The organism is Okeania sp. (genome assembly GCF_035285525.1).
Lineage (GTDB): Bacteria > Cyanobacteriota > Cyanobacteriia > Cyanobacteriales > Microcoleaceae > Trichodesmium.
This window is the reverse complement of sequence record NZ_JAYKGW010000162.1, coordinates 1-57671: the sequence shown is the minus strand read 5'-3', so window position 1 is coordinate 57671 and position 57671 is coordinate 1. Positions and strand designations below refer to the sequence as shown.

The 57671-nt window shown below is 35.5% G+C and carries 41 protein-coding genes (1 of these 41 running past the window's edge); 11 read left to right on the top strand and 30 right to left on the bottom strand.

Annotation, left to right across the window (positions count from 1 at the left end):
• Positions 1 to 137: the start of a heterocyst frequency control protein PatD gene (patD, locus tag VKJ25_RS15470; RefSeq protein ID WP_324237529.1), read on the bottom strand. It extends 262 nt beyond the left edge of the window; only the first 137 of its 399 coding nucleotides appear in the window; the start codon lies at positions 135 to 137; its stop codon lies off the left edge, out of view.
• Positions 138 to 1510: 1373 nt separating this feature from the next.
• Here patD and VKJ25_RS15465 point away from each other — a divergent pair.
• The 3 genes from VKJ25_RS15465 (at position 1511) to VKJ25_RS15455 (ending at position 7282) form a co-directional block, all read left to right on the top strand.
• On the top strand, positions 1511 to 3757 hold the full coding sequence (locus VKJ25_RS15465) for a RelA/SpoT family protein (RefSeq protein WP_324237550.1): 2247 nt from the start codon (positions 1511 to 1513) through the stop codon (positions 3755 to 3757).
• A gap of 366 nt (positions 3758 to 4123) precedes the next feature.
• Positions 4124 to 5503: an aldehyde dehydrogenase gene (locus VKJ25_RS15460; RefSeq protein WP_324237528.1), complete on the top strand. Its 1380-nt coding sequence runs from the start codon at positions 4124 to 4126 to the stop codon at positions 5501 to 5503.
• 450 nt (positions 5504 to 5953) lie between these two features.
• Positions 5954 to 7282 (top strand): hypothetical protein, encoded by a 1329-nt coding sequence (locus VKJ25_RS15455; protein ID WP_324237527.1) that lies wholly within the window; start codon positions 5954 to 5956, stop codon positions 7280 to 7282.
• A 199-nt stretch (positions 7283 to 7481) separates the two neighbouring features.
• Here VKJ25_RS15455 and VKJ25_RS15450 read toward each other — a convergent pair whose 3' ends face one another.
• From VKJ25_RS15450 to VKJ25_RS15435, 4 genes are all read right to left on the bottom strand, one after another.
• Positions 7482 to 8390: an AAA family ATPase gene (locus VKJ25_RS15450; RefSeq protein ID WP_324237526.1), complete on the bottom strand. Its 909-nt coding sequence runs from the start codon at positions 8388 to 8390 to the stop codon at positions 7482 to 7484.
• Positions 8391 to 8951: 561 nt separating this feature from the next.
• Complete coding sequence (locus VKJ25_RS15445) at positions 8952 to 9215, bottom strand: RNA recognition motif domain-containing protein (protein WP_324237525.1); 264 nt, start codon at positions 9213 to 9215, stop codon at positions 8952 to 8954.
• 451 nt (positions 9216 to 9666) lie between these two features.
• Positions 9667 to 10776, bottom strand: coding sequence for a bifunctional riboflavin kinase/FAD synthetase (locus tag VKJ25_RS15440; RefSeq protein WP_324237524.1), 1110 nt, complete (start codon positions 10774 to 10776; stop codon positions 9667 to 9669).
• 171 nt (positions 10777 to 10947) lie between these two features.
• Complete coding sequence (locus VKJ25_RS15435; protein ID WP_324237523.1) at positions 10948 to 11859, bottom strand: MBL fold metallo-hydrolase; 912 nt, start codon at positions 11857 to 11859, stop codon at positions 10948 to 10950.
• Between the two features lie 1013 nt (positions 11860 to 12872).
• Here VKJ25_RS15435 and VKJ25_RS15430 point away from each other — a divergent pair.
• Complete coding sequence (locus VKJ25_RS15430) at positions 12873 to 13184, top strand: hypothetical protein (RefSeq protein ID WP_324237522.1); 312 nt, start codon at positions 12873 to 12875, stop codon at positions 13182 to 13184.
• Positions 13185 to 13441: 257 nt separating this feature from the next.
• Here the strand turns inward: VKJ25_RS15430 and VKJ25_RS15425 are convergent, their stop codons facing one another.
• From VKJ25_RS15425 to ahcY, 5 genes are all read right to left on the bottom strand, one after another.
• Positions 13442 to 14257, bottom strand: coding sequence for a PEP-CTERM sorting domain-containing protein (locus VKJ25_RS15425; protein ID WP_324237521.1), 816 nt, complete (start codon positions 14255 to 14257; stop codon positions 13442 to 13444).
• 1076 nt (positions 14258 to 15333) lie between these two features.
• On the bottom strand, positions 15334 to 16359 hold the full coding sequence (locus VKJ25_RS15420; RefSeq protein WP_324237520.1) for a PEP-CTERM sorting domain-containing protein: 1026 nt from the start codon (positions 16357 to 16359) through the stop codon (positions 15334 to 15336).
• Between the two features lie 1100 nt (positions 16360 to 17459).
• Positions 17460 to 19982 carry a bifunctional metallophosphatase/5'-nucleotidase gene (locus VKJ25_RS15415; protein ID WP_324237519.1) on the bottom strand — a complete coding sequence of 841 codons (2523 nt, stop codon included), beginning with the start codon at positions 19980 to 19982 and terminating at the stop codon, positions 17460 to 17462.
• Positions 19983 to 21278: 1296 nt separating this feature from the next.
• The gene (locus VKJ25_RS15410) at positions 21279 to 21905 is read right to left on the bottom strand and encodes an exopolysaccharide biosynthesis protein (RefSeq protein ID WP_324237518.1); all 627 of its coding nucleotides are present in this window, start codon (positions 21903 to 21905) and stop codon (positions 21279 to 21281) included.
• A gap of 720 nt (positions 21906 to 22625) precedes the next feature.
• Positions 22626 to 23903, bottom strand: coding sequence for an adenosylhomocysteinase (gene ahcY / locus VKJ25_RS15405; protein WP_324237517.1), 1278 nt, complete (start codon positions 23901 to 23903; stop codon positions 22626 to 22628).
• A 411-nt stretch (positions 23904 to 24314) separates the two neighbouring features.
• Here ahcY and VKJ25_RS15400 point away from each other — a divergent pair, with 411 nt between their 5' ends.
• The gene (locus tag VKJ25_RS15400) at positions 24315 to 25574 is read left to right on the top strand and encodes an FGGY-family carbohydrate kinase (protein ID WP_324237516.1); all 1260 of its coding nucleotides are present in this window, start codon (positions 24315 to 24317) and stop codon (positions 25572 to 25574) included.
• A 475-nt stretch (positions 25575 to 26049) separates the two neighbouring features.
• Here VKJ25_RS15400 and VKJ25_RS15395 read toward each other — a convergent pair whose 3' ends face one another.
• Positions 26050 to 26970, bottom strand: a complete 921-nt coding sequence (locus VKJ25_RS15395) for a pentapeptide repeat-containing protein (protein WP_324237515.1) — start codon at positions 26968 to 26970, stop codon at positions 26050 to 26052.
• An 894-nt stretch (positions 26971 to 27864) separates the two neighbouring features.
• Between VKJ25_RS15395 and VKJ25_RS15390 the strand changes: the two genes are divergently transcribed.
• Positions 27865 to 31041, top strand: a complete 3177-nt coding sequence (locus VKJ25_RS15390; RefSeq protein ID WP_324237514.1) for an FG-GAP repeat domain-containing protein — start codon at positions 27865 to 27867, stop codon at positions 31039 to 31041.
• A gap of 277 nt (positions 31042 to 31318) precedes the next feature.
• Here the strand turns inward: VKJ25_RS15390 and VKJ25_RS15385 are convergent, their stop codons facing one another.
• From VKJ25_RS15385 to VKJ25_RS15320, 14 genes are all read right to left on the bottom strand, one after another.
• On the bottom strand, positions 31319 to 31777 hold the full coding sequence (locus VKJ25_RS15385; protein WP_324237513.1) for a QcrA and Rieske domain-containing protein: 459 nt from the start codon (positions 31775 to 31777) through the stop codon (positions 31319 to 31321).
• Between the two features lie 237 nt (positions 31778 to 32014).
• Positions 32015 to 33829, bottom strand: coding sequence for a cytochrome c biogenesis protein (locus VKJ25_RS15380; RefSeq protein ID WP_324237512.1), 1815 nt, complete (start codon positions 33827 to 33829; stop codon positions 32015 to 32017).
• Between the two features lie 233 nt (positions 33830 to 34062).
• Positions 34063 to 34323, bottom strand: coding sequence for a type II toxin-antitoxin system ParD family antitoxin (locus VKJ25_RS15375; protein ID WP_324237511.1), 261 nt, complete (start codon positions 34321 to 34323; stop codon positions 34063 to 34065).
• Positions 34324 to 34606: 283 nt separating this feature from the next.
• The gene (locus tag VKJ25_RS15370) at positions 34607 to 35203 is read right to left on the bottom strand and encodes a hypothetical protein (RefSeq protein ID WP_324237510.1); all 597 of its coding nucleotides are present in this window, start codon (positions 35201 to 35203) and stop codon (positions 34607 to 34609) included.
• 228 nt (positions 35204 to 35431) lie between these two features.
• Positions 35432 to 36856, bottom strand: a complete 1425-nt coding sequence (locus tag VKJ25_RS15365; protein WP_324237509.1) for a cytochrome c biogenesis ResB family protein — start codon at positions 36854 to 36856, stop codon at positions 35432 to 35434.
• A 378-nt stretch (positions 36857 to 37234) separates the two neighbouring features.
• Entirely contained in the window at positions 37235 to 37798 is a 564-nt protein-coding gene (locus VKJ25_RS15360; RefSeq protein ID WP_324237508.1) for a Uma2 family endonuclease, read from the bottom strand.
• A gap of 214 nt (positions 37799 to 38012) precedes the next feature.
• Positions 38013 to 38492, bottom strand: a complete 480-nt coding sequence (locus VKJ25_RS15355) for a thioredoxin domain-containing protein (protein WP_324237507.1) — start codon at positions 38490 to 38492, stop codon at positions 38013 to 38015.
• A 230-nt stretch (positions 38493 to 38722) separates the two neighbouring features.
• On the bottom strand, positions 38723 to 39076 hold the full coding sequence (locus VKJ25_RS15350; RefSeq protein ID WP_324237506.1) for a four helix bundle protein: 354 nt from the start codon (positions 39074 to 39076) through the stop codon (positions 38723 to 38725).
• A 243-nt stretch (positions 39077 to 39319) separates the two neighbouring features.
• Positions 39320 to 39931 carry a hypothetical protein gene (locus VKJ25_RS15345; RefSeq protein ID WP_324237505.1) on the bottom strand — a complete coding sequence of 204 codons (612 nt, stop codon included), beginning with the start codon at positions 39929 to 39931 and terminating at the stop codon, positions 39320 to 39322.
• Positions 39932 to 40517: 586 nt separating this feature from the next.
• Positions 40518 to 41156: a Tll0287-like domain-containing protein gene (locus VKJ25_RS15340; RefSeq protein ID WP_324237504.1), complete on the bottom strand. Its 639-nt coding sequence runs from the start codon at positions 41154 to 41156 to the stop codon at positions 40518 to 40520.
• 651 nt (positions 41157 to 41807) lie between these two features.
• Positions 41808 to 42629: a hypothetical protein gene (locus VKJ25_RS15335; RefSeq protein ID WP_324237503.1), complete on the bottom strand. Its 822-nt coding sequence runs from the start codon at positions 42627 to 42629 to the stop codon at positions 41808 to 41810.
• The gene (locus tag VKJ25_RS15330) at positions 42626 to 43261 is read right to left on the bottom strand and encodes a cytochrome c3 family protein (protein WP_324237502.1); all 636 of its coding nucleotides are present in this window, start codon (positions 43259 to 43261) and stop codon (positions 42626 to 42628) included. The genes VKJ25_RS15335 and VKJ25_RS15330 overlap by 4 nt, the downstream gene beginning before the upstream one ends.
• A 140-nt stretch (positions 43262 to 43401) precedes the next feature.
• Positions 43402 to 43905 (bottom strand): globin family protein, encoded by a 504-nt coding sequence (locus tag VKJ25_RS15325; protein ID WP_324237501.1) that lies wholly within the window; start codon positions 43903 to 43905, stop codon positions 43402 to 43404.
• A gap of 904 nt (positions 43906 to 44809) precedes the next feature.
• Entirely contained in the window at positions 44810 to 46006 is a 1197-nt protein-coding gene (locus tag VKJ25_RS15320; RefSeq protein WP_324237500.1) for a ferrochelatase, read from the bottom strand.
• Positions 46007 to 46640: 634 nt separating this feature from the next.
• Between VKJ25_RS15320 and VKJ25_RS15315 the strand changes: the two genes are divergently transcribed.
• The 3 genes from VKJ25_RS15315 (at position 46641) to VKJ25_RS15305 (ending at position 49515) form a co-directional block, all read left to right on the top strand.
• On the top strand, positions 46641 to 47210 hold the full coding sequence (locus tag VKJ25_RS15315; protein ID WP_324237499.1) for a hypothetical protein: 570 nt from the start codon (positions 46641 to 46643) through the stop codon (positions 47208 to 47210).
• A gap of 301 nt (positions 47211 to 47511) precedes the next feature.
• Entirely contained in the window at positions 47512 to 48405 is an 894-nt protein-coding gene (locus VKJ25_RS15310; protein ID WP_324237498.1) for an alpha/beta fold hydrolase, read from the top strand.
• A gap of 561 nt (positions 48406 to 48966) precedes the next feature.
• The gene (locus VKJ25_RS15305) at positions 48967 to 49515 is read left to right on the top strand and encodes a hypothetical protein (RefSeq protein WP_324237497.1); all 549 of its coding nucleotides are present in this window, start codon (positions 48967 to 48969) and stop codon (positions 49513 to 49515) included.
• A gap of 767 nt (positions 49516 to 50282) precedes the next feature.
• On the opposite strand, the gene VKJ25_RS15300 is transcribed toward VKJ25_RS15305, so the two are convergent.
• The 5 genes from VKJ25_RS15300 to yqeK all read right to left on the bottom strand — a co-directional run bounded on the left by VKJ25_RS15300 (position 50283) and on the right by yqeK (position 55474).
• Entirely contained in the window at positions 50283 to 50807 is a 525-nt protein-coding gene (locus VKJ25_RS15300) for a tetratricopeptide repeat protein (RefSeq protein WP_324237496.1), read from the bottom strand.
• Between the two features lie 1125 nt (positions 50808 to 51932).
• Positions 51933 to 52883 (bottom strand): asparaginase, encoded by a 951-nt coding sequence (locus VKJ25_RS15295; RefSeq protein WP_324237495.1) that lies wholly within the window; start codon positions 52881 to 52883, stop codon positions 51933 to 51935.
• Positions 52884 to 53390: 507 nt separating this feature from the next.
• Positions 53391 to 53888, bottom strand: a complete 498-nt coding sequence (locus VKJ25_RS15290; RefSeq protein WP_324237549.1) for a CGLD27 family protein — start codon at positions 53886 to 53888, stop codon at positions 53391 to 53393.
• A gap of 265 nt (positions 53889 to 54153) precedes the next feature.
• Complete coding sequence (rsfS, locus tag VKJ25_RS15285) at positions 54154 to 54531, bottom strand: ribosome silencing factor (protein WP_324237548.1); 378 nt, start codon at positions 54529 to 54531, stop codon at positions 54154 to 54156.
• 286 nt (positions 54532 to 54817) lie between these two features.
• Positions 54818 to 55474 (bottom strand): bis(5'-nucleosyl)-tetraphosphatase (symmetrical) YqeK, encoded by a 657-nt coding sequence (yqeK, locus tag VKJ25_RS15280; protein ID WP_324237494.1) that lies wholly within the window; start codon positions 55472 to 55474, stop codon positions 54818 to 54820.
• A 374-nt stretch (positions 55475 to 55848) separates the two neighbouring features.
• Between yqeK and VKJ25_RS15275 the strand changes: the two genes are divergently transcribed.
• Positions 55849 to 56751 (top strand): MBL fold metallo-hydrolase, encoded by a 903-nt coding sequence (locus VKJ25_RS15275; protein ID WP_324237493.1) that lies wholly within the window; start codon positions 55849 to 55851, stop codon positions 56749 to 56751.
• Positions 56752 to 56924: 173 nt separating this feature from the next.
• The gene (locus VKJ25_RS15270; RefSeq protein ID WP_324237492.1) at positions 56925 to 57488 is read left to right on the top strand and encodes a diheme cytochrome c; all 564 of its coding nucleotides are present in this window, start codon (positions 56925 to 56927) and stop codon (positions 57486 to 57488) included.
• Positions 57489 to 57671 lie beyond the last annotated feature (183 nt).

Here is a 57671-nt window from a genome sequence, read left to right as displayed (position 1 = left end):
ATTTTTGATGGTTCTATTTCGGCCATATTCTCCTGCCACTGATGTAACAGTTGACTTAATTTTTGATATGGTTCATTTTGCCCCTTTGATAACATTGTGTAAATAAATCGAAATTTGTCTATATTTTTACCATACATATATGGATAATTAATAATTGATAATTAGGGCTAGCTGATTCAACCTCAAAGTATTCATAGATAAAAGTAAGTGCTTTTGGTCTGATTTATCGGGAACCGTAGAAGTGCAAATTTTTAGGCTACTAAGGTTCAAAAAGATATTATTTTAGCCTAATGAGGAAAAAAAAATTAAGGAATTATTTTTTTCAACTACTTCCTACCTCAACAAAAAAACTTTTCATAAGCAAACCCTAATTAGGGTATAGTTTTTGTTATCTATTATTAGACATCTCCAAAAATAGAAAACTAAATCAATATTTTTTTCATATTTATAATTTTCCTATAAAAAAATTAGTAAGTATTCAGCTATTAGGTTTCAGCTTTGCCTGCGGAATCGACTCGCATTCAGGAATAAAAACCTCAACTTTAAGGAAAAGATTTAAACGAATAAAGAAAGTGAAAACTGAATTTTGTACTCAGAAAAATTTCTGATTTATCGGGAACCGTATCAGAATAGCTTTTATTTAAAGCTGACGGCTGAATGCTGACTATTATTAACTATTTAATTGATATAGATACCTGCATTAGTGTATCCCTATTATATTTATCCAAAAATTAAAAATAAAATAAATTATTATCTAGAAATTGTTAATTATTTCTCCCTATTCTATTTAAGAAAATACAAAAATATAATTTGTAGTAGTGATTTTAATTTTCAATCATGGTACAATGAAAGTTTAATTCACTATTTACCATAACTATATAGTATAAGACTACTATAGCAATTCTATTTTATTAGTAGTAAAAATATTGCCACCTTTTGGTAATTAGGGAATCGGCAACAAACAAGTAAGCATTTAGTAGTCAGCCAGCTTTTTGCCTCCTGGGTCGTAGCTGCGCTAACAGAGAAACTGCGCTATCAGCTATTATTTTTAAGGTGTAATAAAGGCTTGATTAATAGAGTCAGAATTAAACCTTATTGCCAACTTCATTTTTAAACCTTGTCCTTAAGAATAAGGTCTTAAAAAAGCTGAGATCTGAATGCTAATAGCTGAATGCTTACACAAACAATGGGCTAAAGTATCAGAGTGTATTTATAGTGTTTAAATTGTTACAGCCTATATATTGTAACAGAAATAAGATTACTATAATTAATAATTAATAATTATCTGTATAGGACTTACCCATGCGAAACCCGGTTTCTAGGATAAATCGTTGTTTTGAGCAGTAATAATCTACCCTCGTAGCGGGTTTCTGGGTTCATCTGCGTAAGTCCTGAATTAACAATTAATAATTATCTCTTCTCGGTAAATGCTGATAGCTGATAGCTGACGGCTGAATGCTTATTAAATGCTTGTTAAAAACTGATAAATATTAACTCTCAAAAACTTATGATGGATACAAAAACTATAACACTTAAACCTCAAATTTCATCTGTAATTCCTGATTGGTTGCAAGAATGTATAAATCACAGAAATAATAGTGATAATATCAGCAACTGTCCAGTAGATATAGTATTAATTTCTCAAGCATTTGAATTTGCTTATGAGTTACACAAAGGACAGTATCGAAAATCAGGAGAACCCTATATTTCTCATCCTATAGCTGTGGCAGGATTATTAAAATATCTTGGTGGTGATAGTACCATGATTGCTGCAGGTTTTCTACATGATATTGTCGAAGATACTGATATAACTATTGGAGAAATAGAACAAAAATTTGGTGCAAAAGTAGCTTTATTAGTAGAAGGTGTAACTAAACTTTCTAAATTTAATTTTTCTAGCAAAACAGAGCTACAAGCTGAAAATTTTCGTCGCATGTTTTTGGCAATGGCAAAAGATATTAGAGTCATTGTTGTGAAGTTGGCAGATAGATTACATAATATGAGAACTCTAGAATATTTACCTCCCGATAAACAATTAAGTAAAGCATTAGAAACTAGAGAAATATTTGCACCATTAGCAAATCGTTTAGGAATTGGTCGTTTTAAATGGGAATTAGAAGATTTATCTTTTAAATATCTGGAACCAAATGCTTATCGAGAAATACAAACATTAATAGCAGATAAACGAGCTGATCGCGAAGCTAAATTGTTAGAAATGACAGAAAATTTACGGCGAAAATTAGAGCAAGCAGGAATAGAATATTATGAAATTAGTGGTCGCCCTAAACATCTTTATGGAATTTATCGAAAGATGTATTTAAAACAGAAAGAATTTCACGAAGTTTATGATATTTCTGGACTGAGAATTATTGTAGAAAAAAATGAAGATTGTTATCGTTCTTTAGCTATTGTTCACGACTCTTACCGTCCTATTCCTGGAAGATTTAAAGACTATATTGGTCTGCCAAAACCTAATCGTTATCAATCATTACATACAGGAGTAATAGGTAATACAAATCGTCCAGTAGAAGTGCAAATTAGAACTTTGGAAATGCACCATATTGCTGAGTATGGAATAGCTGCTCATTGGAAGTATAAAGAAAGTGGTTATAGTAATATGAAAATAACTACTGAAGATGAAAAATTTACTTGGTTGCGACAGTTATTAGAATGGCAAAGTGACCTGAAAGATGATCGAGAATATTTGGAGACTGTTAAGGATGATTTATTTGATGATGATGTTTATGTTTTTACTCCAAAAGGTGATGTTATTTCCCTCAAACATGGTTCGACACCAATAGATTTTGCTTATCGTATTCATACAGAAATAGGTAATCATTGTACAGGTGCTAAAGTGAATGAAAGAATAGTACCTTTAGATACTCTTTTAAAGAATGGTGATATTGTAGAAATTTTGACTCAAAAGAACGGTCATCCTAGTTTAGATTGGTTAAATTTTACTGTTACTGGTGGAGCGCAAAATCGAATTCGTCAGTGGTTTAAACGTTCTCATAAAGAAGAAAATTTGGCTAGAGGTAAAGAATTATTGGAAAAAGAATTGGGTAAAAAAGGTTTTGAATCTTTACTTAAATCTGAGCAAATGCGACTTGTTTCTGAAAGATTAAATTATCACAGTGTTGATGATTTATTGGCAGGTTTAGGATACGGTGAAATAACTTTAAATTTAGTAGTTAATCGTTTACGAGATGCCTCTAAAGAAGTAACCCAAGTTGAGCAAAATTCAGATATTTATTCACAAAAATATTTAAACAAGTCTACTCAAACTTCTTCTCCTAATAATTATCATCCTATTGCTGGAGTGGAAGGGTTAATGTATCATTTAGCAGGTTGTTGTAATCCAATTCCAGGTGAATCTATTATTGGTTCTGTCACTCGTATGAATGGTATTTCTATTCATCGTCAAGGTTGTTATAATGTGGAAGGTGTACCTGGAGAAAGGTTGGTTCCTGTTAGTTGGAATACTGCTAATGAAAATCAGGGACGACCTAAAACTTATCCGGTTAATATCTCTATTGAAGTTATAGATAGAGTGGGTGTTCTGAAAGATATTTTATCTCGTTTAATGGATAATAATATTAATGTGAAAAATGCTGAAGTTAAAACAAATCCTGGTCATCCGGCGATGATTAATTTATGTATTGAAGTGAGCGATCGCCAACAATTTGAACGGAGTTGTACTCAGATTAAAAATCTGAGTGATTTTTTGAGTCTCCGTCGTATTAGTCAGGCGGAATAATTAATTAATAATGACTAATTAATAATGAATATTAGTCATCTAACTAATAGTTAATAATTAATAATGGATATTAGTCATCTTAAGATGACTTTAGCTTTGAGCCAAGGATTAAAATCCTTGGCTTCTTTCTATAGCAATGTGCGCACTTAATATTTACAAATCACAGGAACTGTCCAATAGCTAAAATCTGTCTTATAAGCAATTTATTCCTTCCCTTCCCTGTTCCCTGCCCACAGCGCTATAACATTTTATTTTGGGGATTTGGAAACCAAACCCCTACAGTTTTTTTCAGAAATCATTTAAGATTTCTATATCGAAGTTCATTTTTATTGGGCTTGATATGACCGCTAAATATCAATTAAAAATATGTCTTTAGAACAATCATCTATCACCAAAATATTAAACCAACAACGTCAATTTTTTGCTACAGGAAAAACTAAAAATATTGAGTTTAGAATAGAACAACTAAAAAAGTTAAAAAAGGCAGTTTCAAATTATCAAGAAAAAATAGCTGCTGCTGTTAAAGCAGATTTGAATAGACCAAAATTTGAAGCTTATTTTGAACTGACTTTTTTTACAGAAATAAATGATGCCATTAAAAAACTAAAATCTTGGGCAAAACCGAGAAGAGTTTCTACTCCTATCGAACAATTTCCTGCTGGAGCGAAAATCTATCCAGAACCTCTAGGAATAGTATTAATTATTGGTGCTTGGAATTATCCTTTTCAATTAGTAATATCTCCTTTATTAGGAGCGATCGCTGCTGGAAATTGTGGGATTATTAAACCTTCGGAAATAGCTGTTAATACCTCTGAGGTTGTTGCCGATTTAATTACTAAGACTTTTGATTCTAATTATATTGCTGCTATTACCGGAGGAGTGGAAATAAGTCAACAGTTATTAGCAGAAAAATTTGACTATATTTTCTTTACTGGAGGAACAAAGGTAGGCAAAATAGTTATGGAAGCTGCTGCCAAAAACCTCACTCCTGTAACTTTGGAATTAGGAGGCAAAAGTCCTTGTATTGTTGATGATAATATTCAATTAGAATATACGGCAAAACGTATTACTTGGGGAAAATTTATTAATGCTGGTCAAACTTGTGTTGCTCCTGATTATTTGTTAGTAAATAAATCGGTTAAATCTGATTTATTGGAAAAAATTAAACAATTTATTAAAGAGTTTTATGGTGAAAATCCGGCTGATAGTCCTGATTATTGTCGAATAATTAATGAAAAGCAATTTAATAGATTAAATGATTTTTTACAAGAAGGAAAAATTATTATTGGTGGTGAAATTAATTCAAAAGAACGTTATATTTCTCCGACAATTGTTGATGGAATTAATTGGGATTCGGCAATTATGCAGTCAGAAATTTTCGGACCTATTTTGCCTGTTTTAGAATATGAAAACTTAGATGAAGCGATCGCTCAGATTAATTCTCGTCCTCAACCTTTATCTCTTTACTTTTTTTCTCTAAATAAACAAAAACAAGAGCAAATTTTAAGAGAAACTTCTTCAGGAAATGTTTGTATTAACGATACTGTAGTGCAATTTGCAGTGCCATCTTTACCATTTGGAGGTGTAGGAAATAGTGGTATTGGTAGTTATCATGGCAAAGCTAGTTTTGATACTTTTTCTCACTATAAAAGTGTGTTGAAGAGGGGATTATGGTTAGATTTAAACATCCGATATGCTCCTTATAAAAATAAAGTTGGTTTGATTAAAAAAATAATTTTTCGGTAAATACTCAGCTGAAATTTTGTAGTCGATTTAGGTTGGGTTGAGGAACGAAACCCAACAATAATATCTCTCTCCTACTTCCCTACTGCCTAATACAATATTTTACAGTCTAGTAGTAAACTGACACATCTAATTTTTTTGTGCATTAGGGCGGGTTTATATAAATCAGGACTTACGCAAAGGCACTATATATGGAGTATTGCTCAGTTACGAGATAGGCTTTATATGTCCCGTAGCAAAACACACCCTACCAATAGCTGACACATCTAATTTTTTTGTGCATTAGGGCGGGTTTATATAAATCCTATAATAAGCATTACAATTATAGCTAAAACCTGCCCCTACTATTGCATAATTTTAAATAAAACAGTCTACTACTTTCCTGATTTTTTCTAATGACTAATAAACAAATTAGGCTTAAACTAAAAAAGGTAGTAATCTATAACTAAAAATATGTTACGTTTATATAACCGAGCCTATAAAATATTAGAAGTAGAAATTAACAAATGCGCCCAAGAAGATTTGGTTGGGCAAGTAGGAAAAGATATAGTAATAAGAAGATTGGATAAGTTACTATTGCAATCAGGAGAACCCCTCAAAGCAGAAGAGTTAAACCATATAATAAAAGACCAATTTCCTAATTTTAGTGACACAGTTATTCAGAAAGCAGCTAAGGCAAATAAACCACCAGGAATATTGACGAAAATTGCTTGGATACCTCCCACATTAGTAGGAATAATAGGAATAGTTTGGGTAGCAAATTTACCCTATCCTATGATTCGTAAACCTGTGGCAAAAATAGCACCAATAATTTTGTTACCAAGCTATATAAATATGGATCGTAATTATCGAGAGGCGATCGCTAAAATTGAACAAGCAGATCAACTAATTAATCAAGCAACTTCTAACGCTGATATTAACTTGGGAACCGAAAAAGTTACTGAAGCACAAAAACACTTAGATCAATTACCAGTTTGGTTTTTAGGTTACTATCCCCAAGGGTATTGTACCTTCTTTAGTTGTTCTTGGAAATTCACCCTAGATGAATTTGAAACTGCCAGAAAAAGAGTAGGAAAAATTGAAGCAAAAGCGTTTCAAGAAAAAAATGCTCAAACATTGTTACAAGAAGCAGAAAAAACTATTGAAATATCTAAACAACAGTATCAGCAAACAACAACTCTTACAGAAAAACAACAAGCGATCGCTCAGTGGCAAAGAGCAATAGATAAATTAGAACAAATTCCACCTACTACTCTCGCTGGAGAAATGGTAAAACCTAAATTGGCAGCTACTAAGCGAGATTTCCAAAAAGAAGCAGGTTTAGCTGAGGGAAGTCAGCATAGTTTCAATCTCATGGAAGTAGCTAAAAAATTTGGTTTTGAAGCAGCTAAAGCTGCTCAAAATGGTCCCCATCTAGAACAACAGTGGCAACTGGTGGCGACTTTATGGGAACAAGCAGTTAGTCAGTTGGAGAAAATACCAGCAGATAACCCTAATTATTTGGAAGCACAGAAAAAATTAGCCGAATATAAAGTTAATCTAGCTAATACGAAACTCCGCATACAATTACAACAAGAGTCAGAGAAAGCTTTTAACAAAGCTAAAAATTTGATAGCAGATTGGCAAAAGTATGCTCGCGATGACGATCCTAACCAGGGTTTACTTGCTGGTACGATTCAATCTATTATTAATGAATTAGAGAATGTGAAACCAGGAACAACTTATTATCAAGAAGCTCAAAATTTATTGAAATTTGCTAGGGATAAACAGAAAAGTTTATAGAGGGAGTAAGTTAATACGCATTTTACACCAATTTCGGTAACACAACCATCTTGGTTGTTACAGCCGGGAATGCTGTGTTACATTTATGAGTCGTAACACAACCATCTTGGTTGTTACAGCCGGGAATACTGTGTTACAGTCATGAGTCGTAACACAACCATCTTGGTTGTTACAGTCGGGAATGCTGTGTTACACTGGGTTAGGACACCGTAACAGAACTGAGTAATCTTTCCACTATTGTTTGACTAAGTTTTCCCCCTGCTGGAATCAAGCGATGACAAAGTACATAGGGAACCAGAAACTTGACATCATCAGGAATACCATAATCTCTTCCCGTCAGAAATGCCAAAGCTTGAGTTGCTCGAAGTAAAGCAACTGTTCCACGAGGACTAACACCGAGGGTAATGTCCTCATCTTCCCTAGTTGCTCTCACCAACCTCAGAATATACTTTTGCAATGACTCATCTACTTTTACCAAACTACACAAACGACGCAACTCTTTTACTTCCTCCAAAGTAATACAAGCTTTTAACTGACTAACCTCGGAACCTTCAGAAATTCTTTTTAGCATCTGAAGTTCTTCCGACTCTGTAGGATAACCTAATGTCAGAGACAAAGTAAAACGATCCATTTGTGCTTCCGGTAGGGGAAATGTCCCCTGATACTCAATAGGATTCTGAGTTGCAATCACAAAAAATGGATTAGGAACAGAACGGGAAACCCCATCTACTGTCACCTGTTTTTCCTCCATCACTTCCAAAAGAGCAGACTGAGTACGGGGAGTAGCACGATTAATTTCATCTGTCAATAATACATTTGCAAACACCGGACCAGGTAAAAATTGAAATTCTCCACTGCTGGGGTTCCAAATATTAGTACCAGTAATATCAGTCGGTAGTAAGTCGGGAGTACATTGGATTCGCTGAAATTTTCCAGCGATAGAATAAGCTAGAGATTTTGCCAGTAAAGTTTTACCTACACCAGGAACATCTTCTAAAAGAACATGACCACCTGAAAGTAATGCTACTAATACTAATTTGATAGCATCTTCCTTACCAACAATAGCTTGACTAAGATTTTGTTTTAGTTTCTCAATACTTTCTTTCATAAAATTATTAATATAGCGCTAGGAATAGGGAGAAAGAATTGATAATGGATAATTGATAATGAGGCTAATAAAGCTAATTTCATATAATATAGGACTTACGCACGCGCAACCTATTTCTGTCATTGCCCGCGAGGTGCGTTTGCGAAGCAGTCCGTCAGGATAGCAATCTCAAGCCAAGAAAATTTCTTTCCTCATGGCTTTAGCCTTGTAATACTTAAAATATCAGCGCGATCGCTATACTCATCAAAAAAAATCATATAACAGGAAACAGGAAACAGGGAGCACTTAGAAAAAAATTCCGCTCCCTTGAATTAAATCTCATTTAACTAACACAAATTATGAAAATAATTGGGTCTCAAATCTTAACTTTTCAGCGGAAAAGTTTGGGAAAGATTCATCAAAATCACCATTACAAAAACAATTTCTATAGGTCGCCCATTCCTTAATAAATATCTCTATAAAATAAGAAATCAGAGGAAATAATTAATAATTTCTGGGTGATAATTGATTTTATTTTTGATTATTGGAAATGTCTCATAGTTAATATTCACCAGAATACCCCTATCTTCTACCGCCTCGTTCTTCTCGTGGCCTGGCCTTATTAACTTTGAGATTACGTCCCATAAATTCAACACCATCCAGTGCTTCTATTGCTGCTGCTTCTTCATCTTCAGTTTCCATTTCTACAAAAGCAAAGCCCCGAACACGACCTGTTTCCCGATCATTAGGAACTTGAACTCGTTTAACTGTACCATATTCAGCAAAGACGTTCTCTATATCTTCATCTGTTGCATCGTAGGAAAGATTTCCGACGTAAACCGACATGATTGACCTCCAAAATAGGAATTTAATGTAGAGAGATTTCGGAAGGCCAGTAATGCCAGATGAAAGATAATCAAAAAGTTGATCATTTCCAGCAAAAACTATAACCTATACCTATTCTCAAACAAAATTCTATCATAGGGTTTGTTCAATAAAACAGAGTGTGGGAAGTTTGGGAAATTTGGGAAGGATGAGAAGAAAGAGATAGTAGAGGGAATAATTGTTCCTTGATTTTTTGATGGTTTGTTTAAAACCTTAACTTTTTGGTAATTTTATCTGAAAAAGTTGCACTTTTTCTAGCCTTAAATAGGTTGTAATATTTGATGGTTTGGGTTGGGGTTGGGAGACCAAACCCCAAAAGATTTAGAGACCAAATCCCTACAATTTTTTCTCAGGAATGATTTCTTATAACTATAACAATCCTACTCTACAACTAGAAATTTATTTGGCATAATTACTTAGTTTGATTTCTCAGTATATTTCTAGCACCTTGACAATCTTCATTTATTTGAGCCTTTAGTAAATCTAGAGAAGCAAACTTTTGTTCGGGTCGCAAAAATTCTATCAAATTTACAGTTAAAGTTTTACCATATAAATCTTGAGACCAATCTAATATATGAACTTCCACAGTTGGATCTAAACCATTTAATGTCGGACGACAACCAATATTCATCACACCCATGTAGGGGCGATCGCCTGAAAATATTTCTTGAGGTTGCTTCTCACTAGAAATATAGACTTCTACAGCATAAACTCCAAAACAAGGTAAAATCTTTTGTGGCGGTAACTGGAGATTTGCTGTGGGAAATCCTAATTTTCTACCTAATTTTTGTCCCTGAACTACTTCACCAACTAAACTGTAAGGGCGACCTAATAAACGATTTGATTTTTTCAGGTCTCCTGCTTCTAAAGCTTGACGAATTATTGAACTACTAATACGTTCCCCATTTTCACAACTATATAAAGGTACTATTGTCACATCTATATTGTAATTATTAGCGATCGCTTGTAAATCTTTTGTATTTCCTGCCCTATTCCTACCAAAACGAAAATCCCATCCTACACTTACTCTACAGGCTTGTAAGTTTTTTACCAAAATTTCTTCTACAAATTGAATAGGAGTTAAATTTGCCAATTGTTGATTAAAGGGCAATAATACTACTTGTTCAACCCCAACCTCTTCCAAAAGAGCTAATTTTTCTGTTATTGGAGCCAACAACTTTTTGGGTTTTCCACTAAAAAATTCTTGGGGATGAGGATTAAAAGTAACAACCGTGGAATAAATTTTTGGCTCTGACTTATCATTATTATTATCTAATTCATGTTGGTAATTCGATGATGAAACTTTTAATTCTGGATATAAAAATTGTAGCTTTTTCTCCTCCTCTATTTCTGTAGCTATTGCCAACTTTGATGAACGTACAGAAAGAGAATTTAATCCATTATTTATATTATTTAAAATTGGTTTAATTACTTGCCTATGTCCTCGATGTAAACCATCAAAGTTTCCCAAGGCAACAACAGTTGGAGTTAAAGCCTTAACTAAAGAAGAAGTTACCCACACGTTTTAATACTTTCACTTAATTTAGTCATTTTTTACCGAAAAATTAATTAAGGTATAAGCCCTCTCCATTCATGGAGAAAAAAGACAAAAATTCTTTTTAGCAAATCCTCTTGTTTAGTAATAAGAGGTAATCATTAATTATTTTTTGTTAGTACATCAACAAAGTTAGAACTAATCAGAAATTATCACTTTTTTAGCAGTATTCGTTGACTTATTTTCTTGATTATTTATAGGAGAAATTAATTGAATTGACAGACCTTCTCTTGCCATCAAACTATCAGGAAATTTCTCAGCCACTTGCTCTCCCACCTGATCCAAAAAGTCATCATTGTGTAAAGGATCGTGGTGAAAAATTACTAATTTTTTCACTTTAGCTGCTTTAGCAATTTTTACAGCTTCCTGCCAAGTCGAATGGCCCCAACCTACTTTACTAGAATTTTCTGAGTAATACTCTTCATCAGTATAAGTCGCATCGTAGATTAAAACATCTGCTTGACGAGCCAAAAATAAAACATTTTCATCAAGGCGATCTAGAAAATGTTCTGTGTCAGTAATATAAGCCGCAGAATGTCCTTGCCAGTTAACACGATATCCTGTTGCTTCTCCTGGATGATTCAGCAAAGCGTTTTCTACAACTACATTATCAATTTTAATTGGGATACCTCTTTCCAGATCAAAAAATTTAAGTTCTGCTCCCATAACTTGTAGAGGCACGGGAAAATTAGGATTCAGCATTTGGTCATTAAGTCTTTGTTCAATAGTTGCTCCATTAGGGGCAACTGCACCATATATCTTGAAATGATTCTTTTTAATAAAAGCAGGTGCAAAAAAGGGAAAACCTTGAATATGGTCCCAGTGGGTATGAGTAAAAAAAAGATGGGCATCTATGGGCATTTGAGAGAGAAGAGATTGACCCAAAACTCGTAGACCAGTCCCACCATCAAATATCAACCGATGTCCACCAACTCGCATTTCTACACAAGGAGTGTTGCCCCCATATCTGATTGTTTCTGAACCTGGACAAGCAATACTGCCTCTTACGCCCCAGAATTGAATTGTGAATTGATTTTGCTTAACTGGCATAAGTTTGATTACATAGTTTCTTCAGTTAGTCCATCAAAGAGATGTTTTGATAAATTAAGTATAGACCATTTATTGGCCATATCTTAATTTATATTTCAGGACTTAAGCAGAAATCAGGTTTATCAAAGAAACTTCGTCGTTGGAAGGACAATAACTAAGGCAATAAACCTGATTTATTGATTAGTTTGCGTAAGTTCTATATTTAATTTCAATAATATTTTAACTTTGATCTTTTGACTTGTAGATTCCCAAAAACTAATAATTTTCATTGAAATATCAATAGTCAAAATTCAGAAGTCACAAGTCTTGATAATAAATAATTGATTATCCCCCTAAATCCCCCTTTGAAAGGGGGACTTTGAATGTTCTCCCACCCTTTGAAAGGGGTACTTTGAATATTCACCCCCCCTTGTCAGGGGGACTTTGAATGTTCTCCCACCCTTTGAAAGGGGTACTTTGAATATTCTCCCACCCTTTGAAAGGGGTACTTTGAATATTCACCCCCCCTTGTCAGGGGTACTTTGAATGTTCTCCCACCCTTTGAAAGGGGTACTTTGAATATTCACCCCCCCTTTGAAAGGGGTACTTTGAATATTCTCCCCCCCTTTGAAAGGGGTACTTTGAATGTTCACCCCCCCTTGTCAGGGGTACTTTGAATGTTCTCCCACCCTTTGAAAGGGGTACTTTGAATGTTCTCCCCCCCTTGTCAGGGGTACTTTGAATATTCTCCCCCCCTTTGAAAGCTATGCTTTACCCACATCTTTAGTTAACATTTCTCAAAGAGCAAGGATTAGGCATCAGGGGTCTGGGAAAGAACGGTATTAGGTAGGCAGCATAGATACTGGCACAAGTCAATCCGTCTGCTGTTTTTAAATCTCGAAACTATTAACTAATAAGGATTTCAAGATTGTAAATAATTATGTGGGTAATGGATAGGAGGACTTTGAATATTCTCCCCCCCTTTGACGCGCTATGCTTTATAAACATCCTTTCAGTAAACCACAGTAGGGACGTTGCATGCAACGTCCCTACAAGCAACGTCCCTACAAGCAACGTCCCTACAAGCAACGTCCCTACAAGCAACGTCCCTACAAGCAACGTCCCTACAAGCAACATCCCTACAAGCAACGTCCCTACAAGCAACGTCCCTACAAGCAACGTCCCTACAAGCAACGTCCCTACAAGCAACATCCCTACAAGCAACATCCCTACAAGCAACGTCCCTACAAGTAACGTCCCTACAAGCAACATCCCTACAAGCAACGTCCCTACAAGCAACGTCCCTACAAGATTTTGGTTATGGTGATGTGGTTCATCGAGAGTGAAAAGCGCTGTAAAACTTGACAAAAGTGAGAAATTATGAATCTCTCATTTGAGATGCTTTTTCCTTATCTTCCCCCTCTTCCTTGTCTTCCCACTTTTCCCACTGTTCCCTGTTCCCTGTTCCCTGTTCCCTGCGCACAGCGCTATACAAAAAAATACTGGGACTCTCCTGATTTAGCTTTGAGGAGAATCCCAGTTATAGAATTATTAATTTTTAGAATTTAAAGGTAGATACAATTATATAAAAAAAAAGAAGTTTTTAATTAGACTGACGACGACGGGAAAGGAACATTCCACCACCGATGAATGCTAAAGCTGCAATGCTACCAGGTTCTGGTACACGAACTGGTGGATCATTTTTACTAAACTCGTATACATATCCAAGTAGCTTATCACTTCCAGCTCCAGCATTAACTGCTTGAAAACGAGCGCCAGCATTGATTTTTTTATTTGCGAAAGCATCTTTAAACCACTGTTCTGTTGCATTTGCGTCCATATCTGAATCAAGAATCAACGATACTGTAGTTGTATTCCCTTGAGCCAAAGCTTTGTTTGGTTGACCATTTTTTAAACTGTTTCCCTGACTGAAACCAATGTCAAAGGTAATATCGTTAAATTGTGTACCGTTATAAATCCCATTCTGAATGCCACCTTTAATTGTATTGTCGTCAAATACTATATTTCCAAAGTAGTTGTCGGGGTCTTTAGTGTAATCACTTGAAGTAATACCAAACACGTCAGCTAGGTCGCCATCCTTCCAATCTAATCCAAAACCCATGAACTTAGAAGCAGTTGCTCCGTCAGTATTAATATCATTACCCTGATATTTTGATATAACATTACCAGTGTTATTGGTGATATTCAAATCTAATTTAACTGTACCATCGCCTACGTCTAAAAAGTCAAATTTAACTTCAGCAGAAGCACCTGTAGCAGGATCATTGGTACTACCATAATAAGCATTAAAATCTAGTTTCAAAGCATTAGCACTAGAAGCAGCAATTAAAGAGGAACCTGCTGCTAAACCCACAGCTAATAAAGAAGAGTTAACTAGAGTAGATAAAGTTTTATTCATTTTAGATATTCTCCTAATTTTTTGTCTTGTAATTTTTAACTTCCAGAATTTAAAGCAGAAACCAAAGTATTTTTTTTCAACAAGTTCTGCTAGCTTTTTTTGTTTCTAATAACTTTTAGAACTTAGTATTATTTGACATATAAGTATCAAGATGTTTGCTTTCTTGACTTTTGATTTGGCTTGCTTAACCCCACATTTATATGATGCACTATTCCAATCTAAATGGCAATAGCCAAGTAGCTATCTTTACCAAAACAACACAAATCAGTCTTTAGTAGTAGATATTTTTTGTCAAAATAACCTGGAACCTCGTGATCATACTGATGACAATTACCTGTACTTAGCTTAAAAACCACATTCAGTACGACAATATGTAGTAATTTATAATTGCCATTCAAAGCTTTGCATGGTAATCATCATAGAAATTATCAGCAAAAATACATACTACGCAATCTGTTTTATAATACTTTTGTCGTGTCATGGTATGGAATGCGGGCTAAATGAAGTAGTTTCTAGTATTGGTTAAGTTGCATAACTAATATAAGTGATAATACTGAAAGTTTTTTTCAAGTCAAAATAACTGGCTTGGTATAAACAATATTTCATACTATTTATACTGCAAAATTATTCTATATTTTCCCATCTCATATCAAATTCGGTAGTATTAGTATAAAAAGCGCAGAAACCAGGTTGGTTTGAAATACTCCACTCTATAAAATCTATCTTTTACAAACCCAGTTTCTTATATTACTCTCTCTGATTTATCGGGAACCGTAGCTAGCGGATTTGATATGACGACCCTAATGCTGCCAAACTTAATCTGATTTATCGGGAACCGTAAGATTAGCGATCGCTCTTTAATATAGCAGAAGGAAAAATCTAGCTTTGTCTGGGTTTTAGGCTTTTAATATGTCCTAACTACCTTGGCGGTTGCTATAGAATCAAAAAAATACTGGGACTCTCCTGATTTAGCTTTGAGGAGAATCCCAGTTATAGAAATATTATGTTTTAGAATTTCAAGGTAGATACAATTCATAGGTAGATACAATCATAAAATATATGTATAAGAGAAATTCTTAATTAGACTGACGACGACGGGAGAGGAACATTCCACCACCGATGAATGCTAAAGCTGCAATACTACCAGGTTCTGGTACACGCTCTGTTGGTTTATGAGTAAAATCTTCGTACAATTTTGCGTATGATAGCTCAGAGATAGCGCCACTTATACCATTAAAGTCAACTTCTAATTTGCGGACTCCTTCTAATTCTTTATTAAAGTAAAAATCCCAGACAGAGTTCTCATATTTATGAGGAACTACATCTTGATTGGCTAAAAAGTATGTAACGTAAGCATTGCCAGTAAGTTCCTCTCCTGTAAAAGCTACATCTTCATTAATCTTATTCACAGCATTAGAAAAAACTTGTCCTGTTAAATTATCTGTTACTTCTCCTGTCGATCTTGAAAATGTATAATCTGCTAGGATGGTGTTGTTTTCCCCTTTAGCTTTGAGTTTAATTTTATTAGCATCTGTCTTATCAAAATCAAGGAATTCGATATTTCCTAATGCAACACCTTCATCAAATATAAACTCAATTTTACTACCGTTTCCTTGATCTCCTGGATCTGAGAACTTTCCATCAGTTATGCCTTGTCTACCACTATCTTGAGCAATCAGTACATTACCCCGCGCCCGAGTGTTCAAATTTCCTCCAGTTGCTAAGTCTGTGTCACCGCCAGTACAGTCATTAGTAAAACCATTATAACCACTGTAATTATTAGCATTAGGCTCACAACTACTGTTAAATAAGGTGAGACCTTTGTCGGAGTTGCTGCCTCTTCTTCTCACCTTCACCCCTTTTCCTTGGTGAAACCATGGATTAGTACCTCTATCACCGTCACTATTATTAAATTGACCGCCATTAACAATAGTGCCTGCTTCAAGTGTGTTTCCGTGATAATCTGTATCAAAATCGAGTTTAGTAAAGCTAGCTGCTTCCGCAAAAGTTACATTGCCTGTTAAAGCGACAGTTGCGAGCAATGCAGTCTTGGCAAATATAGCTGCTTTAGATAATGGGGAAGTAAGTTTTGTAGTTTTCATTTTTGTTCTCCAGTTTTAGTAATTTTTAATTGATAGAACTTAAGTACGAAAATTAATATATGTCTTCTTTAGACGTGGTTTGTACGCCCCTTATTTATATATCATGCACCACTCATATATAAAAAGCAATAGCTAATAACTATCTTTACCAAAAAAACACAAATCTATGTTGATTTCTAGTATTTTTGTAGCATTTTTCTCAAAAAAAACTGGAAAATCGCAATTATACTGATGAAAATTATCTGATTTAGCTTAATAAACTTTATAATTTGGTAGTTGATAAGTGGAACCACTGAAAATTCTTTTGAGGGATTTCAATAATTAATAATAAATAGTTAATAATTGATTATGAAAATTTGCTGATTAAATACGTTTATTCTCCGGCAATACCCATTTAATAATCGATACATAATTTCTCTCTAATCTCTAAGTTTTATCTGAAGAAAGATGTTTATCAAGCATAGCTTTGAAAGAGGGGAGGAAAAACTATGAGATAGTCATAGTAAAAGATTACTTTTTAATAATCTAATTCAATATTCTTCTGGAAGAGAAAAAATTAAGTTGTCTATTTTTTAAAAAGATTGGTACTTGAGCAAAAAAAATGAAATTATATACCACCTGTATGGACAAATCGCCATTTACTAGCCCAACGCTCCGCTTCATATATAGCAATGTGCGCACTTAATATTTACAAATTGCAGGAGGTGTCCAACAGCTCAAAGTCAGGACTTACGCACGCGCAACATATTTCTGTCATTGCTCACGAGGTGCAAAGCAATCTCAAATGACCAAAATTGGTTTCTAATGCGTAAGTCCTGATTGATAAATACAATAGACATCTCCTCCAAATCAGGGAATAGGGAGAAGTAATTGATGATTTATAGATAAGAATTGATTCTATTTTTTATTTCTGTAGGACTTACGCACGCGCAACCTATTTCTGTCATTGCTCACGAGGTGCGTTTGCGGAGCATTCCGGAGGAAAGCAATCTCAAACGCCAAGATTTTGTTCATGCGTAAGTCCTGTTCTGGAGATGTCTAATAGGGAAAAAGGTAGAAAAATAGCTCCATATTCACCATCTCTTCATCTCCCCATTTTCTTACCCTCTGAACACAAAGTTATCAGGGTCAAGTGTGGGTGCATCTTCCAGAGTAACGAATAAACCACCACTACCTAAACCACCATTACTACCATTCTGGTTATAGAATAGATTACCGTTATTAGTATTGTAAACAATTACAGCATCGCTGGTACGAGCAGCACCATTATTGGTGACAGTAGCAAACACATCCTCAAAACTATCCCCATCCCCAATAGTAGTGAAAGTTGTTCTGTCTAAAAGAATGATATCTTGATCTGGATTAAAATCAGTAATAGTATCTTGACCTAAATCCTCTTGACTGTAAGCTTGATTTGTGTTAAAGATGAAACGGTCAATGCTTGCGCCACCAGTCATGACGTCATCTCCAGGACCGCTATTGAGGCGATCGCGTCCTTGACCACCTCTGAGAGTATCGTCACCAGCACCACCCAACAAATGGTCATTACCAAGGCGACCTTGTAATAGATCGTCGCCATCTCGACCAAAGATCAACTCATTACCGCGACCACCAATAATAGTATCCTCATCAATACTACCAACTAAACGACCATTATCAGCAGTACCTCGAATAGTTAAGACCGTATCCTGGCGAGCAGACAAATTTTGAATTCGTTGATCTTGCTCTGGAGGAACATCTTCAATTGTAAAACTAGGATCGCCATCAGCAGGGAAATTTTCTGCTAAAAACTCAGCGAGAGCATCTTGTTCGGAACCGTTGGCAGCAAAGTCAGCATTGTTAGTTGCACCCGGTGGTAAATCTTCACCTACTAAGTCAACCCGATTTTCGCCAAATAGTTCAAAAGGATAACTATCTCCTCCACCTGCAAGGAAGTTGAGAGTTACTAGGCGAATTTCTCGGTCTGGGTTTCCGACGATTTCACCATTACTAACTATAACATCAGCGATCGCTCCATTCTCATCTTTAATCGCCAGACTTCTGATGCGCTCTCCATCAGTTCCGACACCCGTAACATTTCCGTCAGCATCTTCAGTAAGTTCTATTCCTTGTTGAGTAGCGTCAAAACTGAAAGCAAGACCACCAACTTGTGGAAACTGACCGGGAGTTGCGCCATCTGCTGTTGCTGCTACACCATGCTCAAGAATTTGCTTTAATTCTTCTGCTGTAACTGTGAGGAGACTTAGCTCGTTATTGAAACGGAGGGTATTCTCAATATCTAGTTGAGAAATTTGTCCTTCTGCTTTAAAATCATTTCCAGCAGGAGGCAACTGTACTAAATCATCAGAAGTACCACCAGCAGGAATAAATGACTGACCAATGTTATCGCGGATACCGCCACCATTTTTCAGAGAAACTACTACATTAGGGTCATATTGTTTGGCAACAAATAAATTTGCATCTGCTGTTAGATTTCCTAAGTTAGTTTCTTCAGTGCGGACATTTCCTCTTGTACCATTGATAAATACATCTGTTGCACCGAAAACATTGCTGTCTCTATCAGCAACATTCTCATTAATAGCTTCTGTTACAGCTACTATTACGGGGTCAGCTTCTGCTGCTGGATCGACATCTTCTCCAAAAACTCGGTCAACTCCTGCATCATCAGTAGCATAAGCACCACTTAATTCTTCGTTGAAAGCAGTAATAATACCATTGTCGTCAAAGTTAGCGATGAGGCGACCCACATATTTGTAGTTACCGTCAGTATTAACAACTAATACAGGTTCATTGCTAGGAGATGTAAATTCAAGAGGATATTGACCCTGACGACTGTCTCCATCTCTGAGAATATCATCTTCTCTTGCGAGGAGAGTATTGGAACCACCAGCAATGATAATATCAACACCTTCGAGAATTTCTGCTAATTCTTCTTCAATGCTAATTTGCTGCATGTGTGCTAGCAGAATGATTTTGTTAATATCGTTAGCAATTAATTCATCTACTGTTTCTTGAATAATTCCAGCTAAAGCTGTAATATCACTACTATTTCCAGGAGTGACACCAACATCACCAGGAGAAGAAATCACAGATAAACTGGGGGTGGTTGCACCGACAATACCTATTTGTTCTCCACCTATTTCTATAACAACGCTACCTGCAATGCTATTTGGTTCAGGTGCTTCACCATCTGGTACAACAAAACCAGCCAGATTTTCATCTGTACTAAAATCAAGGTTAGTGCTGAGAAAGGGGAACTGAGTACCAACAAAACCATCTTCACCTATTCCAGGTCCTGTAATTTCAGGGTTTGCTGCCAGTAGGTTAGCAATGGTTCCTGTTCCTAGATCAAATTCATGGTTGCCAAAAGCAACTGCTTGAAACCCAAGAACATTATTGATGAGAATATCACCAATACCTGGTTCGCCATAAATTTCTGCGCTAGCATTAAAGAATGGTCCGGGAATATAAATATCTCCAGAGGATAATCTTAAAGTATTTTCAAAATTACCATCATTTTCTAAACCGTTCATAACTGCTGAAAAGTTAACAGCATCTTGTATTGCTGGTATACCGCCTTCTTGGTCAGCAGCATGAAGTATTTGTAGTTGAATTTCTGGCATATTGTTCTATTTGGGAAATTTCCATATTTTTCTGAGAACAGGATATCTCCCAATAGTTAAGTGATATTAAAAGATAAATTATCATTTGGTTAAAAGTTTTTTAAGAAAAATATTATGAGTATAGCAATTATAAATAGGGTTTGGGAAGTATGGGGAGCTTTGGTAATGCTTGAAAATAGAACATTTTTTTCTACCGAATTAAGCGGATTTGATATTACAGAGCTTTTCATTTGATCAAACCACAAAGTAGGGACCTTCCATGGAAGGTCTCTACAGGGTTATTATTTTTTTATGTTATGAGGTACTATGTACTATTTTTCGCGGGCAAGATGCCCGCACTACAATAATTTTACCATCAGGACTTACGCACAGGTACTATATATAGATTCTTGCTCAGTTACGCTACCGCTAACACATTCTACTAGACCGTTTCATCTAAAATGGTGCATTAGACGTAGGTTGGGTTGTTCCCGTTAGGGTTGCGGAGCAAGGAACGAAACCCAACATTAACAAGGTTTTGTTGGGTTTCACTGCCGTTCAACCCAACCTACATTTTTAGGCGTGTCAGTCCACTACTAGACCGACACAAATAATTTAGTGCAATAGATTTTAGGTGAAAGCTTTGACATATAAGGGTTATCGCTGAATCCTAATGCACCATTTTGGCTGTGTCGGTCCACTACTAGACCGTTTCATCTAAAACTGTGCATTAGGGTGTGTCATCAATTAGATATAGATAGACGGAACGAAGTTTTGTGGGCCAAAGAAACATATTGGACTAACACCCTTGCTCGTAAAGTGTGCATTATAATCATTGGGGGCGGGTTTACTTCAATTTAGGTAAAAACCGTTAATTTAACTGAGAAACCCGCCCCTACCGCTGATACCATTGAAGATGCGCCACGGCACTATTGAACCGAAAAGTAGGGCTAGGTACAGGAGATGAACACACAATAGTCATTTTGTCAACTTCCTTAATTAATGACACGCCTTAGTAGGGGCGGGTTTTAGCCAGAATTTTCATGGTGACTCCCAGATTTATATAAACCCGCCCTAGTAGGGGCGGGTTTTAGCCAGAATTTTCATGGTGACTCCCAGATTTATATAAACCCGCCCCTAAGCTGCCTTCCTAATGCACCATTTAAAATGAAATAGTCTACTACCAGTAGCGTTCATCCCTAAGTCCTAACCATTTACGCTTTGTACCTTATTTCTCCAAAATATGCTGTAAAGTTAAGATATAGATCAATTTAACCTTTGACTTCTGACTTTTGAATTTTGAATTTTAATTTGCTCCTAACCACCTGTTAAAGAATTTTTAATGAACTCGATTCCACCCTTAACAACTTCATAACCAAAAATCACTATTAGACTGCTTAAAGTCGCCCCCATTACACAAAGAACCAACCCGCTCAAACTAATAGCACCATCATCATCCAATAAACCAAAACCAGTCACAAAAATTCCTATCGCTGGTAAAGTATTAGTACCAGGAATCGGAATCATCATCGAAATAGACATTAGAGCGATCGCGCCACCTATAACTATTCTACCTACAGAACTTGTACAAATATAACTTAATCGAGGACGAGATATCAACTCAATTTTCTTTAACCAAGGAATGCCAGACTTTAAAATTCCTTGTACTTTCTCCAGAGAAATTGAATGATTTAACCAACTCTGAGGTAACCACGGAGTTTTAGAACCAACTATTAATTGAACTGCCAATAAAAGTAATAAAATTCCAAAAGGAATAGAATAACCAGGAGCAGGAACAGGCAAAGCTGAAGGTAGAGATAAAATTACGAATAAAAAGCCAAAAATTCTCTCTCCTGCCAAATCAATAATGTCTCCTAAAGCTACTTTAGGAGGACATTTTTCATCAAAAAAATATCGTTCTAATTCTACAGATAATTTAGCCACTAATTTATATCTATATTATTTAGGACTTACGCACGAACGCTATTGGTAGTGGATTGTTTCGCCTAAAATAGTGCATTAGTAAGACGCCCTAGGGGCGGGTTTCACCGTAGGGACGTTGCATGCAACGTCCGTACAACGAGTTTTCCAAGTCAGTTAGATAAACCCGCCCCCAGTGATATAAGCCACCATCTCAGGGGCGGGTTTGTATAAATCTTAGAGTAGTATCAAAATTGTCGCATAAACCCGCCCCTACTATTGCACTATTTTAGATGAAACAGTCCAGTCCAGTAGGGTGTGTTAGCGGTAGCGTAATACACCAATACTCCATATCTAGCGCCTCCCGTGTAAGTCTTGTTATTATTATAGTTGTTGGGAATTGAGCAAAAAAAATAGCTAAAACCCCTATCAGTCAAAGTTTATAGCGGTTTTTTAATTTTAAAATCCTGAAAGCTTTATATAATAAGCCTTTGAGCGTTTTAAATTTTCAGGACTTACGCAAAGGCTCTACATATAGTGCCTTGGTGCGTTCCGCTACCGCTAACGCTACTAATAGCGTCCATCCGTAAGTCCAGTTTTTATTTCCCAACAACTCTATTATTTCAGATAAATTTTCTTTGAGTAAATTAACAACTATAGGGGCTTGGTTTCCAAACCCCTACAGCATAAATTACTAAAACTCAACTAAAATGTTGATAGCTAATAGCTGAGTGCTAGATATTATTAGGTTCCAACAGTCCAGGAATTAATGTACTCAATTTGGTCGGGAGTTAAAGTATCAATACCAATACCCATTGCTTCTAATTTCAAACGAGCAATTTCTTTATCAACTTCTACAGGAATAGAGTGTAAACCAGGTTCTAATTTACCTTTATTTTTAACTAAGTATTCAGTAGCTAATGCTTGGTTAGCGAAACTCATATCCATAACTGCACTAGGGTGTCCTTCCGCAGCAGCTAAGTTGATTAAACGTCCTTCACCCAATACAATTACAGACTTACCACTCTTGAGTTTATATTGCTCAGTGAAAGGACGAACTGTCTTGATTTCATCAGCTTTTTTAGCTAAAGTTTCTAGGTCAAGTTCAATATCAAAGTGACCGGAGTTACAAACGATCGCTCCATCTTTCATCACATCGAAATGTTCGCCACGAATAACGTGTTTATTACCAGTAACAGTAATAAATAGATCGCCTAAAGGAGCTGCTTCTGCCATTGGCATTACTCGGAAACCATCCATGATAGCTTCAATAGCGCGTACTGGATCGATCTCAGTTACAACTACATTAGAACCTAAACCACGAGCGCGGAGAGCTGTACCTTTACCACACCATCCATAACCTACAACTACTGTAGTTTTGCCAGCTAATAAAACGTTAGTAGCACGGATGATACCATCTAAAGTAGATTGACCTGTACCGTAGCGGTTATCAAAGAAGTGCTTGGTGTCTGCATCGTTAACATTCATTGCAGGGAAAGTCAATACCCCATCATTGAACATTGCCCGGAGACGAACAATACCTGTAGTAGTTTCTTCCGTAGTACCAATTAATTCAGGAAGTTGGTCTTGTCTGTTTTTAACTAGAGTCGCGACAACATCACTACCATCATCAATAATAATATTTGGTCTGTGGTCTAAAGCAATTTCAACGTGCTTTAGATAAGTTTCTGCATCTTCTCCTTTCTTAGCATATACAGAAATACCATAATCTTCTACTAAGCTAGCAGCTACATCATCTTGAGTAGATAGAGGGTTACTAGCGATTAATACAGCATCAGCTCCACCATTCTTTAGGGCGATCGCTAAATGAGCAGTTTCGGTTGTCACGTGACAGCAAGCTGCTAATTTAATTCCGCTTAATGGCTTTTCTTTGGCAAAGCGTTCTTGGATTTGGCGTAGAACTGGCATTTCTCGGCCTGCCCACTCAATTCTTTGCTTTCCTAAAGGGGCCAAAGACTTATCTTTTACGTCGCTTTTAATTTGGACTGGTGTTGCTACCATTCAGTTATTTCCTCTATATTCTGTAATCTAAGTTACTTTAACTGATATTACAAAATTTTGCAAATCTTCATCAATGAGTGTTAATACGACAAAATTTATTTTGACATTTATTCAACTATGTGTTAATAGCGAAGGTAGGGAATAGGCAATGGGCAATGGAAAATGGGCAATGGGCGATAGAGGCAATAGGCAATAGGAAGAAAGAATTGATAATTTATGTACGATAATTGACTTGATTTTTCATTTCTGAAGATGTCTATTATTAATTATAGGACTTACACGAGAGGAACCCGGTTTCTAGGATAAATCCTGGTTTTGAGCAATAGAAGTTTAGGAGAAACCGGGTTTCTGGGTTCATCTGCGTAAGTCCTGAACTATTCATTATCAATTATTAATTATTAATTATCCATTATGTATTTAGGGCTTGATTTTGGCACATCGGGAGCGCGTGCTGTAGTGATTGACTCCAATCTGCAAGTGAAAGCGCAAGCAAAATATGTTTGGCAAAATGCTGAAGAAAATAAGTTGCCTCATGTTTGGCAAAATGCTCTATTTAGCCTGATTTCTGATATTCCTGAAAACATCAGGCAAGAAATTAGAGCGATCGCTATTGATGGTACTTCGGCAACTGTACTATTGTGCAATAGTTATGGTAAACCTGTGACGGAAGCACTGCTTTACAACGACAGTAGAGGAGTGGCAATCATGGATAAGTTAAAAAGTATTGCTCCTCCTAATCATCCTGTGATTAGTGCGACTTCTAGTTTCGCAAAATTATTATGGTTGACTGAAAACATTTCTCTGTCAAATCAAACTTATTATTTTTTACATCAAGCAGACTGGTTAGGGTTTTTGCTTCATGGAAAATTAGGAGTGAGCGACTATAATAATGTTTTGAAGTTAGGTTATGATGTTGGTGATTTATCTTACCCAGACTGGTTGACTAATTTTATTAATTCTGAAGTTGGGAAAAATATCCAGTTACCAGAAGTAGTTATTCCTGGTGCAACTGTCGGAAATGTTACAACAGAAATAGTTAATAATTTTAGTCTCTCTCCTCAATGTCTGGTGCGTGGGGGTACAACAGACAGTATTGCTGCTTTCATTGCCAGTGGTGCTAATACTCCCGGAGAAGCTGTAACTTCTTTGGGTTCAACTCTAGTATTAAAACTTTTGAGTCCTACTAGAGTTGATAGTGCTCAATATGGCATTTACAGTCATCGTCTGGGAAACCTCTGGTTAGTCGGTGGTGCTTCTAATACCGGGGGTGCGGTTTTGCGACATTTTTTTAGTGACTTTGAGTTAGAAAATTTCAGTAAGCAAATAGATTCCAATGTGGAAAGTGGATTAGATTATTATCCTTTGTTGCAGAAAGGCGATCGCTTTCCGATTAATAATCCAGAATTATTACCACGATTAGCACCGAGACCCGAAAATTCTACCATATTTCTTCATGGTTTGCTGGAAGGTATTGCCAAAATAGAATTACGAGGTTATGAACTGTTGCAAGCATTAGGCGCAGCTCCCCTCACAAAAGTTTATACTGCTGGAGGTGGTGCGAAAAATCCTACTTTTACCGCGATTAGGGAACGGTATTTAGGAGTACCGACAATGAAAGCTGTTTATACAGATGCAGCTTTTGGTAGCGCTGTTTTGGCAATGAATAATTAATAATTAATAATTGAAATAATCGTAGGTTGGGTTGAGGAACGAAACCCAACAAAACATTACGAATGAATCATAAATAATTGAAATAATCGTAGGTTGGGTTGAGGCAACGAAACCCAACAAAACATTACGAATGAATAATCAATAATTACTAATGAATAATTGAAATAATCGTATATTATGAGGTAAACTCATCGCGGGCAAGATGCCCGCACTGCGATATTTTTACCGAATAATTAAATAATTTAGGCGTAGGTTGGGTTGTTTCGCTAACGCGACATGAACGCCTTAGCGTTGGGGAGCAGGGAACACAATTTTTGTTGGGTTTCGTTCCTCAACCCAACCTACATTTATTCCACTACTATTACTGCCTATATTATTAGGTAGACTCATCGCAGACAAGATACCCGCACTGCAATAATCTTTGTCACACAGCCTTCCAGGCTGTAACAACCTGGAAGGTTGTGTTACCTATTTCCTAAACATTTAAAGCGCCATTTTTGTGCAACCATTTTGTTTGTTCTTTTGTTAATCCACGAGCATTAGTAAAAACTGCACCCATAACATTACAATTATCAAAATTTACCTCCTCCCAAATTGTATTTTCTAAATTAGCATCCTGTAAATTAGAGTTAGTTAAATTTACTTGAGATAAACTTGCACCCTCTAAATTAGCAGCAAATAAACTAGCATTTGTCAAGTCTACATTTTCTAATTTTGCTTGTTTTAAAGTAACTTCTAATAATTCTGCTCCCTGCAAATTTGTAGAAATTAAATGGCAACCTGTAAAATCAGCAGCTAATAAATTTGCTCCACTTAAATCCGCATCTATAAAACAAGCACCTCTAAAATTTGCTTTTTCTAATTCAATTCTTTTCCCTGCTATTTTCCTCAATTTAGCAGCATATCCACTGGCTTTAGATAAATTAGCATTGTTTAAATCAACTTCTGAAAAATCAATTCCATCTAACATTGCTGCTGATAAATTAGCACTATTTAAGTTCATAAATGTGCCAGTTGCTGCTCTTAAATCCGCTTTTTTTAAGACCGCTGATGAACCTTCTAATTTATTCAATTTTGCCCCAAAAAGATTGACTTTTGTAGCATCAGATTCTTGGATATTTAGACTGTCTAAATCAGCAGCATTTAGTTCTGCCATGCACAATTTAGATTGAGATAAATTAGCATTAGATAAATTAGCAAAAATCAAAAATGCTCCGGAAAAATCTGTGCCTTGACAGGAAGTATTTGAGAAATTTGCCCGTCTTAAATAAGCTTCCGAAAAATCGGCTTTATCTAAATTAAGTGCTTCTAAATTAATAACACTTAATTCCGCTTGATGAAAAGATTTACTATCTTTTAATTCGGCAATAACTTCTTCGCGAGTAAATAAAGTCATTTTGGATAATTAATAATGGATAATGGATAATTAATAATTAATTGATCCGTAAACGTAGATTGGGTTGAGGGAACGTAGCTTGCTTCTCCGCAAGAGTAACCCAACAATAAAATGAAATCTAACGTACCGCCTTGAGCAACTCAGAAGTTAGGCGATCGCTACTTTTTGTAGGAGAGTAAAATTTTTGTTTGGTTTAGGAACAAAACCCAACCTACATCTATGCTGTTCTTTCTGTATATTCCTATACTGTAATTTATTTCAGTAAAACCCAATTATATTCTCCATATTTCTTAAAGATAATGATTACGAAAAATGAAGGGGTAAATGGCCAGTAACCCTTTCGGGAAATAAGGGGTGTTAAACCTCATTTCTAAACCAAACATAAATGGTATGATAAAAAGTTGACGCTAATAACTGATAACTAAAAAGGCGATCGCTAGAATGACATTTATGACTTACGCGGGAGGTAGAAACCCGGTTTTTTGAAGAAACCGGGTTTCTAGATTCTCTCTGGCTCTAAGCAATGAATAATTGATAATTAATTTATCGTAGGGGCGGGTTTCATTAGACATTTCTTGGCTTCAGCCCAAATTTAACTAAACCCGCCCTCTTGTGTCAAACCTCAAAATCTGGCGGGCGGATTGATGAAAAACCCTAGATGTGGGGGGCGGGTTGATGAAAAACCCTAGATGTGGGGGCGGATTGATGAAAAACCCTAGATGTGGGGGCGGGTTTTGTTCAGTTTATGAACTTTTCCTAAATCTCTAGGGAAACCCGCCCCTACAATATTTAATTAATAATTGATAATTTTTAATTATCTAAAACCCTCTTGACAACTCTAAATATAATTGCTAATATTTTTATGAATTAATTTTTTTACCCTAAGGGCGAAAAATGGACAACCTTCTACCGGACAACCAAATAAGTTTCCCGGTAGAAACGGACGAGCTTCTCCCAGAAATTGAGTATTTCATGGGTGCATCCCTGGAACCGGACACTATTGAACCCCTTATCCACGATGCTTGGGGTACAGTCCGGGATGAATTGGCAGATTTTCTTTTGGAGCTGGATTTCGCTACGGATATGCAGACCGCTTTTGGTCAAGAGGTGGATGTGGCAGCGGGGAAAGAAGATATTATTAATATTTTGACTGGGGAAAGTTTACCGGGGATTCGGGTTTTGCCTACTGCTAATATGTATCCGGCGGTTGGTGCTTATGATGCTTTGACGGGTACGGTTTATTTGGCGGATTCTTTGTTGGATGGAAGTTTCGGTGTTGATAATGGGTTGTTGCAGGATGTGTTGTTGGAGGAGACTGGGCATTTTTTGGATGGCTTGTTGCATGAGGAGGATTCCCCAGGGGATGAGGGTGCGTTGTTTAGTCGGTTGGTGAAGGGTGAGGAGTTGAGTGAACCGGAGGTGTTGGAGTTTTTGGATGAGGATGATTGGGTAGAGGTTGTGGATGTGGTTGAGGTGGTTGAGGTGGTTGAGGTAGAGGTGTTGCCGTCTTGGTATGAGGGGGATGCAGTGGAGTTTTCCTATTGGCGTAATGTGTTTCAGGGGGATTATGAGGTAGAGACTAGGGGTTGGAATGATGTGTTTGGGGGTGATGTGATTCGGGTGGAGGCGAGTCAGGGGGTTGATTTTGAGGAGGTTGGTAGGTTTGAGGTGGGAGACTTGCCTGAGTCAGTAACAGAAGGAGATTTTAATAGAGATGGGCTTGTTGACTTGGCTGTGGCGAACCTTAGGGATGACAATGTATCAGTGTTATTAGGAACGGGTGATGGTAATTTTGCTTCAGCTACTAATTTTGGTGTGGGAGCAGGAGATGGTCCTTGGGCAGTAATAGAAGGAAATTTTAACGGAGATGGCTTGACCGATTTGGCTGTGGTAGGGGGTAACAAGGTATCACTGTTATTCGGAAAAGGTGATGGTAGTTTTGTTTTAAGTACTAATAATTTTAACGTGCAATTCGATCCAAGTTCTTCAGCAGGAGGAGATTTTAATGGAGATGACTCTACCGATCTAGCTATGGTGAACAGTACTTCAGATAGGGTATCGGTTTTATTAGGAACAGGTGATGGTAGTTTTGGTACAGCTACTTATTTTAGGGTGGGAGACTTTCCTGAAGAAGTAGCACTAGAAGATTTTAATGGAGATGGCTTTACCGATTTGGCTGTGGTTAACCGATATTCAGACAACGTATCAGTATTATTAGGAAAAGGTGATGGTAGTTTTGGTACAGCTACTTATTTTAGCGTGGGAGAGAAGCCTTATTCAATAGCACAAGGAGATTTTAATAGAGATGGCATTCCTGATTTGGTTGCAGGAAATATTGGTTCATGGCCAGACGGTGGTTTAGATGACAGCGTATCAGTTTTATTAGGAAAAGGTGATGGTGGTTTTCGCCCAGCTACTAATTTCGATGTGGGAGGAGACAGACCTTTTTCATTAGCAGTAGAAGATTTGAATAGAGATGGCATTCCCGATCTGGTTGCAGCGAACTCCGGGGATGACAACGTATCGGTATTACAAGGAAAAGGTGACGGTAGTTTTGGTGCAGCTACTAACTTTGATGTGGGAGGCTTCCCTAGATCAGTAGCAGTACAAGATTTTAATGAAGACGGTCTTCCAGATTTAGCTGTGGCAAATGGAGGATCAGACGATGTATCCGTCCTCATCAACACAACCCCCATAACCGTTACCCCAAAAATCACCATCTCCGACACTAACATCACCGAAGGCAACACCAACAAAACCGCCAACTTCCCAGTCACCCTAGACAACCCCAGTAACCAAATAATCACAGTCGAATACACGACTATCAACGAAACCGCCAAAGTCAACCAAGACTACAAACTAACCAAAGGCACTCTCACCTTCCAACCAGGAGAAACCCAACAAACCATCCCAGTCACCATCCTGGGAGATAAGCGCGACGAAAATAACGAAACATTTAAACTCGCCCTCAGTCGCCCCCAAAATGCGGAACTTCAGGATAAGCAAGCCATCGGTACTATCGTCGATAACGATGCACCTCCGAAAATATCCATCAGCGACGCCACTGTTACAGAAGGAAACAGAGGTAAGAAAAAGATGGAGTTTGAAGTAAAATTAAATAACCCCAGCGATAAAACAGTAAAAGTAAATTATACCACTGTTGACGGCAGTGCTAAATCTGGGCAAGATTATCAAAAGAAAAATGGGGTACTGACTTTCAAACCAGGGGAAAAGGAAAAGAAAGTGAGCATTTCCGTGTTGGGAGATAACAAAGATGAAAATAATGAAAAGTTTGAGGTAAAACTCAGTCGTGCTAAAAATGCTAAGTTGTCTGACAAAAAAGCAGTCGGTACTATTCGGGATAATGATGAAACAGTTATTATTCCGGAAGTTATTATCGGCGATGCTAAAGTTACGGAAGGAAACAGCGGTAAGAAAAATATGAAGTTTGAGGTGAAGTTGAGTGAAGCGACTCAGGAAATAGTGGAGGTAAATTATGTAACGGTGGATGGTAGTGCTAAGTCTGGGCAAGATTATGAGAAAGTAAGTGGGGTGGTGAAGTTTAAGCCAGGGCAAAAGAAAAAGGTGGTGAGTGTTCCGGTGTTGGGGGATACTCGCGATGAGAACAATGAGCAGTTTGAGGTAAAACTCAGTCGTGCGAAAAATGCTAAGTTGGTAGATGGGAAGGCAGTTGGTATTATTCGGGATAATGATGAACCGAAACCGGAACCTTTCCCAGATGTTATTGACTTAGGTGTTTTGACATCAAAGCAAATCTCGGTTCGGGATGAGATTGGGTTTACCATTGGAGGTGTAGATCGAGATACGGAAGATTATTTCCGTTTTGAGGTGGAGGAGGAAGGTTTCGTGAGTATTTTTGTGGATGGTTTTGTGCAAGATTTGGGGATTAAGTTGTATGATGAAGTGGAAAGTCTAATTAGTCAGTCAAATGTGGATGGTTTGGGTTTAGAGTTTATTGAGAATGTCTTGGAACCTGGTGTTTATTATTTGGAGGTTTTCCCAGTGGGAGGCGGTAGGAGTAGGTATAATTTGAATATTAATATTGTTTAGTAGTATCCCCCCTAACCCCCCTTCGGAAGGGGGGGATAGGATGTAGATGTAGGTTGGGTTGAGGGACGAAACCCAACAAAACCTTCTTTATATAGAATCTTCTTGAACAGTAGTGATTCCCAGGATAGAAAGCAATCTCAGGGGTTTTGCGAGATTGCTTCTTTCCACTCCGTTCGAGTCGCAATGACTTGAGAATGATTATCCTGATTCTATGTTACTAATGTTGGGTTGAGGCACGAAACCCAACCTACGACTACTGTTATAATTATTAATTAATTTAATTCACTTTTACTAACAGTAAATTATCTTCTTGTTTAACAGCAAAAATATCTAAATTTTCCGTAGCAGGAGGATTCATAACTTTACCATCAAAGGCAAATTTAGAACCATGACAAGGACAAGCTAATTGTTTTCCTTCTAAATCCAATTTTACAGTACAACCTTGATGAGTACACATAGGATTAATTGCTACTAAATCATTAGTATCTGGGTTACGAAAAATTATCACTGGTTTTGCGGCATTTCTTCTATCAATAATTTCCCCTTCAGTTTCTAATTGTTCTACAGTTCCTAATGCTTGAAATCCATCTTCTCGAATAGAAGTATCAATTTTTGTTGCTGTTTTATTTGCTGGAGAATTATTAGTTTGAGTGGATTGACAAGCAGCTATTGCCACAGGAATAAAACTGCTTAACATTCCGACTCCTACCCAATTTAAAAAAGTACGACGTTCCATTTCAGTTATCAGTTATTAGTTATTAGTTATCAGTTATCAGCTATCAGCTATCAGTTATCAGTTATTAGTTATTAGTTATCAGTACCTCATAAAGTTCTGAATCAATATTTTGAGCTAGAGAACCACATTCTACTCTGATATCTATTTCCCCGTAGGGACGTTGCATGCAACGTCCCTACCTACTCCTCTATTTTCTACTTAAACAAGAAAATGTAGAAAAGTTTTTGATAAATGGTATTAAATTTGGTTTGATGTTTCTACAAAAGTAGTGGTTTTTTCTTCTGGAGGTAAAGTCTGTTCAGCACTCAACGAACTTCGATGGCGAAGGAAAACTATTAACAATAATAGTAAATCAAAAGCGACAAAACTGCCAACAATAAGTTCTGAACCTCCGGTACTAAAACCGTAACTATGTAATCCTGTTCCGAGAACAAAGTTTACCCCATACCAAGCCATTAAAACTGCATTAAAACTCAAGACACTGGTAACAGTTAAACCAAAATCTTTGAGCCAACCAATTAATCTTCCATGCAGAGGAATAATATAACACATTAAAGCAATTAATGCCCAGGTTTCTTTCGGGTCCCAACCCCAGAAACGACCCCAGGAAAAGTGTGCCCAAATACCACCTAAAATTATGCCAGTTGCTAATAATAATACTCCTGTTTGTAAGACTCCATAATTCCATTTTGCCAAACTTTTAATTCTTGGTTTTGATTGGGGAGTAAATAGATAATTGCCTAAAAGTATATGCCCTAATCCAAATGCCAGAGCAAAACTGGCATAACTTAAAGTAATAGTAGGAACGTGAATACTTAACCAGAAATTGTCTCGTAAAACTGGAACTAATGGTTTAATACTGGGGTCGAGAACTGCTGGTAAATTATCTGCTAAAAGAAGGCAAAAAATTGATAATGGAGCAGCAGCTAGGAGATAATATTTGGCTCGATAAATTAGTTCAAATAAAAGAGCGATCGCTGCGATGCCAAATCCTACCCAAATTACTGATTCATACATATTGGTAACTGGAGGTCTGCCGGCAATTTGCATTCTTTCCCAAAAGCCATAAGTTTGAATTAATAAACCGGAAATAAAGGTTCCTATTATCAGCCAATAAAGGTTAAAACGTAAACCAATTAAGAAACCGGGTTTATTGTCGTGATTATTTTTTAAATCAGGAGATTTGATTGATAAACCGGGTTTCTGAGTAACTTCTGTAAAACTTGGAAATAGGAGAATTATTAACATCAAGGAAAAGGCGAATGTGTACAATATCCATGCTTTTCTAAATGGATGTAATTTATAAAAATTAACTTCTTGTTTTAAGGTTGCAGATGTGGGATAAATATTGTTACTTAAATTACGGAGTTGAGTTTGTAGTTTTTGGGAAATTTCTCCCAAAATTGATAATTGTTCAGGATGAATTTTATAGGTTTGTTTGAGATTGGTGTAAGTTGTTAATAATGGTTCAATTTGATTAGGTTGATAATATTCAGAACCTCGATTAATACTTACCCAAGTTCCTTTAATATCTGTGGGATGAGGAATTAAAGGTAGAGTATTTTGTCCGACTGTATCTATCATCAAAGCTAATCTTTCTTCTAGAGCTAATGCTTCTCGTTCGTCTCTATTTAAGTCTTGTTCATTATTTTGTTTTTCTCTAGTTGCAAGAACAAAAGAACCTAATTTTGATTCCATTAATTCCACAAAAGAGAAGTATTTTTGTTCGGGGTTAAGTCCGACTTTTTCTTTCAGAGGACGATAACTAAATAGAATAAAAGGTTCTTCGTTCCAATCACGATTATTAAACCAGAGAGAAAGATAAATTTGGAGATAATCTAAATCTTCTTTATTAGTAGTTTGATAATTAAGTTTACCGTGAATTTGAGCAACAGTTTCTCTAGCTACTGTGTCTAGTGGTTTTTTTCTACCATCGAATTGAACTGCTAAAGTTTGTAAAGGTTCAAGAGTAGAAGATTGAAATTGATTAAAAGGAATTGAAATTATTAGGATTCCTAGAAAAAGTCCGATGATAAAATTAATTATTTTCATTATTAAGTACCTCTGTAAAATTAGTTAAATATATATAGCGGTTCTCACAGTTATGAAGTGTATTTATAATTAGTTAATCCCCCTAAATCCCCCTTTGAAAGGGGGACTTTGAAGTTTTCCCCCCTTGCAAAGGGGGGGTAGGGGGGATATAAAACTGTACCTCATAGATTAAATAACTCCTACATTAACAATATCAATTAATATTTGATGGTTAAAAGAACGTTTCAAAATCTTTAGATACACCCTTGCTTAATTTCTTCGCACAATTCTTTTATTACTTCTTCTCCATCAAAAACATCACCCCTATCACTATCTGCAATACCCACCGCTATTTCTTTTCTCAACTCTTCAAGTCGCATAGTTCGTTCTAACTCTTTTTCTTGAAGCAGTTGCAACGGTGTGCTAACCATTTCTTCAGCAGAAGAATATCGGCCACGTTTCACCGCCGAATTAATAAAGCTTTCTAATTCTGATGTTAAAGATAGATTAATCATTGAAGTTTCTCCTTATAAAAAAGTTTTTGATAAATATTATATAAAAAAACAAAATTTGACAACATCTGATATTCTCTTCGGTTTGGAGACCAAACCCCTACGATAAAATTTGACAACATCTGCTATTCTCTTCAGTTTGGAGACCAAACCCCTACGATAAAAAATCAATTAAAATTCCTAAAAGTTTTGGTAAATTCTTGACATAATATCCCTGACATTAGAAGTAAGAAAAAGTAGGTATTGAAAAAGGTAAAATTATAGAGTAGGTTGGGATACCAAACCCCTACGATAAAAAATCAATTAAAATTCCTAAAAGTTTTGGTAAATTTTTAACAGAATATTCCTCTAAATCTAATACTGCATTTTTACCTTCTAGTTCTAAAAATTGCCAAGTAGTTCCAGTAGTAATAGCTCCATAGATTTTAGAAATTTGATTACCTTTATCTTGGTTAAAAATTTGAGCAGCAACCATTTCTGCCAAACATTGACCGAAACCTGATTTTATATTATCATTTTTCGCTTCTACTAAAACAATTACTGGTGCTTGAATTATACTTTGTAGACTAGAAAGACTAATAATAAAATCGCAATAACCCCTTAATTCTAACTCAAGATTAACATTAAATTCTATTCCAGAAAATAAACTAATTTGTTTATCTAAATATTTTCTAACTGCCACTAAAATTGGCGATATTATTAATTCGGAACGAGCTTTTTCTGTAGCAACTGCTACTGCTAATGGTATATTATCTTCTAAAGTTTCTGCTAATAATTTGCTAGGAGTTACTTCTGGTAAATTGTTAAATTTACCTACGTTTTCAACTAAAGTTAAATTGAATTTAGTTAAAACTTCTTCTAAAGTAAATTTACTGTAAGACATTGCTTTTTTCTAATGTAACACAGCCTTCTAGGCTGTCTTTTCCTGTCCCTCATGTAACACAGCCTTCTAGGCTGTATTTTTCTAATGTAACACGGCCTTCTAGGCTGTATTTTTCTAATGTAACACAGCCTTCTAGGCTGTATTTTATATGTATTGGTGAACAAGCAAGATGCTTGTGTTACAGAACAAGCAAGATGCTTGTGTTACCCAACAAGCAAGATGCTTGTGTCACCTTATTTTATTAGCAATTATCGGACCATAAAACATAGTACCTATTCCTAATACTAATAAACCAGAACCCGTCCAAGTTAAAGCCGTTACCCAAGCAGGTTCTCGCTTAACTTGTAAAGTAGATTGGTTTAAATCTCCAGGGTTCCAAGAAGCTTGAGCAATTTTCCAACCTTTATACCAAGTAGGATGATTCATCCAAACATCGCGATCGCTTACCAATCCTTCATGGAAATCCTCTAGTCTAATTTTGCTAGTCCACATCGCCACACTATCGGAACCTTCATTACGTTCTACAATAAAATCTTCTAATTTAATAGCAAAAGGTAACTCCAAAAATTTCGGACTAAAAGCTGCTAACCATTCCCCCATTTTATCTTCAATAACTGTCGGTTCTCCCCAAGATAACCATGATTTTTTTCCACCAGGAGTTTCTACTAATAAAGCAGGATTTCCTGTTCCCATAAGATTAGATATTGGCGTAACTTCTTGTTGAATTTTGCCGTGGGGAATAAACTTTTCTAAGGTGATCTGAAAATCTGCCCAACCAGGAGTAATAGATTCGCCTAGTTCCCAACTTCCCGACTTAAAACCTTGAGAAGAATTAGCAGCAAAATAAAGTTTTCCTGAATCTGTAACAATAACTTTAAAGTAATCTAAATTTGTTGACTCATTATTAGCTACAAACTTTATATTTTCTTGGCGATCGCTAATAGTTTCCCCTGCAAAAGATAGCAGAGAATCTAAATCAGATTCATTGCCAACAGAGACAATTTCTAACTGCGCTGGACCTAGTGAAATTTGATTATAACCTGTCGGAGCGATCGCTAACCAACGTTCTAATTTTTGCCCCATCCGATTACTATTTAAACTGAGAAGCACTGCTGGATTATTAGCCGTTGTACCTTCAGTAAAGCTAACAGTTTTAATCGCATTTTCACTGTATCCTAAAACCGAAATTCCTGCCACAGAATTAGGATATATAGAACTATTAGAATTAATGAAAATATCTGTTTGTTCAAACTCTTGATTTGGAGGTATTACTTCTAATAAATCTCCTTCAACTCTAATCAAATTACTTCCTGGAGCATCGGTTCTAACTAACAACATTCCTTCAACGCCTAAATGAATCACCGCAGCAGAACCAGCAATAATAATAATTAAGCCAAAATGAGTCAGGGCAAAGCCAATTTTTCTTGCCCCGCGCCAAGGGTAACGAGACATAGCAGATACCCCTAAATTTACGGCTAATAAAAACATTAATATGCCAAACCAAAGACTTTTATAAACTTCGTTTTGCACGATATTTGAACCAACTTGAGATTCATAAAATGTTGCTCCAATTAAGATAATAGAAATGGCAGATAATAGAGGAATAGCCATTTTAATAGAGCCGATAAATTTCATAAAATTAGTTATGTTCATAGATGAATAATTGATAATTTATCTTCAGAGATTTAAAGCCTCTTCTTTTAATATAGCCATAAAAAATGATTTGTGAGAAAAAATTGTAGGGGGTTTGGAGACCAAACCCCTACAATAAAATCTTACAACCTATTTAAGTTGAAGATTTGACCTTTTTAAATAAGATGTATGAAATGTAGATATTAAAAATTATAATCATTCTGATTTAGACTGAGACAATAATTTCTTACTGTTAAAGAATTTCTGCTAAAAAAATGTTTGATTCTTATTCAGAATAACTATAAATATTCCCAGCGCGATTTTTCCAGAACCGTGCATCTTGCTCGCGATGGGTATACCCCTCCAAAGTGAAACTCGCTATAAGTTTAAGATTTAGCGCTATAACATTTCTTCCACTACCAAATTTACATCAGGAAATGCTAATAAAGAAACCATTTCATTTTCAGAGAAAATAGATTCCTTTTTATAACTATCTTTTGTAGGCTCTCGAAAAACATGTAATTGACGCACAACAACATCTAAAACCCAATAATCTGCTACACCAGAACGAGCATAAATTTTACTTTTGTCTCGGCAATCATTGTTAATAGTTGTATCTGCTATTTCTATGATTAAATAAATATCAGAAGTAGTTGGATGGGAATACCGATACCGTTCCAAAGGTGGTATTATTAAAGCAATATCTGGCTCTGGTTCCGAATAGTCATCTAAGCAAATTGGGTCTTGAGTCCAAACTAAAACTCGTTCCCCCAAACGTGCTTCTAATAAATCACGCGATCGCCTACCAGCAATTACATGAGCCATACTTTTTGCTGCCATTCTCATAATTTTTCCTTCTATTAATTCTACTCGTTCGCTTGGGTCTAAAATACCTGTTTCAGCTATTCTGTAATATTCTTCAACCGTCCACAAACGTTGTCTCGGCGTTTTTATTTTTTGCATTTTATTTACTAAACAAAAAATATTCATTATACCCACACTTTTAAGATAAACATTCAGCTATTAGCATTCAGTATTTCTTTTAGAGACTAATTGTTTTTTTGCTTTTATAATTAAGTCAATAACTCAAAGCTGATAGCTGACTGCTGACTGCTAAATGCTTACTGTTAAAGACTAATTGCTTTTTTGGTTTTATAATTAACTCAATAACTCAAAGCTAATAGCTGATAGCTGATAGCTGATAGCTTACTTTTCCAGACATAATAATTTGTTCAATAATTCTTTCTGGAGGTTTCCCTACTAATACTTCTTTGACTTCTTTTTCAGGTGTTAAAAATACTAAATAAGGAACGCTATTAGCTCCATAAGTTTTAATTACTTTACTCCAGATTGGATTGTCAATATTCAGCATTACAAAATTAATATTTTCACCGTATTGTTGATGCAAATTTTTTAAACTAGGAGCAAGAGATTGACAAATAGTACACCAATCAGCATAAAATTCAATTAAACTAGGTTTATGATTATTCATAGCAATTTCATAGGGAATAGATTGTTTTGCCATAGACCTCATTGTAGCTAATCCAGTCAGAGGAATACCAGTATTTGGCGAAACATCCCTATGAGTTATGAATATAGTTACTAATAGGAATAACGGTATTATTAATATACCCAAATACAATCGAATATTGTTCATGTTTTTTTAGGAAGGAAGAGGGAAGAAGGAAGAAGGAAGAAGGAAGAGGGAAGAAGTTAATAAGGTGGAAGTTAATAAGGTGGAAGGAAGAAGGAAGAAGTTAATAAGGTGGAAGATAGACAGAAGAAAGTAAGTTATTTCTCTAGTTTGTGAATAGTAGTTATAAATTGAATTATATTACCTTTTGCTTATCAATTTCAACTTTTCCCTCCTTCCTTCTTCCTTTTTAGTTATTTCTCTAGTTTGTTAATAGTAGCTATGATAAGACGTTGTAGTTCATCAACTTCTTTTATGATAGAAATAAACTGTTCTGGTTTGGCTAATTTTACTGCTTTAGCAATAATTAATTGGGTATCTAATTCTCTGAGAGAACCAAGAGCAATTCTGAGAAAACGTATATATTCAGCTTTACTTGTTCTGCCATATCCTTCAGCAATATTTGATGGAACTGAAACACAACTACGCCGAATTTGACTGGTTAAACCGTAAAGTTCAGAACGAGGAAAAGTTTGAGTTATTTTGTAGCAATTAATAGCAACTTTAACTCCACGTTTCCATATATATTGTTCTCGATGACTACCCATATTTTACAATAGAAGCAAGAAGGAATAACCAATAAATAAGAAGGGGTAACTATTGAAAAAAAAGGATAGATATAGCTATCTAATAATCAATTATAGAAGTTATTTATCTTTAAGGAATCTGATTAAGACATACCTTTTTGTACCATTCTTTTCTATAAGTGATATAAATTATATTATTTCTTGCTTCTCAATGTCAACTTTTCCTTTATTCATGCTAACTTCCACCTTCTTCCTTCTTTCTTCTTACTGATAAAAGTAAGCGATAAAAATATGAAAAATCAACATCACGCAAAATACACTAACTAAAAAAATATGAGTATTTAGCCAAATTAAGCGCATATTTATAATTAATTTACCTTTAGAAATTCCAGGAATTTCACTTGTAGAATTAGCACTTTGCCAAGCAAAACGGAAAAACTTTATAGGAGATTCTAAAAAACCAGTTTCAGCAACTACCCCCACAAGTGCAGATAAAGTAACACCAAAAAATACCCAGAGAAAAACTGCATTAAAATTTAATCCTTGCGCTCCAATTGTATGAATTACAGTTGTGCCTAAAAGCCCTACTCCCAGAAAAATATGTAGGATACGCCAGAATTGAATTGAACCGGGAATTTTCATTTTAAATTTCCAAGTCCTACCTCTTTTTCTAGCAGTTAATACCATTTCTAATATGACAAATATTAGGGATAAATATCCAGTTATTTGTTTATAAATTTCCCCTTGTAAAATCTGTAAAATATCGAAATGTGTTTCTCTCATCATCGGTATATAAACCGGACTAAAAACAAAGGGCAGTAATAGTCCAATTGTGATAATTGTTAACACAATTAATGTACTAAATTTTGGTTTCATTTGTTGGAAGGAAGAAGGAAGAAGGAACAAGGAAAGCGAGATTTGTCATCGACCAAGAAATAAATTTCTACAGCTAAAATGGTGCATGGGGTAGGGGCTGGCTTTAGCAGCAATTTTCATGCTTACTCTAATATTTACATAAACCCGCCCCCTTAGAGGTTGCGTAGTATCATGGGGGGGCGGGTTTAGCCAACTTATTGGTGAAGACTCGTTAACTTAATAATGAAAGCAGCCCCTACAAACCCTGATTCCCTAATACACACTCATTAGATCAAACAGTCTAGTAGTAGATTGACACACCTTATAATGGTGCATTACTTTTTGGCTGTGTTTAGACAAGGAAGACCAGGAATACAAGGTGGTAAGGGAGAAAAAATCGCTCTGCACAGTTTTAGGTGTGTTAGTCCAGTAGGGTGCGTTTCGCTCCGCGACATGAAAAGCGTAGCGTAACGCACCAATACTCCTTATGTACTGCTTTTGCGTAAGTCCTGTAAAAATTCAGTCATCTTTAGATGACTTCAGCTATTAGCCGAGGATTTTAATCCTTGGAGACTTCGAGACTTGGAAACCGACAGCTAAATGCTTCTTAAGTCAAAGGTAAATTAATTACCACACCACCCATAACATCGTTTAACTTAAACACTTTGTCAGGATAACGTTCTTTATGAATAGGGTGTTCATTATGGCAAGTAACACAAGCTTCAGCAATAGCTTTATCAGGATAAATAGCCGAATAATATTTTTGACCGGCAATTTCTCGCTCTGCTTTATAAGGTTCACCAGTATCTACAACTTGCTGCATTCCTGCACTTTCAAATTCACCTTTAGGAGCTTGACTATCATTAATATTCCAAGGAGAAATCAACCCGTAAGTAAAGGTTCCTTTTTCTGAAGCTAACTCTGCTCCCAAACGGAACATTTGTGCTGGTAAAGGAACACCATTTGCTTGTTGCCAAGCTTCCGTTGCTTCCGCAGGAACAACTCCAGCTTCTTTAGGTTTTCCTTCCAAAGTTTTGAGACGGTTAACAACGTGCTTGGTATAAGCAGTTCTGTCAGCTTCAGCTACAGAATGGATATAATCAACTACCAATTCAGGGGGAATACCAATGCTAGCTTGAGTTTGAGAACCACCACCACCACCGCAAGCAATTGCTGTGAAACAAATAGTTACTGCTAAAGTAAATAATACTAAAGTTCGTCCTTGGAAACGCTTGAAGAAATTCATAGTTACATTCTCCTAATTTATTTATAATTTACACAATTAATTAATAATGAACAATGAAAAATAGAGCCTATTTCAGACTAATGATGTACAAGTTGAAATGATAAAACTTTTGGTAGTCCTGTAGATGTAGCAGTATTTACAAATCAACCTTTTTCATTGTTAGAAGTCTAATTGTAAAAATCACTACTTGTACACCACAACCGAATTTTTCTAACACAAGCATCTTGCTTGTTAGCTTTGTATCTAACTAGCAACAGAAAGTGCAGTATTTCTAAATCTTGGAGAGGTTGATAATTTAATATGTCTGAGATGCACCCCTTAAAAATGACTATTAATTGCTCAAACTTTTATCTGTAGATGCTTTGAGGTTGAATTAGCAGAGCAATAATTATCAATTATAGGACTAAAGCTATGAGGTAGGAAAAATAAGGGTTTGAGATTGCTTCCCGACGGTCGTATCAAACGAAAATACGTTGCAGTTGCGTAACTCCTGAATTATCTAAGAGAGAGTAAGAACGTTGTATGCAACGTCCTTACGGAGGAAAGAATTAATGATTTCTCCCCAGTAATTGATTTTAACTTTTATTTTTCGAGATGTCTATTGGTCAAAAAACTTAAAACCTCTAGGGATTAATTATTAATTATTAATTATTAATTGCCTAATCGCTTTTTCTCAAATTCCCTAATTAGTTTTAAGGTTTCTAAATCTTGGTTAGGTTGGCGATTAAAATTGCCTTCCACTAATTCATTATCGAAGATGCTATTATAGGAATATTCCATCCCATGACAATTCATACAAACATCGGCAACCATGCGATCGCGAGGCAATAAATTGTAAGTATTATTATGATTAACAAATACTTTTTTACCTATCTCTTGATGTTGGCGAGGTAAATGACAACTGGCACAAGTTACCGACTCCTCAGAAGGTCTCGGCAACCTTCCTGCTGCCAAAAATTGTTGACCATGCTTTGAGTCTTGATAACTCAGAGAATGGGTATCATTGTGACAAGTCAAACAAGAATCAACAGCAGCTTGATAAGTGTTAACAGAATGAACGTCATGGCAAGTATTACAATTCATTTGCCTCCCCAAAGCTGATTCCTTCATTGGTAGGCTTGCCATTTTTGGAGTCAAAGGAGACAAACCTTCCCCCAGACGAATACCGTGTTTGCCAAACAAAAAAGTTTCTACTTCTGACTCATGGCAACTTTGACAACTTTCATAAGTTGGTTGACTTATCAATTTTTTAGTTTTCTCTTCCAAGTGACAGCTAGAACAATTTATATCAGCTAAAGCATGGGCACTTCCCCGCCAAAGTTGATTAATATCCTCAAGTTGTGGTTGAGAAATTGAGCTAGCACTGACAGGAGAAGTAACACAAAATAGCGCCCAAAAACAAACAAATAAACCAACCAGAGGAAACAAGCGTATTTTGAACTGAGACTGCCGTGTATTTTGAATTGTCTTCATTCCAAAAACTCTTTACTTAAATCTGGTGGAGGAGCTTTTTCCACAGTAGCTGTCACAGTCAAAATTGGTAATTCTGGCTTCGGTAACAGTCGTGGTTGATTCAAATTTTGCCCCAAAAACCCCGTCGAAATAGAACGATGGTCATGGAAATTATGACATCCTGCCGTCCAACAGCCATCACGTTCAAAACCTTTGTGACTGGGAATATCTCCTGCAATTACTCCCTCATGGCAGCTCATGCACAAGTCAGGTTTGAGATTAACTCCACGGGCAAATATATGAACATGTTCTAGATGGCAAGCAGTACAGGTCAATACATCAATATTATTCAGTAATTCTGCCCAACGGGGGTCGCGAAACTTTTTCTCGCCATGAGTGTCTGTAGCCATTTCTGGTTGATGACAGCGCATACAAGCTTCATTTGTCACAGGTTTAAAACCTTCGTGACAGGAATTACAGGAAACTTCAAATAATAAATGTCCTTCAGAAGTTTTTCCGGGAAGAAAAGCTTGACGTTGGTCGAGGATAAATGCTCCGGCAAACCAAAGTACCAAAAGTACCATTATTCCAATTATTAATGTTTTTAATTGGAATAAATGGGCTTTTTTAATGTTGTCAGAAAAACCAGTCATTTCAGTTATCAGTTATTAGTTATCAGTCATTTTTTTATTTAATTAGCGATCAGGTTTTTGTAACTCTGAGCTGAAGTTTCCCTCTAGCAAGTAAAAAAAATGATTCTACTAATTGCTGAGTGCTGAGTGCTGACTGCTTATTATTTCTTCTCTGAAAGCTCTGCTTTACTAACATCAACACCTTCTGCTCCTTTTAACATTAGCTCAGTAATTGCTCCATAAGCATCTACCCAAGCTTGCTTCACTTCTTCTGTCCAATCTTCTTTTAAATATTGCTCGAAAGTTTTTAACAGAGAATTACCAACTAACGGGTAGTGTTCGGGTAGAGCACCATATTTGACGTGTCTAGCTCCGAGTCCTTCCAGTGCATCGGTTAAAACATCTGGTCTCCGGAGATTTTCAACTACCAAAATTAAAGAGCCTAATAATTTTTTATGTTGGGCTGCCATATCAGTGCTAGTAAACAGGGGTTGGGCATCTGGGTAGTCGGTAAAGAGGTTATTGTAGAAGCTTTTAGTAAATTCATCAGCTCTGGGCTTAACTTGCTCAAAACTGTTTTCCAATAGTTCAACTTGTAATTCGGTTTTTTTATTATCTTGGTCTGTATTATCAGTATTTTTAGGGGTTTGCTCTGGTGATGACATTGCTTTGGTATCTCTCTATAAATTATTTAGTGCTAGGATAGCAAAAAAATTAATTTTTGACTAACTCCGTCCAACAATTTATAGAAACTTAATGAAGTGTGTTGTATCATTGATTACAAAATTTTCAATATTATATAATATAGGAGCAAAAGGCAGAAGTAAGAATGAACAAGCTTAAATCTGCTAGATATTTCGACAGTTTTTACACATACCACAATACTAAAATTAGGACTTACCCATGAACGCTACTGGTAGTACCGACACAGTTAAAATAGTGTATTAGAGAATCAGGTTTTCTAGGGGCGGGTTTCATCATTAAGTTAACGAGTCTTCACGGATCAGTTGGCTAAACCCGCCCCCCATGATATACCGACACAGTTAAAATAGTGTATTAGGGAATTAGGTTTTCTAGGGGCGGGTTTTATTATTAATAGGACTTACGGAAAGACACTATATATAGTGTATCTATCTGTGATACTGACGCTGACGCACCCTACTAATAGCGTTTATGGCTTTAGTCCTAATTCAGTTAACGAGTCTTCACGGATCAGTTGGCTAAACCCGCCCCCTGATGATATCACGCACCCTCTAGCGGGGCGGGTTTATGTAGACCTTAGAGTAAGCATGAAAATTTCTGCTCAAACCCGCCCCTACATATTGCACTATTTAAGGTGTGTCAGTTTAGTAGGTGTGTTATTCCACAACGCACAACGCACCAAGACTCTATATTATAGTACCTTTATGTAACTCTTGACCCATTGATAAAATAGGAAAATGGTGAATATAAGTCGGATGAGCATCCTGTCCGTCCGAATATTTCAGGAACGGGCAAGATGCCCATTCCACAGCCAAATTTCCAGAATATTTAACCTTGAAAAAAGGCTTGAAGAAAAGTAAAAAATACCTAATGATGATGATGGTCGTGGTCGTCGTGATGGTGATGATGACCATGAGAATGACTATGACCATGATCGTGACTATGAACATGATTTGATTTTGCTTGTGCTACTGCCAAAGAAGGATTAATAGCCAAAGCATTTTCACTTAAGAGTTCCTCAATATAAGGATTCGCCCATTCAGCAGCCATTTGCACAAATTCTGAGCGGTCATTTACACAAGGCATTTGTCGATAAGTTACTTCCGGATGTTTCTGACGCAAAGCTTCAATAATATGCTCTACATCTAATAATGTTTCATGGTTTTCTGTAGCAAAACCAATAGGCATAAAAATAATAGCTGTTGCACCTAATTCTATCAAGTTTTTCGCAGCAGTTTTAGCATCTGGTTGAGTCCATTCAATCATTGGAGTATCATGGTTTAACCAACCTACAGAAATTAGAGGAAAACGATTAATTAAACGTTCTCTTACTAACTCATAAAGTGTCTGACTTTCATCAATTCCAGAAGTAAAACCTTTGGCTTTATGGGGGCAACCATGATTAGTTAAAACAATACCAATTTGAGATGGTAAATGAGCAACTGCTAAGTCATTAGCAATTTGTTCTTCTACCATTTTTGCAGTTAAATTAATATAATCAGGTTCGTTATAAAAAGAAGGAATATAACGTTGACCTTTAACCCAATGTTCGGTTTGATCTGCTAATTTTACTAATGCTTTATTAACTTGTTCAACAGCTATTCCACTGGTGAAAATAGAGTCAACTACTAACAAAGGATAAATTAATATTTTATCAAATCCTTCAGATTTAATCTGTGTTAATACTTGTTCTGGTAAGTGGGGAGCGCAAAAGTTAAAAGCTTTAAATACTTTGACGCGATCGCCCCATTTTACTTGGAGATTTTTTTCAATTCCTGCTCTTTGACTTTCAAAAATAGCATTATGAGGAGAGATGAAGTTACCATGTTGATGACTCCATTCATGCAAATCAAAAATAGCTAATAATTTTGCTAAAGGAGGATATATCCAAGTAGGAACTGGAGCAAATTTAGCCGTAAGTAAGTTTAATGCTTGTTCATTATAATTAGCAAAATCTTCATAACTTTCTACTTCTCCATATCCCATTAATAAAACTGCTACTCTGTCTTGAATAGGAGATATAGAATTTGTTGGAGTTTGAATTTTTTCTGTAGTTGTAACCAAGTTTTGCTCCTTTACTTATATCTTTATAATTTAAGCATTCAGCTATTGGCTGTCAGCTAACAGCAAAACTATCTAAGAGTTGGAAATGGCTTTAAATGAATATAACCTTTAAAGTCGGCTTTGATAGTAATATCCAATTTATCTTAACTAATAAAGCTTTTATTTCAAACTAAAATAAATAGCTGACTGCTGTTTGCGCAGCATTCCTCAGAAAATGCTTACCTTTTAATTAACTCAATTAAAAAAAATGAGTAATTTCACTCTGGTGTTAGTTTAGCATTCCCCACTGGGGGGATGGGTACTAAAATTATTGAGATAATATAAAGTTTTGCACTTTAGGGAAAATTCTTCTGTACGGACGTTGCATAAGGGCGTCCCTACTCTTCTATAAATTCCCGTGACTTCTGGATTCTGGATTCTGACTCCTTCCCCCTCCTAAAAGACTGAAGAAGCGCAAACCTTATTTACACATCTACAGGACTTACGCAAAGGTACTATATATAGAGTTAAAAAACTATAACGTTATAGTTTGAAACGCTATATATATATATATATATATATATATATATGTTCTCTCCGTAATTCCTAATCTACTCTTAATCCGTATATCCCTGTGAGGTGACTAATAACTGAAATGACTATAGTAATTTGCCCTGGAATACATGACCCACACCTAACCGATCAATTCTTGGAGGGATTATGTATTAATTGGCCAATTTCTTCAGATTCCCATAACTTCTTGGTCTATCCAACTAAAGACTATGCTTCCTATTCTGCTCTTGACATATCAAATTTTTTATGGTACGAAAAATCAATAACCATAGATGTACCATTACTATTTATTGCCTTTAGTGCGGGAGTGGTAGGAGCAATAGGAGCTGCTTGGACTTGGCAAATGAAAGGTGGACAAGTAAAAGCAGTTATAGCTATTGATGGATGGGGAATGCCTTTAACTGGAAATTTTCCTATCTATAAACTTAGTCACGACTATTTTACTCATTGGAGTTGGGGACTTTTGGGAAGTAGTGATGGTAATTTTTATGCCCATCCATTTGTAGAACATTTAGAAATATGGCGATCGCCCCAAACTACTAGAGGTTGGTGGCTAAATCAAAACAGTGTTGAAGATGAAACAGCAATACAAATAACAGCAGCAGAATTTATTAGGCAAATATTAGAGACACACGGAGAATTAATTCAATAATTAATAATTGATAGTTACCTCTCCCTAAAAAGAAGAGGATTGAATAAAAGGAAAACATTTATTTTTTTCCCTTTGAAAGGGGAAACTTCAAGGCATGAATTATTTAATTATTTAATTATTTAATTATTAATTATTCGGTAACTTTTAATTAGTGATCGATACCTTATTTTTTAGTGATAGTTTGATATAATTATGATTTATACAAAGAAACCCAGTTTCTGAGTTCGGTAATTATCCATTAATGAGATATAATCTATAACTAAATTAACAATTTTAATCAGGAAGCAGGAGTTATTTTAAAGTGACAATAATAGAGAAAACATCTTATATAAATATCAATGGTGTTGAGCATTATTATGAATGGATAAAAACATCAAATTCTGTAGAAAAATCAAAACCAGTAATGGTATTTCTACATGGATGGGGAGGTTCTGGCAGATATTGGGAAACCACGGCAAAAGAACTTTCTGAAAAATTTGATTGTTTAATTTATGACCTCAGAGGATTTGGTCGTAGTTCTTTACCTAAACCTGATTCCACAACAGAAAAAAGTATATCTAAAAGTTCACAAGAACTGATTAATAGTTATGAATTATTTGGTTATGCAAAAGACTTAAAAATTTTATTAGATACTTTAGAATTAGAGAAAGTTTACCTCACAGCTCATTCAACTGGTTCTTCTATTTCCGCTATATTTTTAAATCTTTATCCAGAGAAAGTAGAAAAAGCAATTTTAACTTGTAGTGGTATTTTTAAATATGATGAAAAAAGTTTTTCCGCATTCCATAAAGTAAGTCGTTATGTAGTTATGTTTCGCCCTAAATGGTTAACAAAAATTCCTTTTATGGGTCGCATAGTGATGAAAAGATTTTTATATAGGTCGATTCCTGATAATTTATGTAATGAATTTTTAGAAGATTTTATAATGGCTGACTTTGATGCTGCCTATGGTACGGTCTTAACATCTGTGAGTAAAGAAGCATCAGAATGGTTGCCAGAACAATTTAAAAATTCAACAGTACCAATTTTATTAGTTTCTGGTGAATATGACAAAATTATTCCGGCAGAAATGGGTGAGCAAGCAGCAAAACTTAATGACAAAATCGAATTTTTTATGATGAAAAATACGGCTCATTTTCCTATGTTAGAAGATCCAGAAAATTATTTACGAAGAGTATTAACTTTTTTAGCATAGATTGAACTTTCGTAATACACACATCTTGTTTGTTATAACTGTACAAAAAAACTAAAATAAAAAAAGTAATCAAGGAAAACAAGTATGGCAAAGTTGGTTTTCTAAATTCTTGCCATACTTATCAGGAGTGATAAATTATTGTCAAAGTCGATAATTATTTTGGTTGCTAAAATTAGGAGTATTTTTTGTTATGAATTTTATCAAGTTAAATAATTCAAAATGCATGATTAAAGTGTAGCTACAAGATAATTAACTAGCCTTAACACAAAGCAAATATGATAGTAAATCAATTACATTAGGATGATTAAATACCCTATATTTTCCATTTTATTTACGACAAATATGTAAAAAGAATCTCTGACTATCCGGAAAACTAAACTCTAGAATAGGAAGATAGAGTGTAAACTAGCTAACAATGGAAATGCTTAAAAAAGTAAAAATTATCAATTTAAAACTTACAATAGCAGCCATGAGAAGCAAAATCAACTGAAATTGATATACAATCTATCTATACACAATATGCAAGCCTATTTTCCTTTTTACAGTATTCTAGACAAAAAATTGCCATATTATCAATATTTCGCTGCTTGGTTAGAGGCTAAAATCCTTAATCCTTCTCTAAATATACCCATTGATAAAACCTTACCATTTTTGTTAGAAGTATTAGAATTAACTCATAATAGTCAAGGCGATCCTCAAATTGTTTATCCTCTAATTGTCGAAAATATTGATTTATTAGAACCCCATTTCATATACATTTTACGGAAGTGGGCAAAGCAAACTTTTCTGAATATTTCTCAAAATCAAGCAGCTATTATTGCCCGTTCATTAGTTAATTTTAGTCAGATTATTTGGGCACTACCTGATGGAGATTCTGATGTAAACTTAGAAATTTCTTTAGCTTGTTGTGAGTTAGCTTTGGAAGTATATAATTTAGAGAAATTTCCTAAACAATGGGGTATAGTTAATAACAATTTAGCTTTAATTTACAATAATCGCTCTTATGGAGTTCCTACTCATAATCTCATTAAATCTTTTCTACATTATCAACAAGGAAGAGCGGTATTTTTAAACCAACGTTTTCCTGAAAAATGGACTGAATTAAGGTAAGCAGTCAGCGGTCAGAAGAGTGCTTTTAGTTTTAGATAAAAGCTTGATGATACGGTTCCCGATAAATCAGAAATTTTATCTGACTACAAAATTCAGTTTTCACTTTCTTTATTCGTTTAATTTTCCTCCTTAAGGTTGAGGTTTTTATTGCTATTAACACAGTTCTTCCGTAGGAGATTACCTAAAAGCTAATAGCTGTTTCGCAATATTCCGCAGGAAATGCTTACAAATTAAGTTGAGATTAAACTGTTTTTTGTTATAGAAAATAGGGAATATAAAATCTAGATAAGTGTATAACCAAAATTAATTAATTATATATTCTGCTAACTCCCTGTTTTCCCTATTCCCTCTTTCAACTAGGAAATTAGTTTTATACAACTACTTATCATCACAGCTAAGTAACATTAACTTACCAAAAAAAATATCACAAAAAGGTGTATCTAGATTCAGATATTCTTCAAAACAGCAGTTCCAATCATTTCTTAAATATTTACTCACTATAGCAATCTTAAATAGACATCTCCAAAAAAGAGGCAATGAGCAATAGGCATGCTAGCAATAGGAAGAAAGAATTGATAATTTATGTATGATAATTGATTTGATTTTTTATTTCTGGAGATGTCTAATAGGTTATAACAAATCAAAAAGTAAACAAAAAAACTGCAACTCCCACCTATTCGCTGTTAACTATTCCCTGTTTCCTAAAAGGCAGTAAAATTTTTGACATGAATAAAATAAGATTGCTATACATGGTAAACTTCAAAAAATTAACTGAACCACATTAACCCACTTAAAGTGATAATTATTAATACTAAAGCTACCCAAAGAAATTGATTATCTTCTGTATTAACCTCACTAGGATCGAGAACTTCTAACTTAGGAACTTTTGGTTTTGGCAAAGGTGACTTAAAAGCTACGCCCCTACTACTATTATCTTTAGTATCACTCTCAGGTATTGCACCTAAGTCAGGAATTTTAGTTAACCACTCCTCTCTGCTTCTCAACACAGGTGCTTCCAAAATAGCTAATATACGTTTTGCTTGTTGGCGAGTCTGTAAATAAGAGTGAGAAGTGAGTTTTTTACAAAGGGTAATAGCTTCTTGAATTTTACCAGTAGCTTGATATACTGTTACTAGCCAAATTTGTGTTTCTCCTCCTAACCGAGAATTAGGATTAATATTTTCTAGAGCAGTTTCTAAATGCTGTAATGATTTTTGATATTGACCGCATTCAAAGGCATTTTTCCCAATTTTATATTCAGTTTCAAATAACTCTAGGTTTTCTACATTCACAATTTTTATTAATTTTTTTAGATTTTTTATAAAGGAAGAAGGAAGAAGTTTTGTAGTCTACCTTTGTCAAAACCGCTATAATTTAAATAGTATAAAGAAACCAGGTTTATTGCCCCAGTTTCTTGATAATAACGTCATTAGCTTTATAACTTTTTGCAATACAAGAAGTAAGAAACGTAGTGGACTGTTTAATCTAAAAATGTAGCCCTTTGTAGAACGACAGTGAAACCCAACAAAGTTTTGTTGCTATTGGGTTACTCCCACAGATCACCAAATTATGTGCCTCAATAATAGTAGGGGCAGGTTTTAGCTATAATTTTCATGGTTACTCTCAGATTTATACAAACCCGCTTAGTAGGATATTAAAGTATTAATACCACAAATAAAAGAGAGCCTGATAAATTCTTAAAGTTTACCAGACTCTTTTTGATGTTATTAACTTTTAATGAAGAATGGCGGGAGGCGGATTTGAACCACCGACCTTCGGGTTATGCTTACTACTACAGCTTTCACTGCCTTAACTCTGAATCTATCAGAGATTAGTTTGTAGTCTGGACTGTCCCTTTACCCTCAGCTTCTATTAAAATAGATAACTGTTAGGGTACCTGCCAACCAGTCTCTACACCTTCTCCTCAATTTTATTTTGGAGCTTGGCTCGGGATTACCCCGCTAACGGCTTCCCCGAATTTGACAAGTAATCACATATAAGTTTCCCTATATGCCGCCCCTTACAAGGTAAAGATTCAAGCTAACCGACTAGCGGTCTTGGTTTATGCTTGGTTTTAGTTTATCTTTCCTTATAACTTGAGCCCGACGAGCTACCAGACTGCTCTATCCCGCGTCAACGTCTTCTATTATAACCACAACCAAATCAAAATTGCAACCCCTTAGTCAAATATTTTCAAATTTTTTTTTCAGAATGTCCACTTATATAGTTAGGGCATACTAAATAGGACTGACTGATTAAATATAAAAGCATTTACAGATAAAGGTTGTAGCCTTTTTAGATCGAAAAAAGTTCTGAGTTTTTAGCTCTTGTAGTCTCAAAATGGTAGATTTGTGACCTTGGCCATCAGAAAATTTGGCCGTAGCAGATAGCCTAAACTGTTCCTTGTTCCCTCAACCTTAAATAGACATTTCTCCCACTACTTCTAAACGCTTAACATTACTGAGTGACATATAATTTTCCGCTAGAGTTTCAGCAATGCTAGGAGTTATCCAACCCATCTGAGTCAATAAATGAATGGCTACGGCATATTTAGCCCGTTTTGCTCCATCCATAATTTTTATGGCTAAACCCATTCCTTCACCTACTCGGCCAATACATTGTACTCCCTCAGCCCCAGACTTACTAACAATTTCTCCAGCAGTCAACCGCATTAACTCTGTATCAAAGTGTCCCTCTCCTCCAATCATTTCTGGATGATAGGTCATAGCACGGACAATTCTTTCTAGTTCCAAACTATTACCAGAAGATAGTTTGGCGTACAAGGTTGCCATTTGACTAAGTTGTAAAAGATAAGTTGGAGCGCCACAGTCATCACGAGCGCCAATAAATTCTGCTGCCGGCATGGCCAGTAACTCGGCAATTTTGCTAATAATTAACTGTTGTACTGGATGATTCATTTCCAGGTACGATTCCATTGGCCAATTTCGTTGCTGACAAATAGCCAACATACCTGCGTGTTTACCAGAACAGTTATGTTGCAAAGGACTGTTGTTTTCGGCTTTAGTTGGACATTGCAGTTTTGATGGGTCAATATCACAACGCCATAAAATATTAAAGACTTGTCTGGCTTGCTGTGTTGTCCCTTGATGGGAACTACATATAATAGCTAAGTCTAGATCGGTTAAGTCATATCGTTCGAGAATACCTGTAGTAATAACTGCTAAGGCTTGAAATGGTTTGAGAGCTGAACGAATAAATGTAGCTGTATCAGCATCTCCGGCTACAGATAAAACTCGACCTCTATGGTCGCATATAGCAGCTTGAGCTTGGTGAGTTGATTCAACAATACCTTCTCTGAGTAGTCTAATTTCTAGTTGTGCAGTTTGTGTTCTTTTTCCCCTAGTCATTTCAGTTATCAGTTATCATTTATCAGTTATCAGTTGATCTTCCCGGCGCAAGATTATATCCAGTAAACCATTACAAAATATAGTTTATAGTCAAATTTGGCTAGGTAATTTTCTAACGGGAAGAGAGTATCATTTTCTCCAGTTTTAACTAGAGGCAATATAATCAGTTATCAGTTACTCTCTTCCCAGTCCCAAAGCAAGATTATATCCAGTTAGCTGATGACCAAAATTTTATTTATCACCTTTAATTAATCCTGTTTTGTCGCCTTAAGTATAGTATGGCTTGAGTACGTTCTTTAAAATATTTGGAAAGTATTTATTATGTTAATATTTACATCAATAAATATATTATTACTTACAGCTAAATTTAATAATCTTAACTATAATTAGTTGCCAATCTAAAATGCTTAGTTAGTGTTAGTTTTTTCGGCGATCGCCTGCTAATTCAAGGTATATTAAATTGCTAAGTATAATTATGATAATTTTTAATGGCTAATCTAGGATATTTTAGACAAACGACCAAGCAACTCCACCCAGAAAAATCAGTAATAGAAAATAATAAAAAGTCTGGCGTAATTTTTGTAGCAGAGGTTCAACTTGGTATTGCAATATTAATCTATCCTTTGTAATTTCTTGTGGTGTTTTCACCCAGGTTTGCCCATCATACCAACCAGACTCTTCATAAAAAACTGTGGTATTAGCCAGACGAGACTTCACATAATTCCAACCTAGATAAAGTCGCAATAATACCAAAATTAAAACTAAACTTGCTCCTGCTGAACCACTCAATAAAAATTGCCCTAAATATTTTTGGGGAGGAAAACTTGCTGCTGCTACAGGACCAGATATTAACCAACTCCAGACCCAAACCCAAACTAACTTCCTGAAGTAAGGAAATCTTTCTAATGTCACCCAGCAAAATAACCAAGAATTTTTCAATTCTTCATATTCATTAGCTGGCTGTTGTTCTGGTGGAACCGGAGAACTAGATGTTATTTGTCTCATCATAAATCGTTTTTTTCCTTACTTATTTTTGTTATATCTTTAAAAAAGTAATTCATGTTAAAAGTTAGTTGGTAAATATTCAGCTATTTAGGGTTTAGAACTTGATATGAAATACTGTACAAACAGCTTTTTAAGAAACGATATAACTTAACTATTAAGATTAGCTGATAGACTTTTAGCCATATTTATAATTATAATTCTTGGAAATTTATAAATGGCTTTTTCCTTTTTTCAAGGTAATGAAACTGATAGCTGAATGCTGACATTAGTTTTGATTTAGTAATGATGAAATATCTATTCTTTCTGCATGACCCCAGAATGCTTCTAAGTTATAAAAATCTCGTTCTTCGGGCTTCAAGATATGAACTATAACATCACCATAATCCATTAATATCCAAGAACTTTCGTTTTGGCCTTCTACTCCTAAAGGATAAATTTGCCTCTCCTGTTCTACCTTTTGAGCGATCGCCTGAGATATTGCTCTGACTTGGACATGAGAATAACCTGTAATAATGATAAAGTAATCTGCTAAATAAGATACTTCCGAGACCTTAATCACAACAATGTTATCTCCTTTGCGGTCTAATGCAGCATTAACAATTGTGGATGTCAATTCTAAGGTTGGGTCTAGTTCGGAATTTATTGCACTTGTTTCGGTTGACAAAGATTGAATATCAGGGTATTTTGATGTCAAATTATCTATTTCCTTAATTAAATTGAATTACTAATTGATCTAGATAGTACAAACTTCTAGGAATAATTATTACTAGCTAAGGCTTTCAGCTATCTAAAGGTGAGGAACTTTCAGTGCTGTCAGCTTTTCCCAATCATATTTTTAGTGTACTCTCCAATTCTAAATTCTAAAATTTGTACTCCAGTAATTGAGTTTGGCTAATTTTTGGCCTCTATAATTAATTAATCATATCTTGTTAATTTCTGGACTGCTTAATTTCTTGCTGATTCAGGTGGGTTTTGGCCTTTTCCATAAACCAATTTCTCGTCAATAAAATTCTTGGGTGAATCAAACTATTTAAGTTCAGCAGGTGTTTTATAGTATAATCACAGGTCAGCCAAACTGCTTGGTCGAGATTTTTTTGAGCTATTTGTCTCAAATGCTCTAGTTCATGGGTTTTGCCTCTACCCGGTTCCAAAGTATCTGCTAGGAAAACTATGGAACTCAGCTGATTCATAGCTGGAGAACCTAATGTATGGTTAGCGATCGCTGCTAAAATTTCTGTATCTTCTATGCCAAATTCTTTTTTGGCCACAATTGCACTAACATTTGCATGGAGCAAGTGAGGGCAAACTGTTAATATTGAGTCTATTTCTAATCCTTCTGACTGAGAGATTTGCAATAGACTTTCGGGGGGAAAATATTTGGCAAGGTCGTGCATTAATCCTGCCAATTTAGCTTTTTCTTGGTTTAGGTTATGATAGTTGGCTAGTTCATCTGCCATTTTTTCTACTCTGAGAATATGTCTAATTCTAGAAGTAGGAACATTAGCTGAGAGCCATTTTAAGATTTTTTCTTTAAGTTGAACCAAGTATAATTTTTCTAGTTTAATTGAGATTTCTTCAGCTTTCATAAAAATTATTGTTATAGATAGAGAGATTTAGCTATAGAATAAGTTTTTCTAAAGTTTAGAAGCTATCAATACAGAAAAATAAGTTATTTCTAGCTGGGAATAAAAATTTTCCGATCAATATAATGTATTAATGTAAGCTTTATATACTAACAATAAGGTAAGCATTCAGCTTTTCCACAAATGAGGTAATTATCCATTATCCATATAATTCTTGGGAATCTAACTTATTGCTTTTTCCTTAAAGTTAATAATGATAGCTGATAGCTGAATGCTTGCACAGTAAGTATTAGCTCATTTGGCTAGAATGAGCTAAATTAAAGATTAAAGAATTTTACACAGATTTGTACTAGCAGTAAATTCTGAAACACAGAAATATGCCATCTTTAGAGTCGTCATCCCCAATATCGTCTGAGGAGCAAACTACTGAGTCAAATACCTTGTCAACCGACTTTGTTGTTGAATTTTGGGGTGTGCGAGGTAGTATCCCTACTCCCGGTAACAGCACTGTTCGCTATGGTGGTAATACCTCTTGTGTAGAAATGCGTGTAGGGGCAAAACGTTTGATTTTTGATGGAGGGACGGGTCTAAGAGTTTTGGGTCTAAACCTACTCAAACAAATGCCAGTAGAAGCTCATTTATTTTTTAGTCATACTCACTGGGACCATATTCAAGGTTTCCCATTTTTTGTACCTGCATTTGTACCTATCAATAAATTTCACATATACGGAGCCATAGCACCTGATGGTACTACAATTAAGGAATCTTTATCCGATCAAATGGTAAACCCTAACTTTCCTATTCCTTTAAAGTTAATGGGTTCTGAGATGAAATTTTATAATTTTAGGGAAGGAGATGTACTTGAGGTTGATGGTATTAAGATTGAAACAACTCCCCTAAATCACCCAAATTTTGCTATTGGATATAGAGTTTGTTGGAATGGTAAAAGTGTAGTTTATTGTCCAGATACAGAACATTATGAAGACTGTTTTGATGAAAATGTGCTGCATCTAGCTCGTCATGCCGACCTTTTAATCTATGATGCTACTTACACAAATAAAGAGTATTATGATATTAAATTCCCAAAAATCGGTTGGGGACATTCTACTTGGGAGGTAGGGGTAGAGATAGCTAAAAAGGCAGGAGTGAAACAAGTAGTTATGTTTCAGCATGACCCTGCTCATAATGATGATTTCTTGGATGGAGTTCAAAAGGATCTCCAATTACAATTTCCCAATGGGTTAGTTGCAAAAGAAGGTATGACAATTCCGATTATTTAAGTTAAGTAGTCGTGCTTTTAGGAATTTCCTAGTTGAGGGAGGGAATAGGGAACAGGAAGAAAGAATTGATAATTTCTGGATCAGATTGGAGATATATAATAGTAATGTACAATTAATTTGGCATAAGCACTTAAAATTAAAAATTATTCCTAGAATACACAGGGATTATTTTCATGTCAAGAGCTAATCTCAGAAATAAACGTAGAAAACGACCAGATATTGTTTTGCTGTTACTACTTATATTTTTTTGTTCGACTTGTGGTTGGATGATGGGGAAAATTTCTACTGCAATTACTATTTCACAGGTTGATTCGGAATTAATTAGTAATGTTGATGTGGTTCCCCAAAGTCATCAATTAGGATTATCATTATATTTGGAGAATTGTGTTACTTGTCATGTTGCTGTACCACCTCAAGTTCTACCTACTGAAAGTTGGCGCATAATTATCCAGGATTCTCAACACTATGGTGTACAACTTCCTCCTCTTGTAGATCCACCTCGTCAACTTATTTGGAATTATTTACAAGTATCTTCTCGTCGCAAATCTCCAAAAGAAGAAAGAATACCTTACAGAATATTTCGTTCTCGTTATTTTCAGGCGCTTCATCCAGAAGTAAAACTTCCTCAAAAATTAAATATTAAGGGTTGTGTTTCTTGTCATCCTCAGGTAGAAGATTTTGATTTTAGAACTCTCAATAATGAAGTTAAAAGTCAAAATCCAAAAGTCAAAAGTTAGATGTAGGTTGGGTTGAGGAACGAAACCCAACATTAAAGGACTTCTATGTCAAAAAATATCCTATTAGTTATGAAAATTCGGTTAATGATAAAGTAAAAAATTGGGATAATTTATATTCTGCTATTTCCTGAGAATTCCGAAATTGTTTTTGTTCTAAATTACACTTTCATAGATGTAGGTTGG

Coding starts and splice junctions, on each gene's coding strand:
- VKJ25_RS15460 (WP_324237528.1), top strand. CDS start 4,124: ATGTCTTTAGAACAATCATCTATCACCAAAATATTAAACCAACAACGT.
- VKJ25_RS15375 (WP_324237511.1), bottom strand. CDS start 34,323: ATGATTAATCTATCTTTAACATCAGAATTAGAAAGCTTTATTAATTCG.
- VKJ25_RS15435 (WP_324237523.1), bottom strand. CDS start 11,859: ATGCCAGTTAAGCAAAATCAATTCACAATTCAATTCTGGGGCGTAAGA.
- VKJ25_RS15355 (WP_324237507.1), bottom strand. CDS start 38,492: ATGAACAATATTCGATTGTATTTGGGTATATTAATAATACCGTTATTC.
- VKJ25_RS15330 (WP_324237502.1), bottom strand. CDS start 43,261: ATGACTGGTTTTTCTGACAACATTAAAAAAGCCCATTTATTCCAATTA.
- VKJ25_RS15385 (WP_324237513.1), bottom strand. CDS start 31,777: ATGGAACGTCGTACTTTTTTAAATTGGGTAGGAGTCGGAATGTTAAGC.
- VKJ25_RS15390 (WP_324237514.1), top strand. CDS start 27,865: ATGGACAACCTTCTACCGGACAACCAAATAAGTTTCCCGGTAGAAACG.
- VKJ25_RS15415 (WP_324237519.1), bottom strand. CDS start 19,982: ATGCCAGAAATTCAACTACAAATACTTCATGCTGCTGACCAAGAAGGC.
- VKJ25_RS15380 (WP_324237512.1), bottom strand. CDS start 33,829: ATGAAAATAATTAATTTTATCATCGGACTTTTTCTAGGAATCCTAATA.
- VKJ25_RS15275 (WP_324237493.1), top strand. CDS start 55,849: ATGCCATCTTTAGAGTCGTCATCCCCAATATCGTCTGAGGAGCAAACT.
- VKJ25_RS15315 (WP_324237499.1), top strand. CDS start 46,641: ATGACTATAGTAATTTGCCCTGGAATACATGACCCACACCTAACCGAT.
- yqeK (WP_324237494.1), bottom strand. CDS start 55,474: ATGAAAGCTGAAGAAATCTCAATTAAACTAGAAAAATTATACTTGGTT.
- VKJ25_RS15270 (WP_324237492.1), top strand. CDS start 56,925: ATGTCAAGAGCTAATCTCAGAAATAAACGTAGAAAACGACCAGATATT.
- VKJ25_RS15445 (WP_324237525.1), bottom strand. CDS start 9,215: ATGTCGGTTTACGTCGGAAATCTTTCCTACGATGCAACAGATGAAGAT.
- VKJ25_RS15425 (WP_324237521.1), bottom strand. CDS start 14,257: ATGAATAAAACTTTATCTACTCTAGTTAACTCTTCTTTATTAGCTGTG.
- VKJ25_RS15345 (WP_324237505.1), bottom strand. CDS start 39,931: ATGAAACCAAAATTTAGTACATTAATTGTGTTAACAATTATCACAATT.
- VKJ25_RS15350 (WP_324237506.1), bottom strand. CDS start 39,076: ATGGGTAGTCATCGAGAACAATATATATGGAAACGTGGAGTTAAAGTT.
- VKJ25_RS15450 (WP_324237526.1), bottom strand. CDS start 8,390: ATGAAAGAAAGTATTGAGAAACTAAAACAAAATCTTAGTCAAGCTATT.
- VKJ25_RS15340 (WP_324237504.1), bottom strand. CDS start 41,156: ATGAATTTCTTCAAGCGTTTCCAAGGACGAACTTTAGTATTATTTACT.
- ahcY (WP_324237517.1), bottom strand. CDS start 23,903: ATGGTAGCAACACCAGTCCAAATTAAAAGCGACGTAAAAGATAAGTCT.
- VKJ25_RS15370 (WP_324237510.1), bottom strand. CDS start 35,203: ATGTCTTACAGTAAATTTACTTTAGAAGAAGTTTTAACTAAATTCAAT.
- VKJ25_RS15455 (WP_324237527.1), top strand. CDS start 5,954: ATGTTACGTTTATATAACCGAGCCTATAAAATATTAGAAGTAGAAATT.
- VKJ25_RS15290 (WP_324237549.1), bottom strand. CDS start 53,888: ATGAGACAAATAACATCTAGTTCTCCGGTTCCACCAGAACAACAGCCA.
- VKJ25_RS15335 (WP_324237503.1), bottom strand. CDS start 42,629: ATGAAGACAATTCAAAATACACGGCAGTCTCAGTTCAAAATACGCTTG.
- VKJ25_RS15295 (WP_324237495.1), bottom strand. CDS start 52,883: ATGACTAGGGGAAAAAGAACACAAACTGCACAACTAGAAATTAGACTA.
- VKJ25_RS15420 (WP_324237520.1), bottom strand. CDS start 16,359: ATGAAAACTACAAAACTTACTTCCCCATTATCTAAAGCAGCTATATTT.
- VKJ25_RS15465 (WP_324237550.1), top strand. CDS start 1,511: ATGGATACAAAAACTATAACACTTAAACCTCAAATTTCATCTGTAATT.
- VKJ25_RS15325 (WP_324237501.1), bottom strand. CDS start 43,905: ATGTCATCACCAGAGCAAACCCCTAAAAATACTGATAATACAGACCAA.
- VKJ25_RS15360 (WP_324237508.1), bottom strand. CDS start 37,798: ATGCAAAAAATAAAAACGCCGAGACAACGTTTGTGGACGGTTGAAGAA.
- VKJ25_RS15365 (WP_324237509.1), bottom strand. CDS start 36,856: ATGAACATAACTAATTTTATGAAATTTATCGGCTCTATTAAAATGGCT.
- VKJ25_RS15395 (WP_324237515.1), bottom strand. CDS start 26,970: ATGACTTTATTTACTCGCGAAGAAGTTATTGCCGAATTAAAAGATAGT.
- VKJ25_RS15400 (WP_324237516.1), top strand. CDS start 24,315: ATGTATTTAGGGCTTGATTTTGGCACATCGGGAGCGCGTGCTGTAGTG.